Raw genomic sequence first — 55,129 nt, 5'->3', positions numbered from 1 at the left:
CTTCGCCCTCTCCCGCCTCGCCGACCCCGACACCCTCCACCACACCCCCATCGGCGTCTTCCGCGACACCACCCGCCCCGTCTACGACACCCTCATGGCCGACCAGCTCGACAAGGCCGTCGACCAGAAGGGCAAGGGCGACCTGGCGACCCTGCTCGCGGGCAACGACACCTGGACGGTCGTCGGATAGCAGGCGGCCGCCGGCCGGCCGCAGCCGTACGGAAGCCCGGATCCCGCTACGGGGTCCGGGCTTCGTCGTACGCGACGGTCCGGGCTTCGTCGTACGCGACGCGGGCCCGCTCCACCTCGCCGGTGCGCCGCTCGGTCCAGCGCGCCAGCGCCCACACCTGCTCGGCGGCCTCACGGCCCAGGTCCGTCAGGGAGTAGTCCACGTGCGGCGGGATCACCGGGCGGGCGTGGCGCAGGACGAAGCCGTCGCGTTCCAGGGTCTGGAGGGTCTGGGCCAGCATCTTCTCGCTGACCCCGCCCACCTCGCGGCGCAGCTCGCTGAACCGGTACGAGCGCTCGAACAGGGCGGCGAGCACCAGGACGCCCCAGCGGCTGGTGACGTGCTCCAGGATCCCGCGCGAAGGACACATGGGGGCTTTGACACTTACTTCCATACCAGTACCTTACTTTGAAGTGGGTACTTACAGATAGTTAGCGCTCTCCATAAGCTCGTGTCATCACCGCAGGAGAACACCAGAGACACCCGCACAGGAGCGTGAGCGTCATGAGCATCGTCGTCACCGGAGCCACCGGATCCCTCGGCCGCCTCGTCGTCGAGGAGCTGCTGGGCAAGGTTCCCGCTGACCGGCTGGCCGTCGTCGTACGGAACGAGGAGAAGGCCGCAGACCTGGCCGCGCGCGGCATCGAGGTTCGGGTCGCGGACTACGACGACCCCGCGAGCCTGGCCGGCGCCTTCCGGGCCGGCGACCGTGTGCTGCTGATCTCCGGCAGCGAGGTCGGCCGCCGCGTCCCGCAGCACACGGCCGTGATCAAGGCGGCGGAGGCGGCCGGGGTGGCCCAGCTGGCCTACACCGGGATCCTCGGCGGGCCCGAGGCGGACTTCGAGCTGGCGGCCGAGCACAAGGTCACCGAGCAGGCGGTCCTCGACTCCGGCCTCCCCTACACCTTCCTGCGCAACGGCTGGTACCACGAGAACTACACCGCGCAGCTGGCCGCGGTCCTGGAGCACGGGGCGGTCCTCGGCAGCGCGGGCGAGGGCCGGATCGCCTCGGCGGCCCGCGCCGACTACGCGGCGGCGGCAGCCGAAGTACTGACCGGCGAGGGCCACCTGAACCGGGTCTACGAGCTCTCCGGGGACACCGCCTGGAGCCTGGCCGAGTACGCCGCCGAGGTGGCGCGGCAGTCCGGGCGCGAGGTCGCGTACTCCGCCGTCCCGGCGGACGCGCACCTGACGGCGCTGACCGGGGCCGGGGTACCCGAGGGCTTCGCGGCGCTCCTGGTCGACGTGGACGCGGCGATCTCGCGCGGCCGTCTCGCCGGGACCAGCGGGGACCTGGCCCGGCTGATCGGACGGCCGACGACCCCGGTCGCGCGGGCCATCGGCGCCGCCCTGGTCTGAGGACCGTGCGACGGCGGCCGGGTGTCATGAGTATCTCGCCGTAACGGGCATGACAGCGGCTCTCTGCGGCGCTACGGTCGTGAGGTTGTGAGATTGGCCGGAAGTCGCACTGGAGGGCCCGTGAAGGCACAGAACGAGCAGCGCACGGGTCTGCTCTACGGATTCGGCGCGTACGGGATGTGGGGGCTGGTCCCCCTCTTCTGGCCGCTGCTCAAGCCGTCCGGGGCGATCGAGATCCTCGCCCACCGCATGGTGTGGTCACTGGCGGTGGTCGGCGTCGCGCTGATCGCGCTGCGCCGCTGGAGCTGGATGGCGGAGCTGCTGCGCCAGCCGCGCAAGCTGGCGCTGACCGCGCTGGCCGCGACCGTGATCAGCGTGAACTGGGGCCTGTACATCTGGTCGGTCAACAACGGCCACGTGGTCGAGGCCAGCCTCGGCTACTTCATCAACCCGCTGGTGACCATCGCGCTCGGCGTCCTGGTCCTCGGGGAGCGGCTGCGCCGCCTCCAGTGGGCGGCGGTCGGCATCAGCTTCGCCGCCGTCCTGGTCCTGGCCATCGGGTACGGGCGTCCGCCGTGGATCTCGCTCGCCCTGGCCTCCTCCTTCGCCACCTACGGGCTGATCAAGAAGAAGCTCGGCATGGGCGGGCTGGAGTCGCTGACCGCCGAGACGGCGATGCTGTTCCTGCCGGCCCTGGGCTACCTGCTGTGGCTCGCCGCCGAGGGACGCTCGACGTTCGCCTCACTGGGGCTCGGACACTCCGCCCTGCTCGCCTCGACCGGGCTGGTCACCGCGATCCCGCTGGTCTGCTTCGGGGCGGCCGCGATCCGGGTCCCGCTGTCCACGCTGGGGCTGCTGCAGTACCTGGCGCCCGTGTTCCAGTTCGGGCTCGGGGTGCTGTACTTCCACGAGGCTATGCCGCCGGAGCGCTGGGCCGGCTTCTCCCTGGTCTGGGCCGCGCTGGTCCTGCTGAGCTGGGACGCGCTGCACAGCTCCCGGCGCTCGCGGGCCCGGCTCGCGGAGGCCGCGGGGAGCGCGGCGGCCCCCGTCACCGAGCCCGCCGCCCCGCCTGCCGACGCCCCCGCGGCGGGGGCGGCCCCCACCCGCGGGCCCGCGTAACGGCCTTCACTCCTCTCCCCCGGTCCCCGGTACGAAACCTTCGTACCGGGGATCGTCCGTTTACCGAACTCCCTTGACCGGATTGTGGTCTTGACGGGCCGTCACGCTCTCACTGAACATCAGGCTCGCACTGGCGCATCATCGTTCATCTGATCGATCCCGCACGTTCCGTCTCATCCCCATACGGAATCCCGGAGCCCCCACATGAGCCTGTCCGTCTCCCGGCGCCTGGCCGCCGTGACCGCACTCGCGGTCGCGGGCCTGCTGGCCGCCACCTCCCCCGCCGCGCTCGCCGCGCCCACGGCCGTCGCCGCCGCGCCGACCCCGCCCGACATCCCGCTGGCCAACGTCAAGGCGCACCTGGCGCAGTTCTCCTCGATAGCCGCCGCCAACGGCGGCAACCGCGCCCACGGCCGGTCCGGCTACAAGGCCTCGATCGACTACGTGAAGGCCAAGCTGGACGCGGCCGGTTTCACCACCACGCTGCAGACCTTCACCTCCAGCGGCGCCACCGGCTACAACCTGATCGCCGACTGGCCGGGCGGCGACCCGAACTCCGTGCTGATGTCCGGCTCCCACCTCGACTCGGTGACGGCCGGCGCGGGCATCAACGACAACGGCTCCGGCTCGGCGGCCGTCCTGGAGTCGGCGCTGGCCGTCTCCCGCGCGGGCCTGCAGCCCACCAAGCACCTGCGTTTCGGCTGGTGGGGCGCGGAGGAGCTGGGCCTGATCGGCTCGAAGTACTACGTCAACAACCTGCCGGCGGCCGAGAAGGCGAAGATCTCCGGCTACCTGAACTTCGACATGATCGGCTCGCCGAACCCGGGCTACTTCGTCTACGACGACGACCCGACCATCGAGCAGACCTTCAAGAACTACTACGCCGGCCTCGGCATCCCCACCGAGATCGAGACCGAGGGCGACGGCCGCTCCGACCACGCCCCCTTCAAGAGCGCGGGCATCCCCGTCGGCGGCCTGTTCTCCGGCGCCGACTACACCAAGACGGCGGCGCAGGCCCAGAAGTGGGGCGGCACCTCCGGCCAGGCCTTCGACGCCTGCTACCACTCCTCCTGCGACACCACCGCGAACATCAACGACACCGCCCTGGACCGCAACGCGGACGCCATCGCCTACGCGATCTGGAACCTCGGGGCGGCCACCCCGGTCCCGCCGGGCCCGTCCTTCGAGAACACCGCGGACGTGAACATCCCGGACTCCCCCGGCGCCGCGGTGACCTCGCCGATCACGGTCTCCGGCGTCACGGGCAACGCTCCCGCCACCACCAAGGTCGACGTCAACATCGTCCACACCTACCGCGGTGACCTGGTGATCAACCTGATCGCCCCGGACGGCACGGCGTACCTGCTGAAGAATTCCAGCTCGGACTCGGCCGACAACGTGATCGCCACCTACACGGTGAACGCGTCGAGCGAGGTGGCCAACGGGGTCTGGAAGCTCCAGGTCAAGGACGTGGGGGCGCAGGACGTCGGTTACATCAACAGCTGGAAGATCACCTTCTGACGGCCGGTCCCCCCGACGAGGCGCCGGTGGTGCTACGCGTCCTCGGCGGCCGACCGCAGCGAGGCGGGCACGGGTTCCTGGATGCGGGCGCGCAGTTCCTCCGCGACCGCCCCGATGTCCACCCGGCCCAGCTTCGCGGCCTCCACCAGGTCGCCCAGCTCCTCCGGCGAGGGCAGCTGCTTGGCCCCGGCCACCCGCAGGTACGAGCGGGTGGCCGCGGCCGCGTAGAACTCGTTCATCGGGGATTCCAGCGCGGGGCACACGGCGAGGGTGTGCAGGAACGCGGCGGCCCGCCAGGCCGTGTCCGGAGCGGGCTGCTCGGGCACCAGCACCAGGTCGTTCTGGTGCCGGGCGACGGCCGCGGCGACCCCGGAGGGGTCCCACACGGCGGGATCCGACGGCAGATGGTGGGCCAGGGCCGTCCAGGCCCACTCCATGGTGATCTTCAATTGCCGAACCGCTCCTGGAAGTAGCCCCAGTGGTCGGCGAACTCCTCGATGCCGGACAGGAAGGTCTTCCGGTCCTCGTCGAGTTCGCGCTCGGTGACCTCGGTGATCAGCGCGGTCACCGTCGTCCCCAGCGCCGCCGCGCGCGCCTTGAGGCGCTCGTGGAACTCTTCGTCCAGGCGGATGGTGACGTGTCTCGACATGGCGTTCACGGTACAGCGGCCGTGCTGTACGCAGGAGCGGAACAGGACAAGGGTGGCCGGGGACACACGTCCCCGGCCACCCCCGTCGGTGGTGCGCCTACTTGGCGGAGTTCGCCGTCTTCACCAGCTGGTCCTTGGTGACCGCGCCGACGTAGACCTTGCCGTCATCGGTGATCAGCGCGTTGACCAGGCGGGTGGAGAAGATCCGGCCCTCGCCGAACTTCCCGCTGACCTTGTCCCCGAGGGAGTTCAGGAACTGCTTGGCCTCCTTCGGCGCGTTCTTGTCCTTCTCGATGTCGCCCAGGCTCTTGCCGGCACCGGTGTCGATGCGCGCGACCGTCGCCCAGCCCTCGCCGAGGACCTTCACGTCACCCTTGCCGTCCTTGCCGTTCGCCCCGCCGGTGAGGGCGTCCAGACCGGGGAAGGAGTCCAGCGGCCCGAACTCCTTGCCGTGGTCCCCGCCCTTGCCCGCGGCCTTGTCCGCGCCCTCGGTCACCTTGGCGCCCTTGGGCGGGGCGAAGGAGAAGGCGTCGGCGGCCGGCTTGGCGAAGTCGACCTGGGTGAAGCCCGCCTCGGCGATCGGCTTGCCGCCCTGGCTGGAGAGCACCTGGACGCGCAGCGGCACACCGTTCTTGGCGTCGACGGCGATCTGGACGGAGCCGACGGTGGAGCCGCCGTGCTTGGGCTTCAGGACGAGCTGGTAGGCGTCGCGGCCGGCGACCTGTGCGGTGTCGCCCACGGCGATGTCGGTGGTCGGGCCGGCCTGCTTGAGCAGGTCCTGGGCCAGCTGCTGCGGCGAGGCCGCGAGCCGGTCGGCCGTCTTCGGGTGCTCCTTGCCCTTGGCCCCGTCCTTGCCGGCCTCCTTGCCGTCGGCCTTGTCGTGGAAGGCCTCGTTGGACTTGGAATCGTAGCCCCAGACGTCCGTGCCGTTGTGGACGAGGGTGTACTCGTCCTTGCCGTCCAGGAAGGTCAGCTTCTGCCGGTCCGGGCCGTCGGCCGCGACACGGAAGGTGTGGGTGCCGTTGGCCAGCTGCGCGACCTTGTCCTGCGGGTCGGCCGAGCCTCCCGCGACCCCGCCGCCGCCCAGCAGGCCGGAGGCGAGCGTGGGCAGGCCCAGGTCGGTGCTGAGCTTGGCCGTGCCGGTGAGCTGCTGGACGTCGGAGGCGGCGACCTTCTCGATCAGCTGCTGCGCCGTCACCTTGGGCAGGTCCGGGCCGCCGGCGTTGGCGAAGGCCGGAACCATCGCCACGGTCGCCGCGGCGACGCCCGCCACCGCTACCGGTACCGCGTACCGGGCGGCCTTGCGAGAGGTCTTCGTGTTCGCTGCCATGTCAGTGCCCTGCCCTCTGTGTATGTGGCGGCGACCCCCGTGTCGCCGCTCTCACCCGATCCGGTGGGGTTGATGACTCCATCTGACCAAATGGGCGGCCCCGGGGCGTCAGTCCCCGGAATCAACTGCGCGTACGACCGTGGGATGACACGAAGGGGGCCCCTCACCCCGGACCCGTAGGGGTCGCGGCGGGCGAGGGGCCCCCTTGCGGTGTCGGCGGGGACGGCTCAGCCGGCCCGGTGGACCACCGCGTCGCACAGCTCTTCCAGGGCCGACTTCGCGAAGCACTCCGGCAGCGGGGCCAGCGTGGCGCGCGCGTCCTGCGCGTACTGGATGGTGTCGCGGCGGGCCTGCTCCAGCGCGGGGTGCACCCGCAGCCGGGCGAGCACCTCGGCGTGCCGGGCGTCGTCGCTCAGGTCACCGTCCAGCAGCCGTACGAGCTCCAGGTCCTCCTCGCGGCCGTCCCGCTCGGCCATCTCCCGCAGCCGCAGCACGGGGAGCGTGGGGATGCCCTCGCGCAGGTCGGTGCCGGGGGTCTTGCCGGACTCGTGGGAGTCGGAGGCGATGTCGAGGACGTCGTCGGCGAGCTGGAAGGCGGTGCCGAGGCGCTCGCCGTACTGGGTCAGGATGTCGACGACCGACTCGTCGGCCCCGGACATCATCGCCCCGAAGCGGCCGGAGACCGCGATCAGCGAGCCGGTCTTGCCGGCGATGACGTCGAGGTAGTGCGCGACCGGGTCGCGGCCGTCGCGCGGACCGGCCGTCTCCAGGATCTGGCCCGTCACCAGCCGCTCGAACGCCTCGGCCTGGACGCGTACGGCCTCGGGGCCGAGGTCGGCCAGGATGTGCGAGGCGCGGGCGAACAGGAAGTCACCCGTCAGGACGGCCACCGAGTTGCCCCAGCGGGCATTGGCGCTCTCCACCCCGCGGCGCACGTCCGCCTCGTCCATGACGTCGTCGTGGTAGAGCGTGGCCAGGTGGGTGAGCTCCACGACCACCGCGGACGGCACGATCCCGGGCGCGTAGGGGTCGCCGAAGCGGGAGGCGAGCATCACCAGCAGCGGCCGGAACCTCTTGCCTCCGGCGCGCACCAGATGCTGGGCGGCCTCGGTGATGAAGGGGACTTCGCTCTTGGTGGCTTCCAGCAGACCCGCCTCGACGGCGGCCAGTCCGGCCTGGACATCGGTTTCAAGAGCCTGGTCCCGCACGCTCAGTCCGAACGGCCCGACGACGGTCACGAGGGGTACTCCTGTCTGCTGACGATCACGCTGACGATCACCTGGATTGTCGATGTGTCGCTGCCATCACTCAAGCCAGCGTATCCGGTCTGTTTTCGATCACCCAGAGCGCCTGCCCGGTCGCCACGTGCGCATCGCCCGATCCGCACCGGTATGTTCTAAGGGACCCGAAACAACCGGAGAGTACGTTTTGTCCAGAACTGTGACCGATATAGACGAACCCAGAGACCCGGAGGCGGACCAGCCGCCACCCGGCGACGACCACGCCTTCCTCGGTCACCCCAGGGGTCTCGCCACCCTCTCCGGGCTTGAGGTCTGGGAGCGGTTCTCCTTCCTCGGCATGCAGGCCATCCTCGTCCTCTACTTCGCGGACACGGTCGCGAACGGCGGCCTGGGGATGAACCCGGCCACGGCCGCCTCCGTCTCGGCGGCCTACGGGACCATGGTCTACCTCGTCTCCGTGGCCGGCGGATGGCTCGCCGACCGCATCCTCGGTTCCTACCGCGCCGTCCTCTCCGGCGGCATCCTGATCGCCTGCGGCCACTACGCCATGGCCGTCCCCACGGCCACCATGACCTGGGTGGGCCTCGGCCTGATCAGCGCGGGCACCGGCCTGCTCAAGCCCAACGTGGCCGGCATGGTCGGCAAGCTGTACCGGACGGCCGACCAGCGGCGCGACGCCGGCTTCGCCCTCTACTACATGGGCATCAACATCGGCGCGTTCGCCGGACCGCTGGTCACCGCCTGGCTCGGCGAGCACAAGGGCTGGCACTGGGGCTTCTCCGCCGCCGCCATCGGGATGACCGCCGGGCTCGTCCAGTACGTCCTCGGACGCCGCCATCTGGCCGGACGCAAGCACTCGGCCGAGTACGCCCTTCCCCCCGACGCGATGCGCGCCGCCGTCCGGAAGATCGTCGGCGGCTGCGTCGCCTTCGCCGTCATCGCCACCCTCCTGGCGGTCGTCGGCTGGTTGACGATGGGCCGTCTCGTCGATCTCCTCACCCTCGCCTCGGTGATCGCCCCGGTCGTCTACTTCACGCTCATGTTCCGCAGCCCGCGCGTCAGCGCCGAGGAGCGCGGACGCCTGCGCCCCTACGTGGTCCTCTTCCTGGCCTCGGTCGCCTTCAACTTCATCCTCTTCCAGGCCTACTCGACGATGATGCTGCTCGCCTCGACGAACGCCCGCACCGAGATCCTCGGCTTCGACTTCCCGGCGGGCTGGTACGCGTCGGCGCTCGGCGCCTTCGAGGTGCTGCTGGCCCCGGTGGTGGCGGCGCTGTGGGTCCGCATGGGGCCCCGCCAGCCGCACGCCTCCAACAAGATCGCCATCGGGGTGATCCTGGGCGGCCTGTCGTTCCTGCTGATGGTGATCCCCACCTCGGGCCACGACGGCGAGGCGTACAAGATGGCCGCCTGGTGGATCGTCGGCTCGTACCTGCTGCTGGGGCTCGGCGACGTCCTGCTGGAGACCTCCGGCATGTCGGCCACCACCAAGCTCGCCCCCAAGGCCTACACCAACCAGACGATGGCCCTGTGGTTCCTCTCCCTGGCCCTCGCCAACGGCATCCAGGCCCAGGTGGTCAAGGTCTACGGCACCGTGTCCGACCCGGTGTACTTCGGCGTCAACGGCGCCGTCGCGGTCGCGGCGGGCCTGGCAGTGATCGCGCTGGCGCCCTGGCTGCGCCGCACGATGCATCCCGTCCACTGAGGGGCCGGTGAAACCACTCCGATGATCATCCGAACCGACTTCCCGTACGCGACCACCCACGAGGACGTCCGCATCCCGATGCCCGACGGCGTCGAGCTGTACGCCCGCATCTGGCGCCCGGTCACCGACGGGCCCGTCCCGGCCCTGCTGGAGTACCTCCCGTACCGGCTCACCGACTGGACCGCCCCGCGCGACGCCCAGCGCCACCCCTGGTACGCGGGCCACGGCTACGCCTCCGTACGGGTCGACGTGCGCGGCCACGGCGTCAGCGGGGGCCGCCCCGGCGACGAGTACGACGCCCGGGAACTGGCCGACGGGGTCGCCGTGGTGGAGTGGCTGGCCGCCCAGCCCTGGTGCACGGGCGCGGTCGGCATGTTCGGGATCTCCTGGGGCGGCTTCAACAGCCTCCAGATCGCCGCGCTCGCCCCCCGGGCGCTGAAGGCCGTCGTCACCGTCTGCTCCACCGACGACCGCTACGACAACGACGTGCACTACATGGGCGGCTCGGTCCTCGCCGTGGACATGCACGCCTGGGCCGCCACGATGCTGGCCTTCACCGCCCGCCCGCCGGACCCCCGCTACGCCGGGGACGGCTGGCGCCGCCAGTGGACCGACCGCCTGGAGGGCATGGAGCCCCTGATCCACACCTGGCTCTCCCACCAGACCCGGGACGCCTACTGGCGCCACGGCAGCGTCTGCGAGGACTACGGGGCCGTCCGCGCGGCCGTCCTCGCCGTCGGCGGCTGGCACGACCCGTACCGGGACACGGTCCTGCGCCTGGTCTCCGCGCTGCCCGCCTCCCGCGTCCGGGGGCTGATCGGCCCCTGGTCGCACCAGTACCCAGACCGGGGACTGCCGCCGGGCCCGGCCATCGGCTTCCTCCAGGAGACCCTGCGCTGGTGGGACCACTGGCTCAAGGGCGAGGACAACGGGGTCATGGAGGAGCCGCTGCTGCGCTCCTGGATCAGCGAGTCGCACCGCCCCGCGACCGTGTACGAGCGGCTGGAGGGCCGCTGGGTCGGCGACCGGGCCTGGCCCTCCCCGACGGTGGTCCCCGTCTCCTACGGGCTCCAGGGCGCCCCGGTGGTCGTGGCCTCGCCCCAGCACACCGGGCTGGACGCGGGCCGCTTCTTCCCCTTCGGCAACGCCGCCGACCTGCCGCCGGACCAGCGGGAGGAGGACGCGAAGTCGGCCTGCTTCGAGTTCCCGGTGGCGCCGGGCGAGCCGGTGGAGATCCTCGGCCGCCCGTCGGTGACCCTGCGGCTGCGGATGGACGTCCCGTACGGGCAGGTCGTGGCCCGGCTGTGCGACGTCGCCCCCGACGGGTCCTCGACCCTGGTCACCCGGGGCGCGCTGAACCTGTCGGCCCGCCGGGGCCGGGACCGGGCGGCGCCGTGGACCCCGGGCGCGCAGGAGGACGTCACCTTCGAGCTGAACGGCATCGGCCACGCCTTCCCTCCCGGCCACCGGATCCGCCTCGCCCTGTCCTCCGCGTACTGGCCGTGGATCTGGCCCCGCGCCGGCTCCGAGGCCGGCTGGACCCTCGACCCGACCGGCTCCACCCTGGAACTCCCGGTCCGCGCGGGCTCCCCCGCCACGGACGCGGGCATCGTCTTCGAGGCCCCGGAACAGGCGGAGCCGCTGGGCGTGTCCTACCCCGAGACCCTGGACGGGCCGCACCCCGAGCGGCTGGTCGTACGGGACGTGGCGCGCGGCACCTGGCGCCTGGAGGTGGACCCCCGCTACGGCGGCACCCGGGTCTACCCGGACGGCCTGGAGTACGAGGAGGAGGCGGCGGAGGTCTACGAGATCCAGGACGCCGATCCGCTGTCCGCGGCCTGCCGCTCGCAGTGGCGGATCCGGCTCCACCGGCCGGAGGAGGGCTGGGACGCCCGGGTGGAGACCCGCTCGGAGATCACGTGCGACGAGGGCGGCTTCCTGACGTCCAACGAGGTGGTGTGCCGGGAGGGCGAGGAGGTCGTCTTCCACCGCACCTGGGAACGCCGCCTGCCGAGGACGGCGGGCTAGGGTCCGGGCGCGGCTTCCGCGACGACTCCCTGCCGCGACCGCCAAGTACCGTCGTGGATCGGTGATCGGCGCTGTCAGAGGGTGCTGGCAGCATCGTCGTCATGGATGCCGTCCGTACCACCCCGCCGCGGCCGCTCGACGTCACCGCGGTCTTCCCCCGACTGGCCCCGCTGGCACGCACGGCGACCCGGTTGCATCCCCGCCCCGGAGCTCCTTCGGTGCACGACAGTTCGGTGGGGGGGGGGCCGGGGGGGGGCGGGGGCGGGGCCCCGGCCGCCCCCCCCCCCCCCCCCGAGCCCTGGCCGCACTGCGACGCCCCGCACGAGGGCGGGGACCACGCCTTGGCCGAGCTGCGCCTGCAGCAGCGCATCCGGGCGAGCGAGGCGATGCACCCGGACGGCGATGCGCCCGCCCCGGGGTACACACCTGCGGAGCAGGCGGTCCTGGACCGGCTCGACTCCGACGAAACCTGGCACGACAGCTCGTGGCTTGAGGGCCCGGTCGCCCTGCTGCCCCTGGCCCAGCTCTACGTGCGTGACGTCCCCGGGCTGCGCCCGCCCGCGGGGGCCGGGGCGGACCTGCTCCAGGTGCTGTGGTGCCCCTTCGACCACCCTCCGGAGCAGTACATGCCCAGGACCGTGGTGGTCTGGCGGTCCGCGGCCGCCGTCAACGAGGTCCTCACCTCACCCCCGGAACCGCCCCTGGTCGTCGAGGAATACCTGCCGGAGCCGTGCGTGCTCGCGCCGGAGCAGGTCACCGAGTACCCCGGTCCCGGGGAGTTGAGCGGGGAACTGCTGGAGCAGATCGGGGACTGGAGCCTGTGGCAGGAGGCCGGCGCCGGTGTGGACAGCTCCTACGCCCCCTACCCGGACTCGTTCTACGGGAGCCACCTGTCCGTCGCCCCCGGGTGGAAGGTCGGTGGCTGGCCCATGTGGGGCTACACCGACCCCGCTCCCCGGTCCTGCCCCGCGTGCGGCACCGCGATGGACCCGCTGCTGACCATCGCCACCTTCGAATGGGACAGCAGCAACGGCAGCTGGATCCCGTACGAAGACCAGGCCGCCGCATCCTCGACCGACCCCCGCTACCGCGACCTGACGCAACCGACCCGGATCCAGATCGGCAGCGGCTACAAACAGCAGCTCTACTTCTGCCCGGCGGCTCCGGAGCATCCCCATATCGAGCTGATGCAGTAGCCGGCCGGCGGTCAGCCGAACAGGCCCCGGGCTGCCCGCCCGGGGCCCGCCGGGCCGCTCAGACGGCCTTGAGACCGTCGACGAAGGCGGAGAACGCGTCGGCGGTGAAGCCGAGTTCGGGGCCGTCGGTGCGCTTGGAGTCCCGGACGGGGACCACACCGCGCGACGGGACGAGGTTGGTGGCGACCTCGACGCAGGCGCCGCCGTTGTCGCTGTAGGAGGACTTGAACCAGCGGGGGGATTCGGTCGTCACGAGGTGCCCTTTCTCGACGTCAGACGGCCTTGACGCCGTCCACGAAGGCGGAGAACGCGGCGGCGGTGAAGTCGAGTTCCGGACCATCGGCGCGCTTGGAGTCCCGGACGGGAACGACACCGCGCGAGGCGACGAGGTTGGTGGCGACCTCGACGCACTGGCCGCCGTTTTCACTGTAGGAGGACGTGAACCAGCGGGGGGATTCGATCGTCACGACGTGCCCTTTCTTAGCTGATCGATCATGGCCACAGAAGCCGCCTGCGAGTGCGCTCCGGCCTGCAGCTGATGGTAGGCCGTCAGCATCGGCACCACGGAGCTGTTGTCCCGTTCCAGATGTCCCCGTTGGGCGGATTCGGAGTAGGACATGATCGAGCGGTCGGGCAGTGTCAGCACCGTGACGGGCAGGCTGAGCGGGCGACGCTCTCCCATGTCGAACGGAGCGACCTGGAGGACAGTGTTCGGCAATTCGGCGAATTCGAGCAGTCGCGTGAACTGCTCCTCCATGAGGGCACGTCCGCCAATGGGTCGACGCAGACAGCTCTCGTCCAACACCACGAACACCAGCGGCGGGGGAGTGCGGAGCAACGCCGCCTGCCGCTCCGAGACGACGGCGATTCGCTCCCTCGCGTGATCCGCCGTGATGGCACCTCTCTTGACGGTGCTCTCGGTGACCACCGTCGCGTACTCCGGCGTCTGGAGCAGTCCCGGTATGACGCCGACCTCGTACAGCCGGATCTCCACCGCCCGGCTCTCGTAGCCGAGGAACTCCGGGAAGCCCTCCAGCAGGACGCCGTGCCGGATCTCCCGCCACTGGCGTTCGAACGTGTTCTCGGTCCCCGCGGTGCCGAAGACCGCGTCCGCACTGCGCGCGAAACGCAGAGTAGAAATCTTGCGCCCGGTTTCCACCGCCGAGACGTGCGTGCTGGAGTAGCCCAGCCGCTTCCCGAGCTCCTCCTGCTTCCAGCCGCGCTCTTCCCGCGAGCTGCGCAGACGTGCCCCGAAGGCGGCTTCGGGGCCCGCTTCGGGGTTCAACTCCTTGCGATTCACAGGCTCGTGACCAATCTTCCGTTCCGCACTGGCAAGTTGAAGTGTCCCCACCGCCCGGCCACTCTGAACCCGCTTGGTAGCGGCATCGCTACGGAGAGGAACCGCCGTGTGTGGAACGCCCCTTCCCCCGCCCCCCGTTCCCGGAACCCTCGTCGTGGACACCGGCCGCGACGACCGGCTCGGGGAGTTCCGGGGCCTCGCCGGACCGTACTGGGCGCTGCGGCCCGTGCGCGGGGGCCCCGAGTGGGAGGCGGAGCCGCGCGAGGTGCGGCTCGCCGACCCCATGGAGCGGCTCCGGGCCGAGATCGCACGGTGCAACGCCCGCAGCGCGGAGGGCCGGCCGTGAGGGGCCCGGAACGACCCCCCGCCGAGCGGGCCACCGCGCTCGCCGTGACCCTGGGGGCCGTCGCCTGGGTCTGCTGCGTGGCCTGCATCGTCGCCCGGGGGTGGTCCGCGTGAGCAACCCCTGCGGGGCGCCCGGGCTCCTGTCGGCCTCCCACCTCGACGCCCTCGCGGAACTCCTCGCCGGGAACGCCCGCGCCCTGCGGGCCGCGCTCGCGGAGGGCCCCGAGCTGCGCTGCGCGCTCGAACGGCACTCCGGACCCCACATGGACCTGGTCCACGACTCCGGCTCCGGTGCGGCCCTGTGGGCCCAGTGGCCCGGCCCGGGCAGCGACGGGTGGCTGGAAACAGTCGTCACCCTGCCCGACTGCCCGGCCACCACCCCCGGCCGCGGCACGGGCTGCTGGGCGTACCTGGCCCACCCCGGCGCGCACACCTGGGAGCTCACCCCGCCCTGGGCCGTCGGCCGGAGTCCGGTCCGGCGCGTTCAGGAATAGAGGCGCTCCAGGACCACCGCGATGCCGTGCGCCTCGTTCGAGAGGGTCACCTCGTCGGCCACGGCCAGCAGCTCGCGGTGGGCGTTGGCCATCGCCACCCCGTGCGCCGCCCAGGCGAACATCGGGACGTCGTTCGGCATGTCGCCGAAGGCGATCGTCGACGAGGCCGGCAGGTCCAGGACCTCCGCCGCGCGGGCCAGCCCGTCCGCCTTGTCGACGCCGGGCGGCTGGAGCTCCACCGTGTGCTCCCCGGCCATCGTGACGTTCACCAGGTCCCCGGCCACCGCGCGCGCCAGTCGCGTCAGCTCGTCGTCGTCCAGGCGCGGGTGCTGGAGCAGCACCTTGTTGATCGGCGCCGACCAGAGGTCCTCGCGCCGGGGGACGCGGACCATGGGCAGGTGCGGGTGCCACATCCGGTAGCCCGGTCCCATCAGGGTCTCCCCGTCGAGCCCCTCCTGGTTGACGGCCGCGTACACCTCGCCGACCTCGGCTTCGATCTTGCCGAGGGCCACCTCCGCAAGGCCGCGGTCCATCGAGACGGAGTGCAGCAGGCGCCCGCGCGCCGTGTCGTACACCTGCGCGCCCTGCCCGCACACCGCGAGCCCCGTATACCCAAGATCCTCCAGGATCTTCCGGACCTGCGGGACGGGGCGTCCGGTGACCACGATGTGCTGGGCTCCCGCCGCGCGCGCCGTGGCGAGGGCCGCGTGGGAGCGGGCGGAGACGGTGTCCGCGGCGCACAGCAGAGTCCCGTCCAGGTCAGTGGCGATCAAGACATAGGGAAGGGCGGAAGTCACGGCGCCAAGGATACGGACCCCATTGGACAAGTCCTACAAATAGCGCCCGAATCCGGCCTCCCACAGACCCCACCAGACACGTAACGTGTCAGCCAGCCCCCGGGACACCCCCGGACCGCATGGAAAGCGAGGCAGTACCCCATGCCCCAGCAGAGCCCCCTCGACGTTCCCGAGGGCGACCCGTTCGGGCCGCACAACCTCCCCTACGGCGTGTTCAGCACCTCCGAGGAGCCGCAGCGCCGCCGCGTCGGCGTGCGGATCGGCGGGCACGTGCTCGACGCCGGGGCCGTGGCCGTCGCGCTCGGGTCCCCGTACGCCGGACTCCTCGCCCAGGGCTCGCTGAACCCCCTGCTGGCCGCCGGCCGCACCGCCTGGCGGGACGTGCGCCGCGCCCTGACCGCCTGGGTGACCGACCCCGGCCACCGCGGGACCGTAGAGCCGCACCTGCTGCCGCTCGACACCGTCACCCTGCACCTGCCGTACGAGGTCGCGGACTACGTCGACTTCTACGCGAGCGAGCACCACGCCACCAACGTCGGCAAGATCTTCCGCCCGGACGGGGACGCGCTGACCCCCAACTGGAAGCACCTGCCCATCGGTTACCACGGCCGGTCGGGAACGATCGTGGTGTCGGGCACGGACGTCGTACGCCCCTCCGGGCAGCGCAAGGCCCCCACCGACCCGGCGCCCGTCTTCGGGCCCTCGGTCAAGCTCGACATCGAGGCGGAGGTCGGCTTCGTCGTCGGCACCCCCTCCGAGCTGGGCCACCCCGTCGCGCTCGGCGACTTCGAGGACCACGTCTTCGGCCTCTTCCTCCTCAACGACTGGTCCGCGCGAGACGTCCAGGCCTGGGAGTACGTGCCGCTCGGCCCCTTCCTCGGCAAGTCCTTCGCCACCTCCGTCTCCGCCTGGGTGACCCCCCTGGAGGCCCTGGACGCGGCCCGCGTGGCCCCGCCCGCCCGGGACTTCCCGCTCCTGCCCTACCTCGACGACTCCGCGGCCGACCGCCCCGGCGGCTTCGACCTGCACATCACCGTCTCCATCAACGGGCAGGAGGTGGCGCGCCCGCCGTTCGCCTCGATGTACTGGACCGCCGCCCAGCAGCTGGCCCACATGACCGTCAACGGCGCCTCGCTGCGCACGGGCGACGTGTTCGGCTCCGGCACCGTCAGCGGCCCCGAGGTCGACCAGCGCGGCTCGCTCCTGGAGCTCACCTGGAACGGCCGCGACGCCATCGAGCTGGCCGACGGCAAGCGCACCTTCCTGGAGGACGGCGACACCGTCACCCTCACCGCCTGGGCCCCCGGCGCCGACGGCACCCGCGTCGGCCTCGGCGAGGTCACCGGCCGGATCGTGGGCTCGGCCGGCTAGACCCTCCTGCGGGGTGGCGGGCCTTCCCGCCGCCCCGCGGGGACCCGCGCCCGTGCGTAGGCCGCACGGGCGGCCCGGCCACCCGTACGCTCCCCCACCCGTGGCGGGGCCGGAGGGGCCGGGTGAGGCTGCTCGCATGCCCCCTCGCAAAGCGAAGCTCATCCCGCTCGTCCCGCTGGCCCTCGCGGCCGCCGCGACCCTGGCGGCCGCGCCGTCGGCCGCCGCCGCGCCCGCCCCGCCCACCCCGGCCGCCGGGCCGTCGTCCCGGCTCGCGCCCGCCGCCCAGCTGGCCCTGACCTACCGGGCCACCGCCAAGTACCACCGGCACAGCGTCGGCGTCGCCGACGGGTACGTCCCCGACAAGTACTGCGTCACGAACCCGTCCGGCGGCACCGGCTCCCTCGGCTACCCGCACTTCAACCACGCCTACGACGGCTCCGTCGACCCGGCCAAGCCCACCGCCCTGCTCTACGAGGGCGACGGCAAGGGCCGCTGGCGCCTGGCCGGCCTCGAATGGATGGTCGTGGACAAGGACGGCCTGGTGGAGACCGACGACGACCGCCCGTCCCTGTTCGGGGAGCCCTTCCGCGGCCCGCTGCCCCCGCGCTTCCCGGGGCAGAAGGTGCACTACTCGCTGCACCTGTGGCTGTGGAAGGACAACCCCGCCGGACGGTTCGAGCCCTTCAACACCGCGCTCACCTGCCGCCCCGGCACCACCAGACCCCGCCCGGTCGCCCCCGCCGCCACCCCTTAGGGGAGGGGGCTGCCCCCGTTCGGAGGCCCGCCGCGTGCAGGGCGTTCCGAGCGCCCTGATGGTGGACGAAACGGCCTCATCCCTCCAGGAGTTCCGATGCCCGTACGCAGCCTGAAGCCCGTTCTCGCCTGCGCGGCCGCCGTGTCGCTCGGCCTCGCCGCCGTGCCCGCGGCCCACGCGGTGGACGGTCCCGCGCCCGACCCGCGCAACCGTCAGGCCATGCGGGACATGGCGACGGCGATCTCGGTGACGGCCAAGTACGTGGACGAACAGGAGGCCATCAAGGACGGGTACGTCCCGCACGGCGAAGCGTGCATGAGCAACCCGTTCGGGGTCGGCTCCATGGGCTACCACTACGTCAAGGAGGCCTACTGGGGTTCGAAGGACCCCGCCAGGCCGACCGCGCTCCTCTACAGCTACACGAAGGACCGCAACGGCCGGCGCAAGCTCCAGACCGTGGAGTGGATGTCCACCGACCGCGACCAGGACCTGACGACCACCGACGACCGGCCCAGCATGTTCGGGCTGCCCTTCGACGGGCCGATGCCCGGCCACTGGGCGGGCATGCCCAAGCACTACGACCTGCACATGTGGGCGTACGAGAAGAACCCGGCGGGCCGCTTCCACAACTGGAACCCGGCCCTTCCCTGCCCGAACAAGGCCCCGGTGGTACCGGGCGCCACCACACCGTCGACGCACGCGCACGGCCACTAGGCGGCACCGACCGACGTCGTCAACTGCCTCCCGCATATGCCTCACCCGAAAGGACGGGGTTCCGCGATTGTCCGGCGCTACGCTGAGCAGACTCGCGAGACTCTGCCCCATGGGAGCACTGATGAGCGTCGAATCCGCAGCGCCGCAGCCTGAACCGGAGCCGGGGCCGCGCTGGCCGATCCCGCCGGCGGGCGGCTGGACCGCGGACGACCTGGACACGCTTCCGAATCTGCCTCCGCACACGGAGCTGATCGACGGGAGCCTGGTCTTCGTGAGTCCGCAGAGCGTCTTCCACGAGCGGGCCATCGACTTGTGCAAGTGGCAACTGCAATCGGTGGCCCCTGACGACTTCGAGGTCTTCCGCGAATTCACCATCGACATCGACAAGCTGAATCGGCCCGAGCCGGACGTCGTCGTCGTGCGCGCGGATGTCGTCGACGCTCTGGAACAGACGCGATTCCCTGCCGAGGCCGTGGTTCTGGCCATCGAAGTGGTCTCCCCCGACTCCATCGGGCGCGACCGCGAAACGAAGCCGTTGAAGTACGCCAGGGCCGGGATCCTCCACTTCTGGCGGGTGGAAAACAAGGAAGGCCGGGCCGTGGTCTACGTCTACGAACTCGACCCCGCCACCGAGAAGTACGTCGCCACCGGCATCTTCCACGACCGCCTAAGGGTCTCCGTCCCCTTCCCCGTCGACCTCGACCTGACCGCCATCACCCCGAAACGGCGCAGCGCCGAATAGCACCCCGCACGCGACAGGGCCCGGCTCCCCCGAGGGAGCCGGGCCCTGTCGCGTACGGCCGGGTCAGCGGACGAAGGTGCTCGCCTGCCCCGCCAGGTCCAGGAAGTACTGCGGGGCCAGACCCAGCACCAGGGTGACGGCCACGCCGACCGCGATGGTCGTCATCGTCAGCGGCGAGGGGACGGCCACGGTCGGGCCGTCGGCCTTCGGCTCGCTGAAGAACATCAGCACGATCACCCGGATGTAGAAGAACGCGGCGATCGCGGACGAGATCACACCGACCACGACCAGCACCCCCGCGCCGCCCTCCGCCGCCGCCTTGAACACGGCGAACTTGCCCGCGAAGCCCGAGGTCAGCGGGATGCCGGCGAAGGCCAGCAGGAACACGGCGAACACGGCCGCAGTGAGCGGCGAACGCCGGCCCAGCCCCGCCCACTTCGACAGGTGCGTGGCCTCGCCGCCCGCGTCGCGCACCAGCGTGACCACCGCGAAGGCGCCGATCGTCACGAAGGAGTAGGCGAACAGGTAGAAGAGGACGGACTGGACGCCCTCCGCCGAGGTCGCGATCACACCGGCCAGGATGAAGCCCGCGTGCGCGATCGAGGAGTACGCCAGGAGCCGCTTCATGTCGGTCTGGGTCACGGCGATCACCGCGCCCGCCAGCATCGTGACGATCGCGACGCCCCACATGACCGGCCGCCAGTCCCAGCGCAGGCCGGGGAGGACCACGTAGAGCAGGCGCAGCAGCGCGCCGAAGGCGGCCACCTTGGTCGCGGCGGCCATGAAGCCGGTGACCGGGGTCGGGGCGCCCTGGTAGACGTCCGGGGTCCACATGTGGAAGGGGACCGCGCCGACCTTGAACAGCAGGCCCATCAGGATCAGCGCACCGCCGATCAGCAGCAGCGCGTCGTTGCCCATGGTGGAGGCCAGGGCCGGGTCGAGCTTGGCGACGGTGCCGTCGACCACGTCGGCGATCACCGCGTAGGAGACGGAGCCCGCGTAGCCGTAGATCAGGGCGATGCCGAAGAGGAGGAAGGCGGAGGAGAACGCGCCGAGCAGGAAGTACTTGACCGCGGCCTCCTGCGACATCAGCCGCTGGCGGCGGGCGACGGCGCAGAGCAGGTACAGCGGGAGGGAGAAGACCTCCAGCGCGATGAACAGCGTCAGCAGGTCGTCGGCCGCCGGGAAGATCAGCATGCCGGCGATCGCGAACAGCGCCAGCGGGAACACCTCGGTGGTGGTGAACCCGGCCTTGACGGCGGCCTTCTCGCTGTCGCTGCCCGGTACGGACGCGGCCTGGGCGGCGAAGGAGTCCACCCGGTTGCCGTGCGCCTTCGGGTCGAGGCGGCGCTCGGCGAAGGTGAACACGGCCACGATCGAGGCCAGCAGGATCGTGCCCTGGAGGAACAGGGCCGGGCCGTCCACGGCGATGGCGCCCATGGCCGCGATGTGCGCCTTGGTGCTGCCGTAGCCGCCGGCGGCGAGGCCGACGACCGCCGCGAAGGCCGAGGCCAGGGCGGCGACGGCCAGGAACACCTGGACGTAGTAGCGGGACTTGCGCGGGACGAAGGCCTCGACGAGGACTCCGAGGACGGCCGCGCCCACCACGATCAGCGTGGGCGCGAGCTGCGCGTACTCGATGTGCGGGGCCGGGATCTTGTCGGCCGGTCCGTTGGCCGCCAGGGTCAGCAGGGCCTGGGCAGCAGTCGCGGTGCTCACTTCGCCGCCTCCCCATTCTTGGCCTCGACGGCCACCTCGGGCTTCGGGTCGGTCTGCTTCACGTCCGACATGGTGTGCTCCACCGCCGGGTTGACGATCGTCGTGAGCGGCTGCGGGTAGACGCCCAGTCCGATCAGCAGCGCGATCAGCGGGGCGACCACGAGGACCTCGCGCAGGCGCAGGTCCCGCATGCCGGAGACCTCCTCCTTGACGGGGCCGGTCATGGTGCGCTGGTACAGGACCAGGGTGTAGAGCGCCGCCAGCACGATGCCGACGGTGGCGATGATCCCGACGACCGGGTAGCGGGCGAACGTGCCGACCAGCACCAGGAACTCGCTGACGAAGGGCGCCAGGCCCGGCAGGGAGAGGGTGGCGAGGCCGCCGATCAGGAAGGTGCCGGCGAGGACCGGGGCCACCTTCTGGACGCCGCCGTAGTCGGCGATGAGCCGCGAGCCGCGCCGGGAGATCAGGAATCCGGCGACCAGCATCAGCGCGGCCGTCGAGATGCCGTGGTTGACCATGTAGAGCGTCGCGCCCGACTGGCCCTGGGAGGTCATCGCGAAGATGCCCAGGATGATGAAGCCGAAGTGCGAGATCGACGCGTAGGCGACCAGCCGCTTGATGTCCCGCTGCCCGACCGCGAGGAGCGCGCCGTAGACGATGCTGATCAGGGCCAGGACGAGGATCACCGGGGTGGCCCACTTGCTGGCGTCGGGGAAGAGCCCGAGGCAGAAGCGGAGCATCGCGAAGGTGCCGACCTTGTCGACGACCGCGGTGATCAGGACGGCGACCGGGGCGGTGGCCTCGCCCATCGCGTTCGGCAGCCAGGTGTGCAGCGGCCACAGCGGGGCCTTCACCGCGAAGGCGAAGAAGAAGCCGAGGAAGAGGAGCCGCTCGGTGTTGGTGGCCATGTCCAGGGTGCCCGCGGCGCGGGCGGCGGTGATCTCCTGGAGGGAGAAGTTCCCGGCGACCACGTACAGCCCGATGACGGCGGCCAGCATGATCAGGCCGCCGACCAGGTTGTAGAGGAGGAACTTGACCGCCGCGTACGAGCGCTGCGCGGCCGCGTTCTCGTCGGTCCCGGAGTGCGCCCGGTCCCCGAAGCCGCCGATGAGGAAGTACATCGGGATGAGCATGGCTTCGAAGAAGATGTAGAAGAGGAAGACGTCGGTGGCCTCGAAGGAGATGATCACCATCGCCTCGACCATCAGGATCAGGGCGAAGAAGCCCTGCGTCGGCCGCCAGCGCGAGTTCGACGTCTCCAGGGGGTCGGCGTCGTTCCAGCCGGCGCCGATCACGAAGGGGATCAGCAGGGCGGTGAGCGCGATCAGCGCCACCCCGATGCCGTCGACGCCCAGTTCGTAGCGGACGCCGAAGTCGGGGATCCAGGCGTGGGACTCGGTGAGCTGGTAGCGGTCGCCACCGGGCTCGAAGCCGACCGCGACCAGCACGGCCAGGGCCAGCGTGGCCAGGGAGAACAGCAGCGCGAGCCATTTGGCGGCGGTCCTGCGGGAGGCCGGGACGGCCGCCGTGAGGACCGCGCCGACCGCGGGCACGGCCGCCGTCACCGTCAGAAGCGGGAAACTCATCTCACACCGCCCTCATCAGCAGGGTCGCGGCGATCAGGATCGCCGTGCCCCCGAACATCGAGACCGCGTAGCTGCGGGCGTAGCCGTTCTGCAGCTTGCGCAGCCGGCCCGAGAGCCCGCCGACCGAGGCGGCCGTCCCGTTGACGACTCCGTCGACCAGGCTGTGGTCCACGTAGACGAGCGAGCGGGTCAGGTGCTCTCCGCCGCGCACCAGCACGACGTGGTTGAAGTCGTCCTGGTACAGGTCGCGGCGGGCCGCCCGGGTGAGGAGCGAGCCGCGCGGGGCGACGACCGGGACGGGCTTCCTGCCGTACATCCCCCAGGCGATGGCGACACCGATCACCAGGACCACCATGGTGGACAGGGTGACCGTCAGGGCGCTGATCGGCGGGTTGCCGTGCGCTTCCCCGGTGACCGGCTCCAGCCAGTCCACGAAGCGGTCGCCGATCGAGAAGAACCCGCCGGCGAAGACCGACCCGAAGGCGAGCACGATCATCGGGAAGGTCATGGACTTCGGGGACTCGTGCGGGTGCGGGGCGTGGCCCTGCGCGTCCGGCTGCCAGCGCTTCTCGCCGAAGAAGGTGAGGAGCATGACCCGGGTCATGTAGAAGGCGGTGATCGCCGCGCCCAGCAGGGCCACTCCGCCGAGGATCCAGCCCTCGGTGCCGCCCTTCGCGAAGGCCGCCTCGATGATCTTGTCCTTGGAGAAGAAGCCCGACAGTCCCGGGAAGCCGATGATGGCGAGGTAGCCGAGGCCGAAGGTCACGAAGGTGATCGGCATGTACGTCCGCAGACCGCCGTACCTGCGCATGTCCACCTCGTCGTTCATCCCGTGCATCACGGAACCGGCGCCGAGGAAGAGGCCCGCCTTGAAGAAGCCGTGCGTGACCAGGTGCATGATCGCGAAGACGTAGCCGATCGGGCCGAGGCCCGCCGCGAGGATCATGTAGCCGATCTGCGACATCGTGGACCCGGCGAGGGCCTTCTTGATGTCGTCCTTCGCGCAACCGACGATCGCACCGAAGAGCAGCGTGACCGCGCCGACGACGGTGACCACCAGCTGGGCGTCCGGCGCCCCGTTGAAGATCGCGGCCGAGCGGACGATCAGGTAGACGCCGGCGGTGACCATGGTCGCCGCGTGGATCAGGGCCGAGACCGGGGTCGGGCCCTCCATCGCGTCGCCGAGCCAGGACTGCAGCGGCACCTGCGCGGACTTGCCGCAGGCGGCCAGCAGCAGCATCAGGCCGATGGCCGTCAGCTTGCCCTCGGTGGCCCCGCCGACCGCCGCGAAGAGCGGCTCGAAGGCGAAGGTCCCGAACGTGGTGAACATCAGCATGATCGCGACCGACAGGCCCATGTCACCGACGCGGTTGACCAGGAAGGCCTTCTTCGCGGCCGTGGCCGCGCTGGGCTTGTGCTGCCAGAACCCGATCAGCAGGTACGAGGCCAGGCCCACGCCCTCCCAGCCGAAGTACAGCAGCAGGTAGTTGTCGGCGAGGACGAGCAGCAGCATCGCCGCGACGAACAGGTTGAGGTAGCCGAAGAAGCGGCGGCGCCGCTCGTCGTGCTCCATGTAGCCGATGGAGTAGATGTGGATGAGCGTGCCCACGCCGGAGATCAGCAGGACGAAGGTCATCGACAGCTGGTCCAGCTGGAACGCCATGTCCGCCTGGAAGCCCTCGACCGGGATCCAGGTGTACAGGCGCTGGTACATCGTCCGGTCGTCGGCGGTGCGCCCCAGCATGTCGATGAACAGGGCCACGCCGATGCCGAAGGAGACGGCGGCGAACAGGGTGCCGAGCCAGTGCCCGGCCTTGTCGAGGCGCCGGCCGCCGCAGAGCAGCACCACCGCTCCGAGCAGGGGCGCCGCGATCAGCAGCGCAATCAGATTCTCCACTGTGTGAACGCCCCTTACAGCTTCATCAGGCTGGCGTCGTCGACCGAGGCCGAGTGGCGGGTACGGAAGAGCGACACGATGATCGCGAGGCCCACCACGACCTCCGCGGCGGCGACGACCATCGTGAAGAAGGCGATGATCTGGCCGTCGAGGTTGCCGTGCATCCGGGAGAAGGCCACGAACGCGAGGTTGCAGGCGTTGAGCATCAGCTCGATGCACATGAACAGCACGATCGCGTTCTTCCGGACGAGCACCCCGGCCGCGCCGATGGTGAACAGCAGGGCCGCCAGGTACAGGTAGTTGACCGGGTTCACTTCGAGGCCTCCTCACGGCCGAGGCGCTCCGCGGAGGCCTGCTCCAGCGCCTTGAGGTCCTCCAGGGCCTGGCCCGACACGTCGCGGACCTGACCGCGGGCCCGCAGGGTCTTGCTGACGGTCAGCTCGGACGGGGTGCCGTCCGGGAGCAGACCGGCGACGTCGACGGCGTTGTGCCGGGCGTAGACGCCGGGCGCCGGGAGCGGCGGGAGCTGTACGCCCTCGCGCACCCGCTTCTCGGCGAGTTCGCGCTGGGTGGCGGCCCGCTCGGTGCGCTCGCGGTGGGTGAGCACCATCGCGCCGACGGCCGCCGTGATCAGCAGGGCGCCGGTGATCTCGAAGGCGAAGATGTAACGGGTGAAGATCAGCTCGGCCAGGCCCTGGACGTGCCCGGCGGAGTTCACCCGGCCGAGCCCGTTGAAGTGGGTGAGCCCGGCGTTGGCGATGCCGGCGATCAGCAGGATGCCGAAGCCGAGCCCGCACAGGACGGCGAGCCAGCGCTGCCCCTTGAGGGTCTCCTTCAGCGAGTCCGCCGCCGTGACGCCGACGAGCATGACCACGAAGAGGAAGAGCATCATGATGGCGCCGGTGTAGACGATGACCTGGACGACGCCCAGGAAGTACGCCCCGTTGGCGAGGTAGAACACCGCCAGGATGATCATCGTCCCGGCGAGGCAGAGGGCGCTGTGGACGGCCTTCTTCATCAGGACCGTGCACAGCGCGCCGATGACGGCGACGGTGCCCAGCACCCAGAACTGCACGGCCTCGCCCGTGGAGGTGAGGGTGGCGCCGGAGGCGGCGAGGGCGCTCATGCCTGCACCTCCTCGGCGGAACCGGCGGAGCCGGTGGAGTCCGCGGCGTCGGCGGCCGTCTCACCCTTGGAGACCGCCACCTGCCGGACCGTCCCCGGGGCGGCGCCCGTCACCAGCCCCCGGTAGTAGTCCTGCTCGTCCGTCCCCGGGAAGATCGAGTGCGGGGTCTCCACCATGCCCTCGGTCAGACCCGCGAGGAGCTGCTCCTTGGTGTAGATCAGCGCCTCGCGGCTGGAGTCGGCGAGTTCGAACTCGTTCGTCATCGTCAGCGCCCGGGTGGGGCAGGCCTCGATGCACAGCCCGCACAGGATGCAGCGGGCGTAGTTGATCTGGTAGACGCGACCGTAGCGCTCGCCCGGGGAGTAGCGCTCCTCCTCGGTGTTGTCCGCGCCCTCCACGTAGATCGCGTCGGCGGGACAGGCCCAGGCGCACAGCTCGCACCCGATGCACTTCTCCAGACCGTCGGGGTGGCGGTTGAGCTGGTGCCGTCCGTGGAAGCGCGGAGCGGTGGTCTTCTCCTGCTCCGGGTACTGCTCGGTGAGGCGCTTCTTGAACATGGCCTTGAAGGTCACGCCGAACCCGGCCACCGGGTTCTGCCACTTTTCATCGGACACGTCTCAACCCTCCTCTCGGTCACTGTCGGGGTTCGCCCCGCCGCTGACGATCAGCTCCCGCTCCGCGCGGGGCCGCCGGCGCGGTACGGGCGCCAGGTGCTGGCCGGGCTTGGGCGGTACGGGGAACCCGCCCGCCATCGGGTCGAAGGCCCCGGCCGCCTCGGCCTCGCCGGCCTCCTCGGCCGCCGCCTTCTCCCGCTTGTCGCGGAAGAGGTCCGCGACGAAGGAGAGCAGCAGGATCGCGACGACCGCCCCGCCCACGTAGAGGACGATCTCGCTGAAGTCGTAGCGCTCGTTGCGCAGCGCCCGGACGGTGGCGACCAGCATCAGCCACACCACGGAGACCGGGATCAGCACCTTCCAGCCGAGCTTCATCAGCTGGTCGTAGCGCACGCGCGGCAGCGTGCCGCGCAGCCAGATGAAGAAGAACAGCAGCAGCTGCACCTTGATGACGAACCAGAGCATCGGCCACCAGCCGTGGTTCGCGCCCTCCCAGAAGTGACTGATCGGGTACGGGGCCCGCCAGCCGCCCAGGAAGAGGGTGACCGAGACCGCCGAGACGGTGACCATGTTGACGTACTCGGCCAGCATGAACAGCGCGAACTTGATGGAGGAGTACTCGGTGTTGAAACCGCCGACCAGGTCGCCCTCGGACTCCGGCATGTCGAAGGGGGCGCGGTTGGTCTCGCCGACCATCGTGATCACGTAGATGATGAAGGACACCGGCAGCAGCACGATGTACCAGCGGTCCGCCTGTGCCTCCACGATCGCCGAGGTCGACATCGACCCGGAGTAGAGGAACACCGAGGCGAAGGCCGCGCCCATCGCGATCTCGTACGAGATCATCTGGGCGCAGGAGCGCAGGCCGCCGAGGAGCGGGTACGTGGAGCCGGAGGACCAGCCCGCCAGCACGATGCCGTAGATGCCGACGGAGGCCACGGCGAGGACGTAGAGCATCGCGATGGGCAGGTCGGTCAGCTGCATCGTGGTGCGCTGCCCGAAGATGGAGACCTGGTCGTCGGCCGGGCCGAAGGGGATCACCGCGATGGCCATGAAGGCCGGGATCGCCGCGATGATCGGGGCCAGGACGTAGACCACCTTGTCGGCCCGCTTGACGATGAGGTCTTCCTTCAGCATCAGCTTGACCCCGTCGGCGAGCGACTGGAGCATGCCCCAGGGCCCGTGCCGGTTGGGGCCGATGCGCAGCTGCATCCAGGCGACGACCTTGCGCTCCCACACGATGGAGAAGAGCACGGTCACCATCAGGAAGGCGAAGCAGAACACCGCCTTGATGAGGACCAGCCACCAGACGTCCCTGCCGAACAGGGAGAGGTCTTCGGCAGCGAGCTGTACCGCGTTCACGCGCCCACCTCCGCATCGGGGTCGCTGCTGTCGGCCGCCTTCGCCGGGCCGATCCGCACGAGGGTGCCCGGACGGGCGCCGGTGTCGGCGAGGACGCCTCGGCCGGTGGAGTTCAGCGGGAGCCAGACCACCCGGTCGGGCATCTCGGTGACCTTCAGCGGGAGTTCCACCGAGCCCGCCGGTCCGGTGACGGCGAGGACGTCCCCGTCCTTGACGCCGGTCTCGGCGGCCGTGGCGGCCGACAGCCGGGCGTTCGCCTCGTGCCGGGTGCCGGCCAGGGCGTCGTCGCCCTCCTGGAGCAGGCCCCGGTCCAGCAGCAGCCGGTGGCCCGCGAGGACCGCCTCGCCCGCGCCGGGACGGGGCGGCGGCTCGGTGGCGGTGGACTGCTCCGCCGCGAGCTCCCCCTCCCAGGGGCCGAGCCGCTCCAGCTCGCGCCGTACGGCGTGTACGTCGGGCAGCGCGATCGGCCGGTCGGCCGCGTCGGCCAGCATGTGCAGCACGCGGGCGTCGGCGGGGGCGAGCCGGCGGGTCATCTGGTCGGGCTTGAGGGCGGCCTCGAACGGCCGGACCCGGCCCTCCCAGTTGATGAACGTGCCGGTCTTCTCGGCGACGGCGGCGACCGGCAGGACCACGTCCGCATGGTCGGTGACCTCGCCGGGCCGCAGTTCCAGGGAGACCACGAAGGCCTCCTCCAGGGCGGTCTTCGCCCGCTGCGGGTCCGGCAGGTCGGCGAGCTCGACGCCCGCGACCAGCAGGGCGGACAGCTCGCGGGTGGCGGCCGCCTCCACGATCTGCCCGGTGTCCCGGCCGTAGCGGTGCGGGAGTTCGTCCAGCCCCCAGGCCGTGGCGACCTCGTCGCGGGCCCGCGGATCGGTGGCCGGGCGGCCGCCCGGCAGCAGGGACGGCAGCGCGCCCGCCTCGACGGCGGCCCGCTCCCCGGCCCGGCGCGGGATCCACACCAGCCGGGCCCCGGTCGCCGTAGCGGCCCGTACGGCGGCGGTCAGCGCGCCGGGCACGCCCGCCAGCCGCTCCCCGACCACGAGGACCGAGCCGGGCTTGCGCAGCGCCTCGGCGGCCTCGGCGCCGCCGGCCTCCAGTCCGGTCCGGGTCGCGAGGGCCTCCAGCCACTCGGGCTCGGTGCCGGGGGCGGCGGCCAGCAGGGTGCCGCCCGCCTTGGCGAGGCCGCGGGTGGCGAAGGGCGCCAGGGCGAAGGTCCGCTGCTTGTTGCGGCGGTGGGCCTTGCGTAGCCGCAGGAAGACCCCGGGGGCCTCCTCCTCGGCCTCGATCCCGGCGAGCAGCACGGTGGGCGCCGCCTCCAGGGAGGCGTACGTGACGCCCGTGCCGTCGAGGTCCTTGCCGGTGCCCGCCACGGTGGCGGCCAGGAAGTCGGCCTCCTCCGCGCTGTGCACCCGGGCCCGGAAGTCGATGTCGTTGGTGTCGAGCACGACCCGGGCGAACTTGGCGTACGCGTAGGCGTCCTCGACGGTGAGCCGGCCTCCGGTCAGCACCCCGGCCCGGCCGCGCGCGGCGGCCAGTCCCTTCGCGGCGGCCTCCAGGGCCTCCGGCCAGCTCGCCGGGGCGAGGACGCCGTCGGCGCCGCGCACCAGCGGGGTGGTCAGCCGGTCCGGGCGCTGCGCGTAGCGGAACCCGAAGCGGCCCTTGTCGCAGATCCACTCCTCGTTGACCTCGGGGTCCTCGGCGGCGAGGCGGCGCATCACCTTGCCGCGCCGGTGGTCGGTCCGGGTCGCGCAGCCGCCCGCGCAGTGCTCGCACACGCTCGGGGAGGAGACGAGGTCGAAGGGGCGGGAGCGGAAGCGGTAGGCGGCCGAGGTGAGGGCGCCGACGGGGCAGATCTGGATGGTGTTGCCGGAGAAGTACGACTGGAAGGGGTCGCCCTCGCCGATGCCGACCTGCTGGAGCGCGCCGCGTTCCAGCAGCTCGATCATGGGGTCGCCGGCGATCTCGTTGGAGAAGCGGGTGCAGCGCGCGCACAGCACGCACCGCTCGCGGTCCAGGAGCACCTGCGTGGAGATCGGGACGGGCTTCTCGTAGGTGCGCTTGTGGCCCTCGAAGCGGGATTCGGCGTTGCCGTGGGACATCGCCTGGTTCTGCAGGGGGCATTCGCCGCCCTTGTCGCAGACGGGGCAGTCCAACGGGTGGTTGATGAGGAGGAGCTCCATCACCCCGCGCTGGGCCTTGTCGGCGACCGGGGAGGTCAGCTGGGTCTTGACGACCATGCCGTCGGTGCAGGTGATCGTGCAGGAGGCCATCGGCTTGCGCTGGCCCTCGACCTCGACGATGCACTGGCGGCAGGCGCCGGCCGGGGAGAGGAGGGGGTGGTCGCAGAACCGGGGGATCTCGATGCCGAGCTGTTCGGCGGCCCGGATGACGAGGGTGCCCTTGGGGACCGACAGTTCGAGCCCGTCGATGGTCAGGGACACGGAATCGGGGGGCACGGCGGCCTCTCCGCCACCGGTCGGAGCATTCGTGGTGACGGTCATGCGTTCACCTCCGTGTCAGCCCAGAGGGTCGACTTCCTGGGGTCGAAGGGGCAGCCCTTGCCCGTGATGTGCTGTTCGTACTCGGCGCGGAAGTACTTCAGCGAGGAGAAGATGGGGCTGGCGGCGCCGTCGCCGAGGGCGCAGAAGGACTTGCCGTTGATGTTGTCGGCGATGTCGTTCAGCTTGTCGAGGTCGGACATGACGCCCTTGCCGGCCTCGATGTCGCGCAGCAGCTGGACGAGCCAGTACGTGCCCTCGCGGCAGGGCGTGCACTTGCCGCAGGACTCGTGGGCGTAGAACTCGGTCCAGCGGGTGACGGCACGCACCACGCAGGTGGTCTCGTCGAAGCACTGGAGGGCCTTGGTGCCGAGCATGGAGCCGGCCGCGCCGACGCCCTCGTAGTCCAGGGGCACGTCGAGGTGCTCGTCGGTGAACATGGGGGTGGAGGAGCCGCCGGGGGTCCAGAACTTCAGCCGGTGGCCGGGGCGCATGCCGCCGCTCATGTCGAGGAGCTGGCGCAGGGTGATGCCGAGGGGGGCCTCGTACTGGCCGGGGCCGGCGACGTGCCCGGACAGCGAATAGAGCGTGAAGCCGGGGGACTTCTCCGTCCCCATCGCCTTGAACCAGTCCTTGCCCTTGTTCAGGATCGCGGGAACCGAGGCGATGGATTCGACGTTGTTGACGACAGTGGGGCACGCGTAGAGCCCCTCGACCGCGGGGAAGGGGGGACGCAGCCGGGGCTGACCGCGCCGGCCTTCGAGGGAGTCGAGCAGTGCCGTCTCCTCGCCGCAGATGTACGCGCCCGCTCCCGCGTGCACGGTGATGTCGAGGTTGCGTCCGCTGCCGTCGATGTCCTTGCCGAGGTACCCGGCCGCGTACGCCTCGCGCACGGCCTCGTGCAGGCGCCGCAGCACGGGGACGGTTTCGCCGCGCAGGTAGATGAAGGCGTGCTCCGACCGGATCGCGTAACAGGCGATGATCATTCCCTCGATGAGGGAGTGCGGGTTGGCGAAGAGGAGGGGGATGTCCTTGCAGGTTCCCGGCTCCGACTCGTCCGCGTTCACGACGAGGTAGTGCGGCTTGCCGTCGCCCTGCGGGATGAACTGCCACTTCATTCCGGTGGGGAAGCCCGCGCCGCCGCGTCCGCGCAGTCCGGAGTCCTTGACGTAGGCGATCACCTCGTCCGGGGTCATCGCGAGCGCCTTGCGCAGGCCCTCGTACCCCTCGTGGCGCCGGTAGGTCTCCAGCGTCCACGACTCGGGCTCGTCCCAGAACGCAGACAGGACGGGCGCGAGGAGCTTCTCCGGGCTGGTGCCTCCCCCAGCCTCCGGCTGGGAGGTGCCCCCGTGCCTTTCCTTCGGAGTCGACACGCTCATCACTCCCCTCCCTCTGTGGTGGCCTCGCCGCGCGCCTCGCCGCGGGGGTGCACGACCGGGGCGTGCGGGGGTTCGCCGCGGGCGATGCGCAGTCCGATCAGGGAGGCGGGGCCGGCGCCGCCGCTCGCGGCCACCGCGCCCTCGCGCTCGTCCGGGAAGCCCGCCAGGATCCGGGCGGTCTCCTTGTACGTGCACAGCGGCGCGCCCCGGGTCGGTTCGACGGGGCGGCCGGCCAGCAGGTCGTCGACGAGGGCCTTGGCGGATGCGGGGGTCTGGTTGTCGAAGAACTCCCAGTTGACCATCACCACGGGGGCGTAGTCGCAGGCCGCGTTGCACTCGATGTGCTCCAGCGTCACCTTGCCGTCGGGGGTGGTCTCGTTGTTGCCGACCCCCAGGTGCTGCTTGAGCTCGTCGAAGATGGCGTCGCCGCCCATGACGGCGCACAGGGTGTTGGTGCAGACGCCGACCTGGTAGTCCCCGGAGGGCTTGCGCCTGTACATCGTGTAGAAGGTGGCGACCGCGGTGACCTCGGCGGTGGTCAGGCCCAGCACCTCGGCGCAGAAGCGGATGCCGGTGCGCGAGACGTGGCCCTCCTCGGACTGCGTCAGGTGCAGCAGCGGCAGCAGCGCGGAGCGGCTGTCGGGGTAGCGGGCGATGACCTCGGCGGCGTCGGCCTCCAGCCGGGCGCGTACGTCGGCCGGGAAGTCGGGGGCCGGAAGCTGGGGCATCCCCAGACTCACCCCTTGACCGGTCGGATTGGCTGTCATCGGTCGACGCCTCCCATCACGGGGTCGATGGAGGCGACGGCGACGATGACGTCGGCGACCTGGCCGCCTTCGCACATCGCGGCCATGGCCTGCAGGTTGGTGAAGGACGGGTCGCGGAAGTGGACCCGGTAGGGGCGGGTTCCGCCGTCGGAGACGACGTGCACGCCGAGCTCGCCCTTGGGGGACTCGACGGCGGCGTACACCTGTCCGGCCGGTACCCGGAAGCCCTCGGTGACGAGCTTGAAGTGGTGGATGAGGGCCTCCATGGAGGTGCCCATGATGTTCTTGATGTGGTCGAGGGAGTTGCCGAGGCCGTCGGGCCCCATCGCGAGCTGAGCGGGCCAGGCGATCTTCTTGTCCGCGACCATGACCGGGCCGGGCTCCAGCCGGTCCAGGCACTGCTCGACGATCCGCAGGGACTGGCGCATCTCCTCCAGGCGGACCAGGAAGCGTCCGTAGGAGTCGCAGCTCTCGGTGGTGGGGACGTCGAACTCGTAGGTGTCGTAGCCGCAGTACGGGTCCGACTTGCGCAGGTCGTGCGGAAGCCCGGCGGAGCGCAGGATCGGGCCGGTGGCGCCCAGCGCCATGCAGCCGGTGAGGTCGAGGTAGCCGACGTCCTGCATGCGGGCCTTGAAGATGGGGTTGCCGGTGGCGAGCTTGTCGTACTCCGGCAGGTTCTTCTTCATGGTCTTCACGAACTCGCGCAGCTGGTCGACCGCGCCGGGGGGCAGGTCCTGGGCGAGGCCGCCGGGGCGGACGAAGGCGTGGTTCATGCGCAGGCCGGTGATCAGCTCGAAGACGTCGAGGATCAGCTCGCGGTCCCGGAACCCGTAGATCATGATCGTGGTCGCGCCCAGCTCCATGCCGCCGGTGGCGATGCACACCAGGTGGGAGGAGAGCCGGTTGAGCTCCATCAGCAGGACGCGGATGACGGTGGCGCGGTCCGGGATCTGGTCGGTGATGCCGAGGAGCTTCTCGACGCCGAGGCAGTACGCCGTCTCGTTGAAGAACGGCGTCAGGTAGTCCATGCGCGTGACGAAGGTGGTGCCCTGCGTCCAGTTGCGGAATTCGAGGTTCTTCTCGATGCCGGTGTGCAGGTAGCCGATGCCGCAGCGGGCCTCGGTGACCGTCTCGCCGTCGATCTCCAGGATCAGCCGGAGCACCCCGTGGGTGGAGGGGTGCTGGGGGCCCATGTTGACGACGATGCGCTCGTCGTCCGCGCGGGCCGCCGACTGGACGATCTCGTCCCAGTCGCCGCCGGTGACGGTGTAGACGGTGCCCTCGGTGGTCTCGCGGGAGGACGCGTGGTTCGAGGTGTTGGACATCAACTGTACGACCTCCGCTGGTCGGGAGCCGGGATCTGGGCGCCCTTGTACTCGACGGCGATGCCGCCGAGCGGGTAGTCCTTGCGCTGGGGGAAGCCCTGCCAGTCGTCCGGCATCATGATCCGCGTGAGGGCCGGGTGGCCGTCGAAGACGATGCCGAAGAAGTCGTAGGCCTCGCGCTCGTGCCAGTCGTTGGTCGGGTACACCGCGACCAGGGACGGGACGTGCGGGTCGGCGTCGGGGACCGACACCTCCAGGCGGACGATCCTGCCGTGGGTGAGCGAGCGCAGGTGGTAGACGGCGTGCAGCTCGCGGCCCTTGTCGCCGGGGAAGTTGACCCCGCTGACGCCGGTGCAGAGCTCGAAGCGCAGCGCCGGGTCGTCGCGCAGGGTGGAGGCCACCCGTACGAGGTGCTCGCGGGCGATGTGGAAGGTGAGCTCGCCGCGGTCCACCACCGTCCTCTCGATGGCGTGGGCGGGAAGCAGGTCCTGCTCCTCCAGGGCGCCTTCGAGCTCGTCGGCCACCTCGTCGAAGTAGGACCCGTAGGGGCGCGCTGACGCCCCGGGCAGGGCCACGGTGCGGACGAGGCCGCTGTAGCCGCTGGTGTCGCCGCCGCCCCCGTTCGCCCCGAACATGCCCTTGCGCACGCCGATCACCTCGGGCCCGGCCGAGGTGCGGGGAGCGGGGACGTTGTTGCCGTTCTCGACGGCCGGGTCGTCGCTCACCGGAGGAGCCCCTTCATCTCGATGGTGGGGAGGGCCTTGAGGGCCGCCTCCTCCGCCTCGCGCGCCGCCTCTTCCCGGTTCACGCCGAGCTTGGAGCCCTGGATCTTCTGGTGGAGCTTGAGGATCGCGTCCAACAGCATCTCGGGGCGGGGCGGGCAGCCGGGGAGGTAGATGTCCACCGGGACGATGTGGTCGACGCCCTGGACGATCGCGTAATTGTTGAACATTCCGCCCGAAGAGGCGCAAACACCCATGGAGATGACCCACTTGGGGGCGGGCATCTGGTCGTACACCTGGCGCAGCACCGGCGCCATCTTCTGACTGACCCGTCCGGCGACGATCATCAGGTCGGCCTGGCGCGGGGAGCCGCGGAAGACCTCCATGCCGAAGCGGGCCAGGTCGTAGCGGCCGGCTCCGGTGGTCATCATCTCGATGGCGCAGCACGCCAGGCCGAAGGTGGCCGGGAAGACGGATGACTTGCGCACCCAGCCCGCGGCCTGTTCGACGGTGGTCAGCAGGAAGCCGCTCGGCAGCTTCTCTTCCAGTCCCATGGAAAATTCAGCCCCTCAGTCCCATTCCAGGCCGCCGCGGCGCCAGACGTAGGCGTAGGCGACGAAGACGGTGAGCACGAAGAGGAGCATCTCGACGAGCCCGAAGATCCCCAGGGAGTCGAAGGTGACGGCCCAGGGGTAGAGGAAGACGATCTCGATGTCGAAGACGATGAAGAGCATCGCCGTCAGGTAGTACTTGATGGGGAAGCGACCGCCCCCGGCGGGCATCGGGGTGGGTTCGATGCCGCACTCGTAGGCTTCAAGCTTCGCCCGGTTGTACCGTTTTGGGCCGATCAGCGTGGCCATGACCACGGAGAAGATCGCAAACCCTGCGCCGATGGCGCCGAGCACGAGGATGGGTGCGTACGCATTCACGCTCCTCGCTCCTTCCAGTCGTCCTTGACCGTTGGACCGCTGCGCCGGCGACGGGTGAGCTCCACCTCGTGAAGATCGCCCCGGGAGCCGGGGGACCGCATGTGAGGCAGTTCACAAGCCGGGCTGGTGCGCATCTTATGCCTGCCGGTCTGTGATCTGCGACACGGGTAACAACACCGAGTTTGTGATCTCCACCACCTGACGAACGATCATGAAGCTCGCCGAGGGGTGATCTTCGTACGCAAGGCATCCACATGATCACCAAAGGTGACATCCGGGCCCGTCATCCCAGGTGAAAGGCGTGTCGCCCTATCAAATGATGTCCGGCGCAGGCAAATTGGCCCTCCTTCCATCCAGGTGGTAAGGGAACCCGCGCCCCCCGGTCGGGGGGTCCGGGGGTACGGGAGTGGACGCGGTGGCCGAGAGTCGACGCCGGGGGGAAGGGAGGGTCGATGCTGTGCATCCGTTCACGAACCGCACGGCAAGTTCACGGTCGGATCACGGACCGGCCACGGCGCCCTCACGACGGGAGGTAACTGTGACCTGCACCACACCGGATCGAGACCGCGAAAAGAGGGCTTGGCCATCTGTGCGGGTCGATGGTAGGCAGTGGATCAATTCGGACTAATTGCTGAAACCCCATGATCACAGCCTTGTGAGGGTGTGTCCGTTTCGCCCGTTACGGCGTCAATAAGCATCGCGACGCGCCCGGTTCGCGGCCCGATTCCGCAACTGTGGCGCAGACCACGTTTCTTGAAGGAAACCCGGCACCCCTGATAGCGGTTGTCCCATGTCCCACACCGCTCACATACCCAGCCACCGGAAGCCGCGCCGTAGCGCCTCGAAGCTCGCGGTTCGCGCCGGAGTTGCCGGTGGCGTCCTCAGCACCCTCGCCATGGCCGGCACCGCGAGCGCGACCCCTTCGTCCCCCGAGCCCGTGGCCGAGACGACGCTCGAAATGCCGGTCCTCGACCTGAACCTGGGCGCCGAGGTCTCCAGCGCGGTCGCCACCGCCGCCGAGAACACCCGCGTCGCCGCCGTAGAGGCCGCCGTGACCGGCGAGCTGAACACCCAGGAGGAGAGCGCCCGTACGGGTGCCGCCGCCGAGGCGAAGCAGGCCAAGGAAGACGCCACCAAGGCCGCCGAGCAGAAGGCCAAGCAGGAGGCCGACCGCAAGGCCGACGCCGAGCGCGCCACCCGCGGCGCCGGCCGCACCTCGCTCACCAACGCCTCCGCGTCGGACGACAGCGGCTTCACCTCCAACGGCTCGGGCAGCGGCTCCGCCAGCACCGGTTCCTCCTCCAAGGCCACCGGTTCCGCCGCCGCCATCGTGAACTTCGCCCGCGCCCAGATCGGCAAGGCGTACGTCATGGGCGCCACCGGCTCCTCCGCGTACGACTGCTCGGGCCTCGTCCAGGCCGCCTACCGCCAGGCGGGCATCTCCCTGGACCGCACCTCCCAGGACCAGTCGCTGGCCGGCAGCTCGGTCTCGCTGAGCAACCTGCAGCCCGGCGACATCCTCTACTGGGGCCCCAAGGGCAGCGCCTACCACGTCGCCATCTACGTGGGCGGCGGCAAGTTCGTCGGCGCGCAGAACCCCAGCACCGGCATCGTCGAGCGCAACCTCAGCTACGACATGCCGACGGGCGCCGTCCGCGTCCTCTGATCCTTCCGGTCGCCACGAGGGTCGGCACTCCCCCGCTCGGGGGCGGAGTGCCGGCCCTCCGGCACGCCCCGGCGCGGCCGCCCGCGCACCCCGGTCGGTGACGCGGTACCCAAGCCTCCGGGGCCCTGAGAAGATGGGCGGGCGCCGGACCGAGACCTGGAGGTGGTGACCCGGTGAGCAGACGGTCCTACGAGGACCACGGCACCGGCGACGACCCCACCGCCGTCCCGGCCGCCGCCGGGCTCGCCTTCCTCGCCGTCGGCGGCTGGCTGTTGACCACCGCCCGCCCCTGGCAGAAACCGGGGCATCCCCTCACCCTGGCCCTCGGCTGGACCCTGTCGGGCGCCCTGCTGGTGTCCGGACTGATCCTGCTGACCCGCTGCGTACGCACGGTGCACGACGTCCAGGACGCCCCCGAGGGCCCCGGAAACGACTGAGCCGCCCCCTGGAGACCGGGAGACGGCCCGGCGGCGCCGGAGGCAGCGGCATTACGTTCTGGGCATGAGACCCATGTCGCTGGCGCAATCGTTGATCAAGGAAGTCAAGGAGCGCGCCGGCAAGAGCGGCTTCTCCTCCGTTGTGGCCGAAGCCCTGGAGGAGTGGCTCGCCGCGCAGAAGCTCCACGAGGTCGTGGCTGCCGACCACAATGCGTTCGGCCCCGTCTCCGCGGAAGCGCGACGGCAGGCGGAACAGGAGTGTTGAGCAACCGCCTCAAAGTCGAGCCCAAGAGCGAGGGCACTCTCGTTCCGGACGCCCAGGCGACGTTCGGTTTGCGTCTCAGCCTCACGCCCCCTCATAGCCGATGCTGAACCCGAGACGCGGCACGCCCTCGTCGTCGGCATCAACGCCCAATCGGTCTGCGACCCTCGACACGAGGTAGAGACCGCGCCCCGACTCGTCGCGCCATGGCGGCTCAGGGTGTGGCACCCGAGGCAGCCACCCCGGAGGGCCGTCGTCCACCCACACAGTGACGTTGTCCGTTCCAAAGGACACGTCCACCGCGATGTGGGCCGCGCGCGTGTGCCGGTAGGCGTTCGTCACCACCTCGGACACGCACAGACGGAGCTGATCGGCGATGTCCTCGTGCCCGAACGCGATCACCAGTGTGGTTACCAGGTCACGAACGACTTTCGGCGTCGTCGCGGTGCGAGGCGCAACGAATCTGTAGCTACCGCCCATGTCCGGCGGGGGTGCGGGGGGTAAGGAAATGGTCGTCATTTCGTCTCCCAACGCGGTCGGGCGCGCGTCGCTTGCTGCGCGTGGCAATGGCCGCCCCCGGGGCGACGACGCGTCAAGACACGTGTCAGCGGCTGCACTTCGCGGACCAGCTACGTGCGACGCGGCGCTGCCGAAACCACAGGGTAAAAGGTTGGACCGGTACAAGCCTGTACCCCTAAGAGGGTTCCGGGTGGACCCATGACGCCGCAACCGGCAAACTCAGGTAGGACAAGGGGAAGGGACACATGCCGCCGAGGGACAATCCGACCGCCCGACAGATCCGCTTGGGCTCTGAGCTGCGGAAGCTGCGCGAGCGCGCCGGCATGACCGCGCGAGATGCCGGCGGCTTGCTCTCCACCGATGCCGCCAGGATCAGCAATATCGAGGCTGGCCGACTCGGGATCAGCGACGAACGCGTTCGACGGCTGTCCACGTTCTACCAATCCGACGACGAGGCCCTCCTCGCCGCGTTGTGCACCATCGCGACCGAACGCAGAGGGACGCACTGGTGGGACGGCTACCGCGGCATCCTGGCCCCCGGCTTTCTGGACATCGCGGAACTCGAACACCACGCAACCTCCCTGCGATGCCTCCAGCCCATGACGTTCCCCGGCGTCTTGCAGACCGAGGACTACGCACGGGCACTGTTCGCAGGCGTCATCCCGCAAGTTCCGACGGAGGAAGTGGACGCCCGAGTCGAGCACCGCATGAAGCGCCGCGCGATTTTCGACCGCGAGACACCGCCGCAGTTCGAAGCGATCGTGCACGAGGCCGCATTGCGGATGCGGGTGGGCGGCCGGAAGGTAGCTCGCGATCAACTCGACTACCTGCTGCAAGCATCCGAGCAGGAATGGATCACGCTCCGCGTGATCCCCTTCGCGGCCGATGACTTCATCGAGGTCACACAAACCGTGATGTACGCAACCGGCACGGTTCCACAGCTCGACACTGTTCACATCGACACGCCTTTCGGCGGTCGCTTCCTGGACACGGCCGCAGACCTCGACCGGTATCGAGCCCTGTTCACATTCGCCGAGCGGACTTCACTCGACCCCGACGAGTCGCGGAGCTTCATTCACCACATCGCAAGAGAACTGTGAGAGATACAGGGATGAACAGCGAATTCAACTGGCAGAAGTCGAGCTTCTCCGGTGGCGGTGGCGAGCAGTGCCTCCACGTCGCCAAGCACGCGGGCGAGATCCTGCTGTGCGAGAGCGACGACCCGGCAAGCATCATCACCACGTCACCCGAGAAGCTCGCCGCGTTCATCGCCGGCGTGAAGGCGGGCGAGTTCGACCACTTCGTCAACTAGCCCCCGACCCTCGGCGCCGTACGCGCCCGCGCCCCCCGCCTGACCAGGGCGGGGGGTTTGCATATGCCAGTCTGCATGTTTATACCGGTCCACACTTGCAGATCGATCATTTGTAGCGCTACGGTCTCACTGCGTCACCACGACGGTGCGGTTGACCGCTCGAACCACGCCTGACATCGCCTAACTCTGCTCATTGCGCTTGCCCTTGGACAGCTTCCCCTGGGGTTGCATCCGCTCCGCCGTTCCAACACTGGTCCAGAGGAACCCCGCCAAGAAGCCGCGACAGGGAGGTACGCATGCGGGTGTTTCGCCGCCACGTGGCGACTCTCGGTCCAACCTTGCAACTTTCAGACAGCCATGAGCACGCGGTTCGCACGGGTACTGAGATTCGAGCGAGCGGGTGAACGCAAGCCGCCGCCCTGTAGCGCGGCGAAGCAACCGGCTTCACGATCATTCTGCGGGACGGGACGTGTGCCGAGTGGCGGGTTCGGCCCGTCCGGTTTCTCCCGCTCACCCCGCGCATCCCGCCAGCTATGAGGTTCAACCACAGAACCATGACGGGAATCGAGCACATGAGTATCACGATCACCACGGAACATCCCGGCTGGCACCAGACCCCGTCCGGCGATCCAGTACGCGTCGTCGAGCACCTGGGCGCCACATGGCTCGCCCACTGGGAGCGTAAGCGCGCGCACCTGCTGCTGCACCCCTCAACGCCGACGCGGACGAGCAGCCCCCGGTCGCCTACACGTCCGCAGTCGACCTGCCCACGGCCGCCGAGGGGGTGCTGCTCCTCGACACGTTGGTGTCCCTCGGCACGGTGGCAAGGCTGAGGAACCCCTCCCTCTGGGACGCGATCACGACCGCCCTGCTGCGGCACTCCGCGACTGCCACACAGGCACGAAAGCGTCACCACGCCTACTACACCGCGTATGGCCGCACCTTCGACACTCCGTCCGGCCCCCTATCCGTGGCCCCGGTAATGATGGCCCGCACGCACGACCGCCCCCCGCACGGCCCCTTCGAACTGCTACCGGGCGAGCAGCGGAAGAGCAGGATCGATCCCGCCCTGCTCGACGACTGGTCCGCTCGATTCGTCGCACAGCTCGCCGCCCCCTCAGCCGAGCGGCTCGGCGCAGGGTACGAGCAGATCCTGCTCGACGTCGCCACGGGATCGCAGGCCCGCACGCAGGTGGCCGAGGACGGCGACGGATGGACCGTGATTCAGCGCGGCCCGCTCAAGCTGTGGAACGCAGTCGAGGACGGCGTCGCCATCTGGCAGAGCCACGGCTCGCCCCACCTGTCCGAGTTCGGCATGACGATCGCGCCAGACGCCCAACGCGTATGGCTCAGCTCTGACAACGGGCCGAGCTGGACCCTGCCCGTCTAACAGCGGCCCCTACGACACCGCCCGCCGGCGCAGTACGCGCGCGGCGGGCGACCTCATATCCACGGCTCGAAAGGACTCACGCCGTAGGCTGTAGCACCGCAGACCAGCGGATGTACCGCCATCCCGGTTGACCTATCAGGCCTTCGGGGCGACCTTCGAGAGGCCGTTGATGATGCGGTCCATGGCGTCGCCGCCCGTCGGGTCGGTCAGGTTCGCGAGCATCTTCAGCGTGAACCGCATCAGCACCGGGTGCGTCAGACCGCGCTGCGCGGCGAGCCTCATCACCGTCGGGTTGCCGATCAGCTTCACGAAGGCGCGGCCCAGCGTGTAGTAGCCGCCGTACGTCTCCTTCAGCACCTTCGGGTAACCGTGCAGCGCCAGTTCGCGCTGCGCCGGGGTGGCCCGCGCGTGCGCCTGCACGATCACCTCGGCGGCGATCTGCCCGGACTCCATCGCGTAGGCGATGCCCTCGCCGTTGAACGGGTTGACGAGCCCGCCCGCGTCACCGACCAGCAGCAGGCCCTCGGTGTAGTGCGGCTGACGGTTGAACGCCATCGGCAGGGCCGCGCCGCGGATCGGCTGCGTCATGTTCTCCGGGGTGTAGCCCCAGTCCTCCGGCATCGACGCGCACCAGGCCTTGAGGACCTCGCGCCAGTCCAGCTCCTTGAACGCGGAGGAGGAGTTGAGGATGCCGAGGCCGACGTTGGAGGTGCCGTCGCCCATGCCGAAGATCCAGCCGTAGCCGGGCAGCAGCCGGTCCTGCGGGCCGCGCCGGTCCCACAGCTCCAGCCAGGACTCCAGGTAGTCGTCGTCGTGGCGGGGGGAAGTGAAGTAGGTGCGTACGGCCACGCCCATCGGACGGTCCTCGCGCCGGTGCAGGCCCATCGCGAGCGACAGTCGCGAGGAGTTGCCGTCCGCCGCGACCACGAGCGGGGCGTGGAAGGTGACCGGGGTCTTCTCCTCGCCCAGCTTGGCCTGCACGCCCGTGATGTGCCCGGTACGGGGGTCGCGGACGGGCTCGCCGACGTTGCAGCGCTCGTACAGCCGGGCGCCGGCCTTCTGCGCCTGGCGGGCCAGGATCTCGTCGAAGTCGTCACGCTTGCGGACGAGTCCGTAGTCCGGGTACGAGGCCAGTTCCGGCCAGTCCAGCTGGAGCCGCTGCCCGCCGCCGATGATGCGCAGACCCTTGTTCCGGAGCCAGCCGGCCTCTTCGGAGATGTCGATGCCCATCGACACCAGCTGCTTCGTCGCCCGCGGGGTCAGACCGTCGCCGCAGACCTTCTCGCGCGGGAACGCCGTCTTCTCCAGCAGCAGGACGTCCAGCCCTGCCTGGGCGAGGTGGTAGGCGGTCGTGGAGCCGGCGGGCCCGGCCCCGACGACGATCACATCCGCGGAGTGTTCGGAGAGGGGCTCGGTCACTGCGGGGTCTCCCGAAGGCTCGATAAGGGGTGCCCAACGGCACGGGACATGACGCAGTCTATGCAGCGAGAGAGATCGCGATCCCGAAGGGCTGCCCCGATGACCACCTCACCGACCCGGCCACTCCCCGACGTCACGCTGCGCGTGCCGACGGACGAGGACGCGCACGCCTGGCACCACGTCTTCGACGACCCCGACGTGATGGAGTTCCTCGGCGGCCCGGCCGAACTGTCCCACTACGAGGAGATCACCGCCCGGCAGCGGATGCACGACGCGCAGCTCGGGTACTGCCTGTGGACGCTCCTGGACGGCGAGGGCGAGGTCCTCGGCTTCACGGGGGCGCAGCCGTGGCCGGCGGCGAAGGCGTGGGGCCCGGTCGGCGAGATCGAAATCGGCTGGCGGCTCGGGCGCGGGGCGTGGGGCCAGGGCTACGCGTACGCCGCGGCGCTGGCGACGCTGGAGCGGGTGCGGGAGGCGGGGGTGCCGAAGGTGGTGGCGATGATCGACGATGCGAACGTCCGCTCGGCGGCGGTGGCGGAGCGACTGGGCATGACGCTGGCCGAGACCTTCCCCCTGCCGGGGGGTCGGCGGCTGGGGCGCCGCTACGAGCTCTCGCTCGCGGCGGGGTAGGGGGCCCTGCCGATTCCCCCCGGGGGCGGGTTCCGGTCCCCTGCCGGGGACGAGCCGTGTACCGGGCAGGGCCGGGTGTGGGTGCAGGTGCGGTGCCGCCCGCGGCTGGGTTGCCGCTGCGCGGCGCTGTCCCCTACCCACCCTTCCCCCATCCCCCAGACTCCGTCCGGGGGGACCCCCAGCCGGGCTTCGCCCGGACCCTTCGGGGGCTCCGCCCCCGGACCCCCGCGCCTCAAACGCCGGCGAGGCTGGATGTACCTGGCGGCGGCTGGATTGCCCGCAGGGCAATTCCAGCCCCGCCGGCGCTTGAGGCGGGAACGGTGGACTGGGGGTCCCCCCGGACGGAGTCTGGGGGGATGGGTAGGGGAACAGCTTCGCGCAGCGGCACGCACCCGCACACGACGGCCGCACACCGGCCACGGGCAGCGGCCCCGCCCAGCTGGCCGCCGGACGGAGTCCGGCGCAGCGGCGCGAAGCCGGAGAGGCCCGCCAGGGCCGAGCCGCGCGAGCGGCGCGTCGGAAATGGGCCCGGCGCAGCGCGGCGAAGCCCGGGAAGCGCGCCGGCGCCGAGCCGTGCGAGCGGCGCATCAAAAAATGGACAGGCCCGTCAGGGTCGTGAAGCGGTCGAGGGCCGCGACGCCCGCGACCGAGTTGCCCTGGGCGTCGAGCCCCGGGCTCCAGACGGCCAGGCTGCACCGGCCCGGGACGACCGCGACGATGCCGCCGCCGACCCCGCTCTTGCCCGGCAGCCCGACCCGGTACGCGAACTCGCCCGCCGCGTCGTACGTCCCGCAGGTCAGCATCACCGCGTTGATCTGCTTCGCCTCGCTGCGCGACAGGAGCCGGGAGCCGTCCGCTCGCAGCCCGTGCCGGGCCAGGAAGCCGCCCGCCAGGGCGAGGTCGGCGCAGCTCATCTCGATGGAGCACTGCCAGAAGTAGTGGTCCAGCAGCGCCGGTACGGGGTTGTCGATGTTGCCGTAGGAGGCCATGAAGTGCGCGACGGCCGCGTTGCGGTCACCGTGCTCGTGCTCCGAGGCGGCCACCTCCGCGTCGAAGCCGATGTCCGGGTTGCCGCTCTCCTGGCGGAGGAAGTCCAGGAGTTCGCTGCTCGCGTCGCCGGTCAGGGTCTGCAGCCGGTCGGTGACGACGAGCGCCCCCGCGTTGATGAACGGGTTGCGGGGGATGCCGTTCTCGTACTCCAGCTGGACCAGGGAGTTGAACGGGTTGCCGGAGGGCTCCCGGCCGACCCGCTCCCACAGGCTGTCGCCGCCCTCAGCGAGCGCCAGGGCGAGCGCGAAGACCTTGGTGACGGACTGGGCGGAGAAGGGGACACGCCAGTCCCCCGCCCCGTAGACGTTGCCGTCCAGGTCGGCGAGCGCCATCCCGAACTGCCCGGGGTTCACGGACGCCAGTGCCGGGATGTACTCGGCGGGGGTGCCGCTGCCCACCAGCGGGGCGACGTCGGCCGCGACCCGCTCCAGCAGCGCCGCGTAGTCGAAGGGCCGGGTCTCCACCGTGCGCTACTCCTTGACCCCGCGGTGCAGCGCCACGATGCCGCCGCTCAGGTTGCGCCACGCGACCCGGCCCCAGCCGGCCTTCTGCAGCAGGGCGGCCAGCGCGGGCTGGTCGGGCCACTCGCGGATGGACTCGGCGAGGTACACGTACGCGTCGGGGTTGGAGGAGACCGCGCGGGCCACCGGCGGCAGCGCCCGCATCAGGTACTCGGTGTAGACCGTCCGGAAGGGCGCCCAGGTCGGCTGCGAGAACTCGCAGATCACGACCTGTCCGCCGGGCTTGGTCACCCGGTACAGCTCGCGCAGTGCGGCGTCGGTGTCCTGGACGTTGCGCAGCCCGAAGGAGATCGTCACGGTGTCGAAGACGTCGTCCTTGAACGGCAGCTTCGTCGCGTCGCCCGCCGTCAGCGGCAGCCACGGGTTGCGCTTCTTGCCCTCGCGCAGCATGCCGAGGGAGAAGTCGCAGGGCACGACGTAGGCGCCGGTCGCGGCGAAGGGCAGCGAGGAGGTCGCGGTTCCGGCGGCCAGGTCGAGCACCTGCTGGCCGGGGCGGGCGGCGACCGCCTTGGCGACCTCCTTGCGCCACAGCCGGGCCTGGCCGAGGGACAGGACGTCGTTGGTGAGGTCGTAGTTGGCGGCCACACCGTCGAACATGGAGGCGACTTCGTGCGGCTGCTTGTCCAGGGAAGCCCTTGTCACTGGCGTTGGCCCCTCGGTGCTCGGTGGATCTGCGGTTCGGCGGGTACGGGCCCATCCTCTCAGGCCCCCGCCCCGGGTCCGGCCCCGCCCTGGATCCGGCGCGGCCACAGTCCTGCCGGGCACACTGGACGGACATACCGAACAAAGGGTTTCAGGATGCCGACAGGCCAGACACTCAGCGCGGGACGGATCGAGCGGCGCAGGCGGCTGCGCCGCACGGTCCTGTGGGCGGCGGCGTTAGCCGCCCTGTCGGTCGCCGCCTACCGGCTCGGGCCGGCGCAGGACCGCCCCGCCGGCGAACGCCCCGCCGACGCACGCCCCCCGGCGCGGTCCGGCCACAAGGACACCGAGGGCGCCGAGGGAACCGCCCAGGGGCCCGGTACCTCCCCCTCCGTGGGGTTCACGGCCTCCTCGGCCGGCGGGAAGGCCCAGGGCGAGGGGCCGGCGCTGCGCTGGCGGGTGGAGGTGGAGAACGGCAGCGGGGTCGACCCGGACGGCGCGGCCCGGGCCGTCGAGGCGATCCTCGGGGACCGGCGCGGCTGGATACGCGACCCCGCGTACGGCTTCCGGCTGGCCGGGCGCGGGGAACCCGTGGACTTCGTCGTCAAGATCGCCACCCCCGGGACCACCGACCGGCTGTGCGAGGTGGTCACGCCGGAGCTCGTCGGGGAGACGAACTGCCGGGTCGGCCACACCGTCGTGGTGAACCTCAAGCGCTGGCAGGAGGGTTCGCCCCAGTTCAGCGGATCCCCGCAGGAGTACCGGGCACTGATCGTCAACCACGAGGTGGGCCACGAACTCGGCCACGAGCACGAGACCTGCCCGCGCCCCGGAGCGCCCGCCCCTGCGATGATGCAGCAGATCAAGGGCCTGCTCGGCTGTACCTCGAACGCCTGGCCCTACTCCGCCGACGGCACCTACCTGGCCGGACCCCGCGTCCCCTGAGGACGGATCAGCGGCGGCGGTGCAGCAGCCGGCCCGCGATGACGGTGGCCACGCAGGTGCCCGCGCCCCGCTCGGGCAGCTCCGCCGGCCCGGCGACGGCGAACACCGCGAAACGGGCCGCCGTGCCCTCACGCAGCTCCCCGTGGAAGGCCTCCTGCGGCGTGCGGAGCCCCGCGAACGGGTCGAGGGACGGCGTGCCCCCGTACGGGACGGGAGGCACGACGGTGAGGCCCGAGCGGACCACCGCGGTGCGCACCGAGGGGATCGTGAACCGCCCGGCCACCGCGACGACCCCGCGCGCGAGCAGCTTCTGCGTGCCGCGCCGGGCGCTGTGGCCCCAGCGGACCTCGGTCATCCCCAGGGCCGCGAGCGCCTCGGCGCCGGTGATCGGGCCGTTGCCGAGCTCGGTGGTCTCGGAGGGGTCGTCGGGGTAGTACGTCCCCTCCAGCAGGACGTCCGCCCCGCGGGCCAGCAGCCCCGGGGTGAGCACCCCGGGCCAGCGCCGGACCCGGGCGTGCGGGACGGCCGCGCCGAGTTCCTCGTACGGGCCGACGCGGACGATCCGGTCGCCCTCGACCAGGACCGCGCCGCCCTCGACGGGTGCGGATCCCGGTCCGGCGACGAGCATCTCGGCGGTGTGCAGCGTCAGCATCGGCGGGCGTCAGTTCGTGGAGATGAGCTTCAGCTCGGGGTGCGCGGTGCCGCCCTCGATCGCGGTCGAGGAGATGTGCGAGACGACGCGGTCGTCGACGGGGTCGTTGGCCGGGTCGTCGTGCACCAGCAGGTGCTCGTACGTCGTCGCGCGCTGCGCGGGGACGCGGCCCGCCTTGCGGATCAGGTCGATGATCTCCTGGCGGTTCGAGCGGTGCTTGGCACCGGCCGAGGAGACGACGTTCTCCTCCAGCATGATCGAACCGAGGTCGTCGGCGCCGTAGTGCAGCGAGAGCTGGCCCGCCTCCTTGCCGACGGTCAGCCAGGAGCCCTGGATGTGGGCGATGTTGTCGAGGAAGAGCCGCGCGATCGCGATCATGCGCAGGTACTCGAAGACGGTCGCCTGGGTCCGGCCCTTGAGGTGGTTGTTCTCGGGCTGGTACGTGTACGGGATGAAGGCGCGGAAGCCGCCCGTGCGGTCCTGCGTGTCACGGATCATCGCGATGTGCTCGATGCGCTCGGCATTGGTCTCGCCGGTGCCCATCAGCATGGTGGAGGTGGACTCCACGCCCAGCCCGTGGGCGAGCTCCATGATCTCCAGCCAGCGCTCGCCGGACTCCTTGAGCGGGGCGATCGCCTTGCGCGGCCGCTCCGGCAGCAGCTCGGCGCCGGCGCCCGCGAAGGAGTCGAGGCCCGCTGCGTGGATCCGCTTGATGGCCTCTTCGGCGCTGACGCCGGAGATGCGGGCCATGTGGTCCACCTCGGACGCGCCGAGGGAGTGGATCACCAGCTGCGGGAACGCCTTCTTGATGGCGGAGAAGTGCTCCTCGTAGTACTCCACGCCGTAGTCCGGGTGGTGCCCGCCCTGGAACATGACCTGGGTGCCGCCCAGTTCGACGGTCTCCGCGCAGCGGCGCAGGATGTCGTCGAGGTCGCGCGACCAGCCCTTCTTCGTGTCCTTGGGGGCCGCGTAGAAGGCACAGAACTTGCACGCCGTGACGCACACGTTCGTGTAGTTGATGTTGCGCTCGATGATGTACGTCGCGATGTGCTCCGTGCCGGCGTAGCGCAGCCGGCGCGCGGCGTCGGCGGCCTGGCCGAGCGCGTGCAGCGGGGCGTGCCGGTAGAGGTCGAGTGCCTCTTCCTTGGTGATCCGGCCCCCTGCGGCGGCACGGTCGAGGACAGACTGGAGAGCGGCCTGGTCGGTCACCGGTGCGTCACCTTTCGGCGGTGTGTCAAGGGGTTCGGACCGATCCAGCCTACGCCAGGGGCGGTGCCGGGCTCCTCCAGGGGGCGCGGACCCGCGTCAGGGGCTGCGGGTGAGGTCGCCCTCGGGGTTTCCGGCCGCCTTGTCGCCCGACTTGTAGTGCAGCGAGCCAATGGGGTTGAGGGTGAACCGCTCGTCGGCGGAGCCCCCGGCGCAGATGCCCGGGGCCGGGTTGGGGCCGCCCGCGGTGTCCAGGACCAGGGAGCGGTCGGTGGCGGAGGAGAGCTTCCAGTCGCCGCTGCAGTCGGTGCCGAGGATCGGCATGACGGACTTGTCCCGGGCGACGACCTCGCCGACCCTGCCGCCGCGGATGGTGATCTCGAACTCGGTGGTGGCCCCGAGGTTGGTGGTGACGGTGCCCTTCCAGGTGCCGATGAGTTCCTTGGGGACGTCGTTGCGGGCCCCCTTGGGCGGGACCGACGCGGAGGCCGAGGGGGAAGACGGGGCGGAGCCCGTGGCGTCCGGTGCCGAGGAGGCCGGGGGCCTGCCCGCCGCCGCTTCCCGGGTGCCCCCCAGCCCCGGCAGCAGCCCCGTCGTGTACAGCCCGCCGGACAGCGCCACCGCCACGGCCGCCGCACCGAGCACCAGGGTGCAGCTGAAGCGGCGGCCCGCCAGGCTGAGGCTCGCCCGGCGTCCGCCGGGACCGGCCGTCCGCTGCCCCGGCACCGCCGCGCCGGGGTGCGGGGTCGCGCCGCCCGCCGTCTCGGTGGGGACCCCGTACATGCCGCCGGGCGCGCCGAAGGAACCGTACGGACCCGCCGGGGCGGAGTACGGCGCGCCCCCCGGGACCCGCCCGCCGTAGGACGGATCGGGGGTGCCGAAGCCGACGCCCACGGGCCCCCCGAAGGAGCCCGCCGTGAACGGCACCGGCCCGGAGCCGGAGCCCGGACCGGCCCCGGAGCCCGCCCCGGAACCGGCCGCGGAGCCCGCGAACGCCCCGCCCGCACCCGGCCCCGCCGCTCCCCCGCCACCGCTCTCGGAGGCATCGGCGTCCAGGTCCAGCAGGGCCACCGCCGCCCGGCTCGCCTCCTCCACCAGCGGCCCCGGCAGCCACCCCCGGCCACCGCCCGGGGCCCAGCCCAGGGCCGCCACGAGCGCCTCGGGCGCCGGGCGCCGCTCCGCCGCCTTCTCCAGGCAGGACCCGATCAGGTCGCGCAGCTCCCCGGCGGGGACCCCGTCCAGCTCCGGCGGCTCGTGGACCACCTTGTAGAGGAGGGTCGCGGAGTTGTCCCCGGTGAACGGCGGCCGCCCGGTCGCCGCGAAGGCCAGCACCGCGCCCAGCGAGAACACGTCCGAGGCACCGGTGACGCCCTTGCCCAGGATCTGCTCCGGCGACATGTACCCGGGCGAACCGATGGACACCCCGGTGGAGGTCAGCGAGGCCGTCCCGTCCGAGGCCCGAGCGATCCCGAAGTCGATCAGCCGCGGCCCGTCGAGGGTCAGCATCACGTTCGACGGCTTCACGTCCCGGTGGACGAGTCCCAGCGCGTGCACCGCCACCAGCGCCCGGGCCAGTCCCGCACCCGCCGCCCGCACCGACGCCTCCGGCAGCGGACCGTGCCCGGCCACCGCCCGGTCCAGCGAGGGCCCCGCCACGTACCCGGTCGCCACCCACGGCACGGCCGCCTCCGGATCGGCGTCCAGCACGGGCGCCGTCCACTCGCCGCCCACCCGCCGCGCGGCCTCCACCTCGCGGCGGAAGCGGGCGCGGAACTCCTCGTCGGCGGCGAAGTGCGGGTGCACGATCTTGACGGCGACGGTCCGGCCGCCCGCGCTGCGCCCCAGGTAGACCCGGCCCATCCCGCCGGCGCCGAGCCGGCCCAGCAGCCGGTACGCGCCGATGTCCCGGGGCTCCCCGGCTTCGAGCGGCTGCATGACGTCCCCGTCCCCCGTCCCCCGGTGTGTGGTGTCCCTGTATCCCCCGGGGAATCGCATCGGGTACAGGCCGCGGCCGGCGTCGCGTCCGATCCGGCCTCCGGCGGCGCCTGCCGCACCCGAGCAGGCTACTCCCCAACTCGATCCGCCCATCTGCGTCTTCGCCGGGCCCGTACGACCGCCCGCCGGGCGCCGCGGGCATCACGGTGACCGGCGCGCCCGGTGCTGCGCGTCTTCGCCGTGACGGCGGGTGTCCGTGGGACGGTCGTGGCGGCGGACGGCGGCGGTCCGCGGACGGCGGCGGCGCGCGGCGAGGGGTTCGGCCCCCGGGGCCGACGGACGGACGGGACGGGTGCCATGGCGGGATCGGCTGCTCCGGGAGCTCCAGGACGCGCGCCGACGGCGCGGAGCGTTCTCGCCCCGCTGGCGTTGGCGCAGTTCATCTGCAGCTTCGCGGGCTCGAACATGAACGTGATGATCAACGACATCAGCGAGGACCTGGACACCACGGTCCAGGGCGTCCAGATCGCCATCACGATCTTCCTGCTCGTGATGGCCGCGCTGATGATCCCGGGCGGGAAGCTGACCGACAAGTGGGGCCGCAAGCGCTGCCTGATGGCGGGTCTGGTGGTGTACGGGGTGGGGGCGGTGCTCAGCGCGGTCGCGCCGGGGCTGGGGGTGCTGATCCTCGGGAACTCGATCCTGGAGGGGGTGGGGACCGCCCTGCTGATCCCGCCGGTGTACATCCTCACCACGCTGCTGTTCACCGACACGGCGTCCCGGGCGCGCGCGTTCGGCACGATCATGGCGATGGGCGGGGTCGGAGCGGCCGCCGGCCCGCTGATCGGCGGACTGATCACCAGCGCGATCAGCTGGCGGGCGGCGTTCGTGTTCCAGGCGCTGGTGATCGTGGTGATCGTGGTGCTGAGCCGCAAGATCGCCGATCCGCTGCCGCCCGACCCGGCGCGCCCCTTCGACACGGTCGGGGCGGTGCTGTCGGCGGCGGGCCTGGTGCTGCTGGTGACCGGCATCCTCGCGGTGGACAACAACGGCTGGCTGGCGCTGGGCCTGCTGGTGGCCGGCGCCCTGGTACTGACCGGGTTCTTCGCCTGGGTCCGGGCCCGCGAGCGCGCAGGCCGGGAGGCCCTGCTGTCGACCGGCCTGTTCCGCAACCGCACCTCCAACCTCGGCCTGGTCACCCAGAACACGCAGTGGCTGATGCTGATGGGCGTCTCGTTCACCGTCGCCGCCTACCTCCAGGTGGTGCGCGGCTACGACGCGATCCAGACCGGCGTGATCTTCACCGCCGCGACGCTGGGCATCCTCGCCTCGTCGCTGGCCGCCGAGAGGCTGGCACGGCGGCATGCGCAGCGCACCCTGATCATGACCGGCTTCGTCGTGACGATCGCGGGCGTCGCCGTGCTGCTGGCCCTGGTCGCGTGGACGCCCGGGGTCTGGGCCTTCGCCCCGGGGCTGCTGCTGATCGGGCTGGGCCTGGGCGTGATGCTCACCCCGTCGGTGAACGTGGTCCAGTCGTGCTTCCCCGAGTCGCGGCAGGGTGAGATCTCGGGGGTCTCGCGCAGCATCTCCAACCTCGGCTCCTCGCTGGGGACCGCGGTCACGGGCACGATCCTGGTCGCGGGGCTCAGTACGGGTGCCTACGCGGCGGCGATGGCGGTCCTCGGGCTGATCGGCCTGGTGGGGCTGGCGGCCGCGGCGCTGCTGCCGCGCGGGCCCCGGTAGGCGCCCAGGGTCAGCGGGAGCAGCGTTCGGCGCGGTCGAGTTCCTCGTCGAGGGCGAGGGCCGCGTCGATCAGGGACAGGTGGGTGAAGGCCTGCGGGAAGTTGCCGAGCTGTTCGCCGGAGGGGCCGATCTCCTCGGCGAACAGGCCCACGTGGTTGGCGTAGGTGAGCATCTTGTCGAAGGCGTACCGGGCCTGTTCGAGGCGTCCGGCGCGGGCGAGGGCCTCCACGTAGAGGAACGTGCACAGGTTGAAGGTGCCCTCGGAGCCGCGCAGGCCGTCGGGGGAGGCGGAGGGGTCGTAGCGGTAGACGAGGCTGTCGCTGACGAGCTCGGTGTCCATGGCGTCGAGGGTGCTCAGCCAGTCGGGGTCGTTGGGGGTCAGGAAGCCGACCTTGGGCATGAGGAGCAGGGACGCGTCGAGGACGTCGGTGTCGTAGTGCTGGACGAAGGCGCGGCGCTCGGCGCTCCAGCCGCGGTCGATGATCTGTGCGAAGACGGCGTCGCGGGCGTCCTGCCAGCGGGCGATGTCGCCGGGGCGGGAGCGGGTGGTGGCGAGCCGGACGGAGCGGTCGAAGGCGACCCAGGTCATCAGGCGGCTGTAGGTGAAGTTCTGGCGGCCCCCGCGGGTCTCCCATATGCCCTCGTCGGGGCGGTCCCAGTGGTCGGTGAGCCAGTCGACGACCCGGGCGAAGGCCTGCCAGCCGCGGACGCCGCCGATGTCCTCGGCCTGGGCGAGGGCGTAGGCGGCCTCGCCGTAGATGTCGAGCTGGATCTGGTCGGCGGCGGCGTTGCCGGCCCGCACGGGCGCGGAGCGCCGGTAGCCCTCCAGATGGGTGAGCACTTCCTCGGTGAGGTGGGGCTCGCCGTCGACGCGGTACATGATCTGCAGCGGTTCGCCCGACTCGGTGGCTCCGGCGTCCAGGCGGGCGCGCAGCCAGCGGCGGAAGGCGTCGGCCTCCGCGGTGAAGCCGAGGTCGATCAGGGCCCGTACGGACAGCGAGCCGTCGCGGACCCAGGTGTAGCGGTAGTCCCAGTTGCGCTCCCCGCCGACCTGTTCCGGCAGCCCCATGGTGGCGGCGGCGATGGGAGCGCCGGTCGGGGCGTAGGTGAGGAGTTTGAGGGTGATGGCCGACCGGGCGACCATCTCGTGCCAGCGGCCCCGGTAGCGGGAGGACCGCAGCCAGTTCCGCCAGAACGCGGAGCAGGCCTCGAAGTCGGCGAGGACCGTGTCGACGGTGGGCGGCGGGCCGCCGGGCCGGCCGCTGAGCCCGGCCGGCCCGCCGCTCTCGCTGGTGAGGACGAACGCGGCACGTTCCCCGGCGTGCAGGGTGAACCGGGCGGAGACGTCGGTGCCCTCCTCGTGCAGGTCGACGGGGGCGGTGGCCTGCAGGTGCAGGTCGGTGCCGGGGCCGCGGAACAGGACGGATCCGTCGTCGAGGCGCTTGAGGTCGTGCGGGGCCCGGCCGTAGTCGAAGCGGGGCCGGCACACCAGCTCGAACGGCAGACTGCCGCGCACCACCCGCGCGGCACGGACCAGCCGGTGCCGGGCCGACGGCGTCGGGGAGGTGTCGGGCGGCATGAAGTCGACGACCTCGCCGACCCCGCCCGGTGCCATGAAGCGGGTGATGAGCACGGCGGTGTCGGGCAGGTAGAGCTGGCGGACGGTGGCGTCGCCGCCGACGTCGGCGCGCAGGCGGCAGTATCCTCCGCGGTCGCTGTCGAGCAGCGAGGCGAACAGGCTGGGGGAGTCGAACCTCGGAGTGCACCACCAGTCGACGGTGCTGTCGGCGGCGATCAGCGCCGCGGTCTGCAGGTCGCCGACGATTCCGTGATCGGCGATCGCTGGGTAGTCGCTCACAGCGCCTCCTAGGCCACGGGCTCCGGCCGGGGCCGGTGCGGGGCCGTGCAGGATCCGTGCGGTGGGCCGACGGCCGCGCCGCGCCGTGACGTACGCGCCGCCCGCGCTCACCGCCACCGTGGGGGCGGGCGTCCTGGCCACGTCTGCCCATCATCGCCGTACCTCGGATCCGCGGCCACTCACGGGCGCCGCGGTCAGCGGCGGTCAGCCGCGGTCAGCCGCGGTCCCAGGGGCCTCCCCGGGCTCCGGACCGGCCGGGGCCACCGGGCACAGCGGGCGCAGGCCGTCCTCGTCCGCGGACAACCGGAATCCCCCGCGCGGCGGGGCGCCGGGCACGGCCGGTGCGATGGACACGGGCGGAACCATGCCCTCCCCCGGCCGCCGCGGAACACGGATCGCGTACGGCCCCTCGCCGCGCCGGGAGGCGCGCACGGCGCTCCGCAGCGTCCGGCCGACGGTGAACCGGGTGATCTCTTCCCGGTACACCGATTCAATCGGTTCGGCCGGCCGGTTCCCGCCGAATGCCATGGGGTCCCCCGCCCCTCGTTCGCATTCCGCTTCGGTGGGACGAGAATACGAAAGGGGAACGAATTCCCGGCAAACGGAACAATCACCGGTTTGGCGGCACCGGAGATCACCCGGATAAGACCGTCACCGCTCCGGGACGGACGCCTTCAGCAGCTCTACGGCGACATCCGTCGGGTACCCGGTGTCGGCTCCCGTTCGGCGCGCGAATTCCCGTACGCCGGCCAGCTGCTCCGGGCCGAAGCGGAAGTCGAGGGTGGTGAAGTACCGCTCCAGCAGCTCGGCGTCGAAGGCCTCCCAGCGGGCCGCCTGGTCGGCCACCTTGGTCACCTCTTCGAGGGAGAGGTCACGGGAGGCGAGGAAGGCCTCGTGGACCTCACGGACCACCTCCGGCTCACGGGCGAGGTAGTCCTTGCGGGCCGCCCAGACGGCGAAGACGAACGGCAGTCCCGTCCAGTCCTTCCACATCTGCCCGAGGTCGTGCACGGTCAGGCCGAGCCGGGGGGCGTCGTGCAGCGAGGCGCGCAGCGCGGCGTCGCCGATCAGCACCGCCGCCTCGGCCTCCTGCATCATCAGCCCCAGGTCAGGGGGGCAGGAGTAGTAGTCGGGGCGGACCCCGTACTGCTCGGCGAGCAGCAGCTGGGCGAGGCGTACGGAGGTGCGCGAGGTCGATCCGAGGGCGACCCGGGCACCGTCCAGCTGCTCCAGGGGGACCTGCGAGACGATCACGCAGGACATGACGGGGCCGTCGCAGCCGACCGCGAGGTCGGGGAAGGCGACGAGCTCGTCGGCGTTGCGGAGGAACTCCACGAGGGTGATCGGGGCGATGTCCAGTTCACCCCGCACGAGGCGCTCACTGAGCTTCTCGGGGGTGTCCTTGGTCAGGTCCATGTCCAGCAGCGTGCCGGTTCTGGCCAGCCCCCAGTAGAGGGGGAGGCAGTTCAGGAACTGGATGTGGCCGACACGGGGCCGGCTGCGATAGACGTCCACATCGCGAGACTAGCCCCCGGCCCTCCGTCAGCGATCAGGCGGGTCTCAAACGTCCGGGTGACGTGATCTTTCCCTCTGGTCTCGCCCCGAGGGTGCGTGCTAGGCTCCACGCAAGTTGCAGTTTGGTTTCCCTTGCAGTACGAGGCCTGCGGAGCATGTAACCCGCAGGCTTTTGTAGTTTTCAGACTTCTTAGCAGGTTCTGGAGCAGGGCGACCCTTTGGCCCATAGGAGGGCTCATGGCTACCGGAACCGTGAAGTGGTTCAACGCTGAAAAGGGCTTCGGCTTCATCGCCCAGGACGGCGGCGGCCCGGATGTCTTCGTCCACTACTCCGCGATCAACGCCTCTGGCTTCCGCTCCCTCGAGGAGAACCAGCAGGTGAACTTCGACGTCACGCAGGGTCCGAAGGGCCCGCAGGCGGAGAACGTCACCCCGGCCTAGTCGCCTGGCCGGCCGGATCGCGGCTGGATTAAGCAGTACCCAAGGAGCCCTGTCTCCCCCGCCAGGCGGGGGAGACAGGGCTCCTGCCTTTGTCCTCCGGCGGTTGCGGGGGGAACGGCCGTGGGGGGGGGGGGGGGGGGGCGGGGGGGGGGGGCGGGGGCGGGG

Annotated in this window: 54 protein-coding genes and 1 pseudogene; 23 read left to right on the top strand and 32 right to left on the bottom strand. The window is 71.2% G+C overall.

Annotation, left to right across the window (positions count from 1 at the left end; all coding sequences use genetic code 11):
- Positions 1 to 190: pseudogene (locus ACEPPI_RS18375) on the top strand (2-oxoacid:ferredoxin oxidoreductase subunit beta); the annotation flags it as partial.
- Between the two features lie 46 nt (positions 191 to 236).
- Here the strand turns inward: ACEPPI_RS18375 and ACEPPI_RS18370 are convergent.
- Positions 237 to 623 carry a winged helix-turn-helix transcriptional regulator gene (locus ACEPPI_RS18370; protein ID WP_373916295.1) on the bottom strand — a complete coding sequence of 129 codons (387 nt, stop codon included), beginning with the start codon at positions 621 to 623 and terminating at the stop codon, positions 237 to 239.
- Positions 624 to 733: 110 nt separating this feature from the next.
- Between ACEPPI_RS18370 and ACEPPI_RS18365 the strand changes: the two genes are divergently transcribed.
- The 3 genes from ACEPPI_RS18365 to ACEPPI_RS18355 all read left to right on the top strand — a co-directional run bounded on the left by ACEPPI_RS18365 (position 734) and on the right by ACEPPI_RS18355 (position 4,228).
- A complete protein-coding gene (locus ACEPPI_RS18365; RefSeq protein WP_373916294.1) occupies positions 734 to 1,588 on the top strand; it encodes an SDR family oxidoreductase in 855 nt (284 codons plus the stop codon).
- A gap of 120 nt (positions 1,589 to 1,708) precedes the next feature.
- The gene (rarD, locus tag ACEPPI_RS18360) at positions 1,709 to 2,707 is read left to right on the top strand and encodes an EamA family transporter RarD (RefSeq protein ID WP_373916293.1); all 999 of its coding nucleotides are present in this window, start codon (positions 1,709 to 1,711) and stop codon (positions 2,705 to 2,707) included.
- Positions 2,708 to 2,911: 204 nt separating this feature from the next.
- The gene (locus ACEPPI_RS18355) at positions 2,912 to 4,228 is read left to right on the top strand and encodes a M28 family metallopeptidase (RefSeq protein ID WP_373916292.1); all 1,317 of its coding nucleotides are present in this window, start codon (positions 2,912 to 2,914) and stop codon (positions 4,226 to 4,228) included.
- A gap of 32 nt (positions 4,229 to 4,260) precedes the next feature.
- Here the strand turns inward: ACEPPI_RS18355 and ACEPPI_RS18350 are convergent, their stop codons facing one another.
- The 4 genes from ACEPPI_RS18350 to ACEPPI_RS18335 form a co-directional block, all read right to left on the bottom strand.
- Complete coding sequence (locus ACEPPI_RS18350) at positions 4,261 to 4,677, bottom strand: hypothetical protein (protein ID WP_373916291.1); 417 nt, start codon at positions 4,675 to 4,677, stop codon at positions 4,261 to 4,263.
- Positions 4,674 to 4,877: a hypothetical protein gene (locus ACEPPI_RS18345; RefSeq protein WP_234333790.1), complete on the bottom strand. Its 204-nt coding sequence runs from the start codon at positions 4,875 to 4,877 to the stop codon at positions 4,674 to 4,676. Before ACEPPI_RS18345 ends, ACEPPI_RS18350 begins: the two co-directional genes overlap by 4 nt.
- A gap of 97 nt (positions 4,878 to 4,974) precedes the next feature.
- Positions 4,975 to 6,207: an outer membrane lipoprotein carrier protein LolA gene (locus ACEPPI_RS18340; RefSeq protein WP_373916290.1), complete on the bottom strand. Its 1,233-nt coding sequence runs from the start codon at positions 6,205 to 6,207 to the stop codon at positions 4,975 to 4,977.
- A gap of 227 nt (positions 6,208 to 6,434) precedes the next feature.
- Positions 6,435 to 7,445: a polyprenyl synthetase family protein gene (locus ACEPPI_RS18335; protein WP_373916289.1), complete on the bottom strand. Its 1,011-nt coding sequence runs from the start codon at positions 7,443 to 7,445 to the stop codon at positions 6,435 to 6,437.
- A 211-nt stretch (positions 7,446 to 7,656) separates the two neighbouring features.
- Between ACEPPI_RS18335 and ACEPPI_RS18330 the strand changes: the two genes are divergently transcribed.
- From ACEPPI_RS18330 to ACEPPI_RS18320, 3 genes are all read left to right on the top strand, one after another.
- On the top strand, positions 7,657 to 9,153 hold the full coding sequence (locus ACEPPI_RS18330) for a peptide MFS transporter (RefSeq protein ID WP_373916298.1): 1,497 nt from the start codon (positions 7,657 to 7,659) through the stop codon (positions 9,151 to 9,153).
- 21 nt (positions 9,154 to 9,174) lie between these two features.
- On the top strand, positions 9,175 to 11,181 hold the full coding sequence (locus tag ACEPPI_RS18325; RefSeq protein WP_373916288.1) for a CocE/NonD family hydrolase: 2,007 nt from the start codon (positions 9,175 to 9,177) through the stop codon (positions 11,179 to 11,181).
- Positions 11,182 to 11,522: 341 nt separating this feature from the next.
- Positions 11,523 to 12,377 (top strand): hypothetical protein, encoded by an 855-nt coding sequence (locus ACEPPI_RS18320; RefSeq protein WP_373916287.1) that lies wholly within the window; start codon positions 11,523 to 11,525, stop codon positions 12,375 to 12,377.
- A 58-nt stretch (positions 12,378 to 12,435) separates the two neighbouring features.
- Here the strand turns inward: ACEPPI_RS18320 and ACEPPI_RS18315 are convergent, their stop codons facing one another.
- The 3 genes from ACEPPI_RS18315 to ACEPPI_RS18305 are packed head-to-tail and all read right to left on the bottom strand — an operon-like array spanning position 12,436 to position 13,677.
- A complete protein-coding gene (locus ACEPPI_RS18315) occupies positions 12,436 to 12,630 on the bottom strand; it encodes a DUF397 domain-containing protein (protein ID WP_351036966.1) in 195 nt (64 codons plus the stop codon).
- 19 nt (positions 12,631 to 12,649) lie between these two features.
- Positions 12,650 to 12,844 (bottom strand): DUF397 domain-containing protein, encoded by a 195-nt coding sequence (locus tag ACEPPI_RS18310; RefSeq protein WP_373916286.1) that lies wholly within the window; start codon positions 12,842 to 12,844, stop codon positions 12,650 to 12,652.
- Positions 12,841 to 13,677, bottom strand: coding sequence for a helix-turn-helix transcriptional regulator (locus tag ACEPPI_RS18305; protein WP_285526340.1), 837 nt, complete (start codon positions 13,675 to 13,677; stop codon positions 12,841 to 12,843). The genes ACEPPI_RS18310 and ACEPPI_RS18305 overlap by 4 nt, the downstream gene beginning before the upstream one ends.
- Positions 13,678 to 13,831: 154 nt before the next feature.
- Here ACEPPI_RS18305 and ACEPPI_RS18300 point away from each other — a divergent pair, with 154 nt between their 5' ends.
- Positions 13,832 to 14,023: a hypothetical protein gene (locus ACEPPI_RS18300; protein WP_373916285.1), complete on the top strand. Its 192-nt coding sequence runs from the start codon at positions 13,832 to 13,834 to the stop codon at positions 14,021 to 14,023.
- Between the two features lie 109 nt (positions 14,024 to 14,132).
- Positions 14,133 to 14,516: a hypothetical protein gene (locus tag ACEPPI_RS18295; protein WP_373916284.1), complete on the top strand. Its 384-nt coding sequence runs from the start codon at positions 14,133 to 14,135 to the stop codon at positions 14,514 to 14,516.
- Here ACEPPI_RS18295 and ACEPPI_RS18290 read toward each other — a convergent pair.
- Entirely contained in the window at positions 14,507 to 15,313 is an 807-nt protein-coding gene (locus ACEPPI_RS18290) for an HAD family hydrolase (RefSeq protein WP_373916283.1), read from the bottom strand. The two genes, ACEPPI_RS18295 and ACEPPI_RS18290, sit on opposite strands and share 10 nt — an antisense overlap.
- A 141-nt stretch (positions 15,314 to 15,454) precedes the next feature.
- Here ACEPPI_RS18290 and fahA point away from each other — a divergent pair, with 141 nt between their 5' ends.
- The 4 genes from fahA (at position 15,455) to ACEPPI_RS18270 (ending at position 18,894) form a co-directional block, all read left to right on the top strand.
- A complete protein-coding gene (gene fahA, locus ACEPPI_RS18285) occupies positions 15,455 to 16,684 on the top strand; it encodes a fumarylacetoacetase (RefSeq protein ID WP_373916282.1) in 1,230 nt (409 codons plus the stop codon).
- A gap of 136 nt (positions 16,685 to 16,820) precedes the next feature.
- On the top strand, positions 16,821 to 17,438 hold the full coding sequence (locus tag ACEPPI_RS18280; protein ID WP_373916281.1) for a hypothetical protein: 618 nt from the start codon (positions 16,821 to 16,823) through the stop codon (positions 17,436 to 17,438).
- A gap of 96 nt (positions 17,439 to 17,534) precedes the next feature.
- Positions 17,535 to 18,152 carry a hypothetical protein gene (locus tag ACEPPI_RS18275; RefSeq protein ID WP_373916280.1) on the top strand — a complete coding sequence of 206 codons (618 nt, stop codon included), beginning with the start codon at positions 17,535 to 17,537 and terminating at the stop codon, positions 18,150 to 18,152.
- 121 nt (positions 18,153 to 18,273) lie between these two features.
- Positions 18,274 to 18,894 (top strand): Uma2 family endonuclease, encoded by a 621-nt coding sequence (locus tag ACEPPI_RS18270; protein ID WP_373916279.1) that lies wholly within the window; start codon positions 18,274 to 18,276, stop codon positions 18,892 to 18,894.
- Positions 18,895 to 18,957: 63 nt separating this feature from the next.
- Here ACEPPI_RS18270 and nuoN read toward each other — a convergent pair whose 3' ends face one another.
- Genes nuoN through ACEPPI_RS18200 form a run of 14 tightly spaced genes read right to left on the bottom strand, consistent with a single transcriptional unit; the run spans position 18,958 to position 34,821 of the window.
- Entirely contained in the window at positions 18,958 to 20,613 is a 1,656-nt protein-coding gene (gene nuoN / locus ACEPPI_RS18265) for an NADH-quinone oxidoreductase subunit NuoN (protein ID WP_373916278.1), read from the bottom strand.
- Positions 20,610 to 22,202: an NADH-quinone oxidoreductase subunit M gene (locus ACEPPI_RS18260; RefSeq protein ID WP_373916277.1), complete on the bottom strand. Its 1,593-nt coding sequence runs from the start codon at positions 22,200 to 22,202 to the stop codon at positions 20,610 to 20,612. Before ACEPPI_RS18260 ends, nuoN begins: the two co-directional genes overlap by 4 nt.
- 1 nt (position 22,203) lies before the next feature.
- Positions 22,204 to 24,099 carry an NADH-quinone oxidoreductase subunit L gene (gene nuoL / locus ACEPPI_RS18255; protein ID WP_373916276.1) on the bottom strand — a complete coding sequence of 632 codons (1,896 nt, stop codon included), beginning with the start codon at positions 24,097 to 24,099 and terminating at the stop codon, positions 22,204 to 22,206.
- A 14-nt stretch (positions 24,100 to 24,113) separates the two neighbouring features.
- Positions 24,114 to 24,413: an NADH-quinone oxidoreductase subunit NuoK gene (nuoK, locus tag ACEPPI_RS18250; RefSeq protein ID WP_030236326.1), complete on the bottom strand. Its 300-nt coding sequence runs from the start codon at positions 24,411 to 24,413 to the stop codon at positions 24,114 to 24,116.
- A complete protein-coding gene (locus ACEPPI_RS18245) occupies positions 24,410 to 25,225 on the bottom strand; it encodes an NADH-quinone oxidoreductase subunit J (RefSeq protein ID WP_373916275.1) in 816 nt (271 codons plus the stop codon). The genes nuoK and ACEPPI_RS18245 overlap by 4 nt, the downstream gene beginning before the upstream one ends.
- On the bottom strand, positions 25,222 to 25,782 hold the full coding sequence (nuoI, locus tag ACEPPI_RS18240) for an NADH-quinone oxidoreductase subunit NuoI (protein ID WP_373916297.1): 561 nt from the start codon (positions 25,780 to 25,782) through the stop codon (positions 25,222 to 25,224). The genes ACEPPI_RS18245 and nuoI overlap by 4 nt, the downstream gene beginning before the upstream one ends.
- A gap of 60 nt (positions 25,783 to 25,842) precedes the next feature.
- Entirely contained in the window at positions 25,843 to 27,201 is a 1,359-nt protein-coding gene (nuoH, locus tag ACEPPI_RS18235; protein WP_373916274.1) for an NADH-quinone oxidoreductase subunit NuoH, read from the bottom strand.
- The gene (locus tag ACEPPI_RS18230; protein WP_373916273.1) at positions 27,198 to 29,702 is read right to left on the bottom strand and encodes an NADH-quinone oxidoreductase subunit G; all 2,505 of its coding nucleotides are present in this window, start codon (positions 29,700 to 29,702) and stop codon (positions 27,198 to 27,200) included. The genes nuoH and ACEPPI_RS18230 overlap by 4 nt, the downstream gene beginning before the upstream one ends.
- Positions 29,699 to 31,078: an NADH-quinone oxidoreductase subunit NuoF gene (gene nuoF / locus ACEPPI_RS18225; RefSeq protein ID WP_373916272.1), complete on the bottom strand. Its 1,380-nt coding sequence runs from the start codon at positions 31,076 to 31,078 to the stop codon at positions 29,699 to 29,701. The genes ACEPPI_RS18230 and nuoF overlap by 4 nt, the downstream gene beginning before the upstream one ends.
- Entirely contained in the window at positions 31,078 to 31,845 is a 768-nt protein-coding gene (gene nuoE / locus ACEPPI_RS18220) for an NADH-quinone oxidoreductase subunit NuoE (protein WP_373916271.1), read from the bottom strand. The genes nuoF and nuoE overlap by 1 nt, the downstream gene beginning before the upstream one ends.
- Positions 31,842 to 33,170: an NADH-quinone oxidoreductase subunit D gene (locus ACEPPI_RS18215; RefSeq protein WP_373916270.1), complete on the bottom strand. Its 1,329-nt coding sequence runs from the start codon at positions 33,168 to 33,170 to the stop codon at positions 31,842 to 31,844. Before ACEPPI_RS18215 ends, nuoE begins: the two co-directional genes overlap by 4 nt.
- A complete protein-coding gene (locus ACEPPI_RS18210; RefSeq protein ID WP_373916269.1) occupies positions 33,170 to 33,895 on the bottom strand; it encodes an NADH-quinone oxidoreductase subunit C in 726 nt (241 codons plus the stop codon). Before ACEPPI_RS18210 ends, ACEPPI_RS18215 begins: the two co-directional genes overlap by 1 nt.
- Positions 33,892 to 34,446: an NADH-quinone oxidoreductase subunit B family protein gene (locus ACEPPI_RS18205; RefSeq protein ID WP_123079911.1), complete on the bottom strand. Its 555-nt coding sequence runs from the start codon at positions 34,444 to 34,446 to the stop codon at positions 33,892 to 33,894. Before ACEPPI_RS18205 ends, ACEPPI_RS18210 begins: the two co-directional genes overlap by 4 nt.
- 15 nt (positions 34,447 to 34,461) lie before the next feature.
- On the bottom strand, positions 34,462 to 34,821 hold the full coding sequence (locus ACEPPI_RS18200) for an NADH-quinone oxidoreductase subunit A (protein WP_045946775.1): 360 nt from the start codon (positions 34,819 to 34,821) through the stop codon (positions 34,462 to 34,464).
- 790 nt (positions 34,822 to 35,611) lie between these two features.
- Here ACEPPI_RS18200 and ACEPPI_RS18195 point away from each other — a divergent pair.
- The 3 genes from ACEPPI_RS18195 (at position 35,612) to ACEPPI_RS18185 (ending at position 37,189) form a co-directional block, all read left to right on the top strand.
- On the top strand, positions 35,612 to 36,487 hold the full coding sequence (locus tag ACEPPI_RS18195; RefSeq protein ID WP_373916268.1) for a C40 family peptidase: 876 nt from the start codon (positions 35,612 to 35,614) through the stop codon (positions 36,485 to 36,487).
- Between the two features lie 173 nt (positions 36,488 to 36,660).
- On the top strand, positions 36,661 to 36,924 hold the full coding sequence (locus ACEPPI_RS18190; RefSeq protein WP_373916267.1) for a hypothetical protein: 264 nt from the start codon (positions 36,661 to 36,663) through the stop codon (positions 36,922 to 36,924).
- Positions 36,925 to 36,988: 64 nt separating this feature from the next.
- Positions 36,989 to 37,189, top strand: coding sequence for a hypothetical protein (locus ACEPPI_RS18185; protein WP_373916266.1), 201 nt, complete (start codon positions 36,989 to 36,991; stop codon positions 37,187 to 37,189).
- Positions 37,190 to 37,270: 81 nt separating this feature from the next.
- Here the strand turns inward: ACEPPI_RS18185 and ACEPPI_RS18180 are convergent, their stop codons facing one another.
- Entirely contained in the window at positions 37,271 to 37,705 is a 435-nt protein-coding gene (locus tag ACEPPI_RS18180) for an ATP-binding protein (protein ID WP_373916265.1), read from the bottom strand.
- Between the two features lie 245 nt (positions 37,706 to 37,950).
- On the opposite strand from ACEPPI_RS18180, the gene ACEPPI_RS18175 reads away from it, so the two are divergent.
- The 3 genes from ACEPPI_RS18175 to ACEPPI_RS18165 all read left to right on the top strand — a co-directional run bounded on the left by ACEPPI_RS18175 (position 37,951) and on the right by ACEPPI_RS18165 (position 40,407).
- Positions 37,951 to 38,805 carry a helix-turn-helix domain-containing protein gene (locus ACEPPI_RS18175; RefSeq protein WP_373916264.1) on the top strand — a complete coding sequence of 285 codons (855 nt, stop codon included), beginning with the start codon at positions 37,951 to 37,953 and terminating at the stop codon, positions 38,803 to 38,805.
- Positions 38,806 to 38,816: 11 nt separating this feature from the next.
- Positions 38,817 to 39,017: a DUF397 domain-containing protein gene (locus tag ACEPPI_RS18170; RefSeq protein WP_373916263.1), complete on the top strand. Its 201-nt coding sequence runs from the start codon at positions 38,817 to 38,819 to the stop codon at positions 39,015 to 39,017.
- 784 nt (positions 39,018 to 39,801) lie between these two features.
- The gene (locus ACEPPI_RS18165) at positions 39,802 to 40,407 is read left to right on the top strand and encodes a hypothetical protein (protein ID WP_373916262.1); all 606 of its coding nucleotides are present in this window, start codon (positions 39,802 to 39,804) and stop codon (positions 40,405 to 40,407) included.
- A gap of 135 nt (positions 40,408 to 40,542) precedes the next feature.
- On the opposite strand, the gene ACEPPI_RS18160 is transcribed toward ACEPPI_RS18165, so the two are convergent.
- Positions 40,543 to 41,826 (bottom strand): geranylgeranyl reductase family protein, encoded by a 1,284-nt coding sequence (locus ACEPPI_RS18160; RefSeq protein WP_373916261.1) that lies wholly within the window; start codon positions 41,824 to 41,826, stop codon positions 40,543 to 40,545.
- Between the two features lie 99 nt (positions 41,827 to 41,925).
- Between ACEPPI_RS18160 and ACEPPI_RS18155 the strand changes: the two genes are divergently transcribed.
- The gene (locus tag ACEPPI_RS18155; protein WP_373916260.1) at positions 41,926 to 42,456 is read left to right on the top strand and encodes a GNAT family N-acetyltransferase; all 531 of its coding nucleotides are present in this window, start codon (positions 41,926 to 41,928) and stop codon (positions 42,454 to 42,456) included.
- A 587-nt stretch (positions 42,457 to 43,043) separates the two neighbouring features.
- Here ACEPPI_RS18155 and ACEPPI_RS18150 read toward each other — a convergent pair.
- Both ACEPPI_RS18150 and ACEPPI_RS18145 read right to left on the bottom strand, forming a co-directional pair.
- Positions 43,044 to 43,970: a glutaminase gene (locus ACEPPI_RS18150; protein WP_373916259.1), complete on the bottom strand. Its 927-nt coding sequence runs from the start codon at positions 43,968 to 43,970 to the stop codon at positions 43,044 to 43,046.
- Positions 43,971 to 43,976: 6 nt separating this feature from the next.
- Entirely contained in the window at positions 43,977 to 44,669 is a 693-nt protein-coding gene (locus tag ACEPPI_RS18145; protein ID WP_373916258.1) for a demethylmenaquinone methyltransferase, read from the bottom strand.
- 156 nt (positions 44,670 to 44,825) lie between these two features.
- Here ACEPPI_RS18145 and ACEPPI_RS18140 point away from each other — a divergent pair, with 156 nt between their 5' ends.
- A complete protein-coding gene (locus ACEPPI_RS18140) occupies positions 44,826 to 45,614 on the top strand; it encodes a DUF3152 domain-containing protein (protein ID WP_373916257.1) in 789 nt (262 codons plus the stop codon).
- Positions 45,615 to 45,621: 7 nt separating this feature from the next.
- On the opposite strand, the gene ACEPPI_RS18135 is transcribed toward ACEPPI_RS18140, so the two are convergent.
- From ACEPPI_RS18135 to ACEPPI_RS18125, 3 genes are all read right to left on the bottom strand, one after another.
- Positions 45,622 to 46,266, bottom strand: coding sequence for a hypothetical protein (locus ACEPPI_RS18135; protein WP_373916256.1), 645 nt, complete (start codon positions 46,264 to 46,266; stop codon positions 45,622 to 45,624).
- 9 nt (positions 46,267 to 46,275) lie between these two features.
- Positions 46,276 to 47,475 (bottom strand): cyclic dehypoxanthinyl futalosine synthase, encoded by a 1,200-nt coding sequence (gene mqnC / locus ACEPPI_RS18130; RefSeq protein ID WP_280920034.1) that lies wholly within the window; start codon positions 47,473 to 47,475, stop codon positions 46,276 to 46,278.
- A 96-nt stretch (positions 47,476 to 47,571) separates the two neighbouring features.
- Positions 47,572 to 49,407 carry a serine/threonine-protein kinase gene (locus tag ACEPPI_RS18125; protein WP_373916255.1) on the bottom strand — a complete coding sequence of 612 codons (1,836 nt, stop codon included), beginning with the start codon at positions 49,405 to 49,407 and terminating at the stop codon, positions 47,572 to 47,574.
- A 357-nt stretch (positions 49,408 to 49,764) separates the two neighbouring features.
- Between ACEPPI_RS18125 and ACEPPI_RS18120 the strand changes: the two genes are divergently transcribed.
- The gene (locus ACEPPI_RS18120) at positions 49,765 to 51,150 is read left to right on the top strand and encodes an MFS transporter (protein ID WP_373916296.1); all 1,386 of its coding nucleotides are present in this window, start codon (positions 49,765 to 49,767) and stop codon (positions 51,148 to 51,150) included.
- A gap of 10 nt (positions 51,151 to 51,160) precedes the next feature.
- On the opposite strand, the gene ACEPPI_RS18115 is transcribed toward ACEPPI_RS18120, so the two are convergent.
- Both ACEPPI_RS18115 and ACEPPI_RS18110 read right to left on the bottom strand, forming a co-directional pair.
- Positions 51,161 to 53,008 carry a glycoside hydrolase family 15 protein gene (locus tag ACEPPI_RS18115; RefSeq protein ID WP_373916254.1) on the bottom strand — a complete coding sequence of 616 codons (1,848 nt, stop codon included), beginning with the start codon at positions 53,006 to 53,008 and terminating at the stop codon, positions 51,161 to 51,163.
- Positions 53,009 to 53,659: 651 nt separating this feature from the next.
- Complete coding sequence (locus ACEPPI_RS18110) at positions 53,660 to 54,523, bottom strand: menaquinone biosynthetic enzyme MqnA/MqnD family protein (protein WP_373916253.1); 864 nt, start codon at positions 54,521 to 54,523, stop codon at positions 53,660 to 53,662.
- A gap of 237 nt (positions 54,524 to 54,760) precedes the next feature.
- Here ACEPPI_RS18110 and ACEPPI_RS18105 point away from each other — a divergent pair, with 237 nt between their 5' ends.
- Positions 54,761 to 54,964 carry a cold-shock protein gene (locus ACEPPI_RS18105; protein ID WP_007265804.1) on the top strand — a complete coding sequence of 68 codons (204 nt, stop codon included), beginning with the start codon at positions 54,761 to 54,763 and terminating at the stop codon, positions 54,962 to 54,964.
- Positions 54,965 to 55,129 lie beyond the last annotated feature (165 nt).

The organism is Streptomyces sp. AB3(2024), from assembly GCF_041862025.1.
Lineage (GTDB): Bacteria > Actinomycetota > Actinomycetes > Streptomycetales > Streptomycetaceae > Streptomyces.
The sequence above is the reverse complement of the archived record's forward strand: the minus strand, read 5'-3'. Positions and strand labels throughout refer to the sequence as shown.

Bases quoted from the DNA above. Each gene is read 5' to 3' on its own strand.
- nuoI (WP_373916297.1), bottom strand. From the start codon at position 25,782: ATGTTCAAGAAGCGCCTCACCGAGCAGTACCCGGAGCAGGAGAAGACC.
- ACEPPI_RS18175 (WP_373916264.1), top strand. From the start codon at position 37,951: ATGCCGCCGAGGGACAATCCGACCGCCCGACAGATCCGCTTGGGCTCT.
- ACEPPI_RS18185 (WP_373916266.1), top strand. From the start codon at position 36,989: ATGAGACCCATGTCGCTGGCGCAATCGTTGATCAAGGAAGTCAAGGAG.
- fahA (WP_373916282.1), top strand. From the start codon at position 15,455: ATGCCCCAGCAGAGCCCCCTCGACGTTCCCGAGGGCGACCCGTTCGGG.
- ACEPPI_RS18170 (WP_373916263.1), top strand. From the start codon at position 38,817: ATGAACAGCGAATTCAACTGGCAGAAGTCGAGCTTCTCCGGTGGCGGT.
- ACEPPI_RS18355 (WP_373916292.1), top strand. From the start codon at position 2,912: ATGAGCCTGTCCGTCTCCCGGCGCCTGGCCGCCGTGACCGCACTCGCG.
- ACEPPI_RS18280 (WP_373916281.1), top strand. From the start codon at position 16,821: ATGCCCCCTCGCAAAGCGAAGCTCATCCCGCTCGTCCCGCTGGCCCTC.
- ACEPPI_RS18275 (WP_373916280.1), top strand. From the start codon at position 17,535: ATGCCCGTACGCAGCCTGAAGCCCGTTCTCGCCTGCGCGGCCGCCGTG.
- ACEPPI_RS18270 (WP_373916279.1), top strand. From the start codon at position 18,274: ATGAGCGTCGAATCCGCAGCGCCGCAGCCTGAACCGGAGCCGGGGCCG.
- ACEPPI_RS18120 (WP_373916296.1), top strand. From the start codon at position 49,765: ATGGCGGGATCGGCTGCTCCGGGAGCTCCAGGACGCGCGCCGACGGCG.
- nuoF (WP_373916272.1), bottom strand. From the start codon at position 31,078: ATGAGCGTGTCGACTCCGAAGGAAAGGCACGGGGGCACCTCCCAGCCG.
- ACEPPI_RS18215 (WP_373916270.1), bottom strand. From the start codon at position 33,170: ATGTCCAACACCTCGAACCACGCGTCCTCCCGCGAGACCACCGAGGGC.
- ACEPPI_RS18325 (WP_373916288.1), top strand. From the start codon at position 9,175: ATGATCATCCGAACCGACTTCCCGTACGCGACCACCCACGAGGACGTC.
- ACEPPI_RS18260 (WP_373916277.1), bottom strand. From the start codon at position 22,202: ATGAGTTTCCCGCTTCTGACGGTGACGGCGGCCGTGCCCGCGGTCGGC.
- ACEPPI_RS18370 (WP_373916295.1), bottom strand. From the start codon at position 623: ATGGAAGTAAGTGTCAAAGCCCCCATGTGTCCTTCGCGCGGGATCCTG.
- ACEPPI_RS18345 (WP_234333790.1), bottom strand. From the start codon at position 4,877: ATGTCGAGACACGTCACCATCCGCCTGGACGAAGAGTTCCACGAGCGC.
- ACEPPI_RS18245 (WP_373916275.1), bottom strand. From the start codon at position 25,225: ATGAGCGCCCTCGCCGCCTCCGGCGCCACCCTCACCTCCACGGGCGAG.
- ACEPPI_RS18340 (WP_373916290.1), bottom strand. From the start codon at position 6,207: ATGGCAGCGAACACGAAGACCTCTCGCAAGGCCGCCCGGTACGCGGTA.
- ACEPPI_RS18365 (WP_373916294.1), top strand. From the start codon at position 734: ATGAGCATCGTCGTCACCGGAGCCACCGGATCCCTCGGCCGCCTCGTC.
- ACEPPI_RS18125 (WP_373916255.1), bottom strand. From the start codon at position 49,407: ATGCAGCCGCTCGAAGCCGGGGAGCCCCGGGACATCGGCGCGTACCGG.
- ACEPPI_RS18205 (WP_123079911.1), bottom strand. From the start codon at position 34,446: ATGGGACTGGAAGAGAAGCTGCCGAGCGGCTTCCTGCTGACCACCGTC.
- ACEPPI_RS18230 (WP_373916273.1), bottom strand. From the start codon at position 29,702: ATGACCGTCACCACGAATGCTCCGACCGGTGGCGGAGAGGCCGCCGTG.
- ACEPPI_RS18195 (WP_373916268.1), top strand. From the start codon at position 35,612: ATGTCCCACACCGCTCACATACCCAGCCACCGGAAGCCGCGCCGTAGC.
- nuoE (WP_373916271.1), bottom strand. From the start codon at position 31,845: ATGACAGCCAATCCGACCGGTCAAGGGGTGAGTCTGGGGATGCCCCAG.
- ACEPPI_RS18135 (WP_373916256.1), bottom strand. From the start codon at position 46,266: ATGCTGACGCTGCACACCGCCGAGATGCTCGTCGCCGGACCGGGATCC.
- ACEPPI_RS18180 (WP_373916265.1), bottom strand. From the start codon at position 37,705: ATGACGACCATTTCCTTACCCCCCGCACCCCCGCCGGACATGGGCGGT.
- ACEPPI_RS18155 (WP_373916260.1), top strand. From the start codon at position 41,926: ATGACCACCTCACCGACCCGGCCACTCCCCGACGTCACGCTGCGCGTG.
- ACEPPI_RS18140 (WP_373916257.1), top strand. From the start codon at position 44,826: ATGCCGACAGGCCAGACACTCAGCGCGGGACGGATCGAGCGGCGCAGG.
- ACEPPI_RS18105 (WP_007265804.1), top strand. From the start codon at position 54,761: ATGGCTACCGGAACCGTGAAGTGGTTCAACGCTGAAAAGGGCTTCGGC.